A 57,671-nucleotide genomic window follows, 5' to 3' on the forward strand; every position below is an offset into this window, starting at 1 on the left:
AAGGGAGTAATCCACCATGAGGAGCTGTGGCAAAATTACCAAGCCAATCAGCCAGATAGCAATCATACCAATGATGCCAACCGCCAAACCGCTACCGAATCGCGACTTTAGCTGACTAAACATGGCCGCCTCCAGCAATTACAATGGCGTCTTTCTCATTATACGAAAGACTCACAGGGGCATTTTTTTGCAAGGCGTCAGAAAACTGATGAGTACCAAGCTGTATAGACAATGCTTGATTAGCTGGCGTATTAGCATTGAGTGTCAGATATGCACCTTCAAAATTCACTTCATCAATGGTGGCTTGCAAGGTATGCATACCGTCTTCTGCTTGTAGTCTAAAATGCTCGGGGCGAACAAAAAGGGTCGCATCGGAACCAACGGCTACATTTCCTTGGCAGCGTCCCGCTAATTTACCCAGTGGTCCGCAATCTAAGACAACAAACTCTGAATTCACCTCAACCACCTTACCAGCAACAGCGTTATTTTCACCAACAAATGACGCCACAAAAGCGGTGTGAGGATCACGATATAAGGTGATAGGATCAGCTACTTGCTGGATACGACCTGCAGACATTACCGCCACACGGTCTGACATGGTCAAGGCTTCCCCTTGATCGTGCGTGATGTAAATAAACGTAATGCCCGTTTTACGCTGAATTGCTTTTAACTCCGTGCGCATGTGCTGACGCAGCTTTAAGTCTAACGCAGACAAAGGCTCATCGAGCAATAATACTTGCGGTTCGACCGCCAAGGCTCGAGCAATAGCAATGCGCTGTTTTTGTCCGCCGGATAGTTCGGACACTTTTTTGGTTCCACTGCCTTCCAAAGCCACCAACTCAAGCAAACGATCTGATGCTTTTTTACGCTCACTTTTCGAAACACCGCGAACCTCTAAGCCAAATTCAATATTTTCAGCGACTGTCATCAAAGGGAAAAGCGCGAGGTTTTGAAAAATCATCGAAGTGGGACGTTTATTCGCCGGCACACCATGCATGCTCTTACCACCAATTTTAATGTCGCCCTGTGTTGGGTCTATAAAGCCACTAATCATGTTTAAAATCGTGGTTTTGCCACAGCCTGACGGCCCTAAAAAACTGAAAAATTCACCTGATTCAATTTTGAGATCGGTTTTCTGTATGGCGGTAAAGTCGCCAAATTGCATGACGGTATTATCTAGATGAACACTGCTATCCATATTTCTCTCGCTGATTGATTTTCTTGACACAATCGTCTCGATACAAAAAAGCCCCTTACGCAAAAAAAGTCGCAAGGGGCCTTCGAGGTTTTATGCAGACAAGTAACGGTCTTGGTACTCGTTACGCAACGCTACGTACCATGGTTCTTGAATTGGCCACCACCAAAGATTAGCAAGGTCCTGCTGGCTATAAGAGTCTTGGAAGAACTGCTTCGTTTCGGCAGGTAAGAGTGCATCCGCGCCTTTGGCTGTTGAATTGTAGCCCGTTGCTTTCACAAACATCGCACCCGCTTCTGGCGTGTAATACCAATTAATGAATTCATATACCGAATCCACATTATTCGCATTCTTTGGAATAACAAATCCTTCCATCCACGCCAATGCCCCTTCTTTTGGTGCACCGTAAGCAATTGGCTCACCTTCGGATTGCAATTTAAATGCGGTGCTGTCCCACGTTTGACCAATGATTGCACCATTAGTACGGAATGCACCTTGCGCCTCGTTTTCGGTTGACCAGAACTGAGCAATCGCCCCTTTATGCTCAACCGCTACTTTAAGAATGACATCAAAGTTAGCACGCATGGCTTGTTCATTTTTATAAGACTCAAGCAATGGATAAGGTAACTTGCCCGCTTTTTCTAACCACAAGCCAATCCCAACCAAAGCTGAGTGGCCACGTACCGTAACGCCACCCGCATTCTCAGGCAACCAAAGATCACCGTAACTTAGCTCTTTGCTTAGCTTGGCATCGTTTTTATTGTAAGCAATGGCCTCGGTTCCCCAATCAGACGGCGCAAAATAACGCTTACCCTTCACAACACCACCGACATCCGATCCAGATAAAGCACTTTCTAAGCAGCCATCCCAATTGATTCTTTTCACATCAAGTGGCTGAACCAAATCATAATCCACATACCCAGGCACTCGGTCGACCGTTGGCATAATAATATCGAAGCCCGTACCATCCGTAGCGCGTAAAGAGTTCATCAACTCATCGTTTGTGCCATAGGGTGTAAAAGTCGCATTAATGCCAGTTTTTGCTTTAAAATCCGCTAGCATTTCATCGGTGATGTAGCCAGCCCAAGCATAAATACGCAATTCTTTGTTCGCAGCAATAGCTCTATTGATAGAAAACGGGGCGGCGGCAACGGCACCTGCAATAGAGGCACCTTTAACAAACTGACGACGAGAAAGGGTCATTCTTGAACTCCTTTGAGTTTATGATTTTTAGTGATTCATGAAAAAACGTTTTGACGCTTAAAACACTCTTTTATTAAACACTCGTTTAATATCTTTTTTAATTTAATACAAAATAATGACGAAAAAGTGACCGTGGAAGTTTTTTTTGCTTATTAGGTGTACTTAATCCTATACACGACGCTAATAGTCAAAAATAAAGCGTCTTTGGGCAATTAGATAGCAAGACTCAATATCACCCCACTCACCCTTTCAGCGTCTAGGCTGTCACATTTTTGTCATCTACTCCTATTAAGGTAGTCCCATTTCCAAAAGAATGTAAACAAAGTAGGTTCTGGATTGAAAATTTCCCATGTGACTCGCACAACAACCATTAGCTATTTGATTATTGCAGGGATGCTCATCGCCCTACTACTTTGGAGTTTGATGAAATTCCGTGATGCGTTTGAGCAAAGCGATGCTTATACCCAAGTTTGGTCCTATTCATCCATTGATCTAAAACAACTAATCGAAGGGTATCTATCTTCTGGTGAAGCCTCCACATTGCAAACCACCGAGGAATTCATCCAAACTAAAATTCGTCCTGCATTAAGCACGCTACCAGATGACATAAAAAACCCTATTGAAAAACAGCTGACGGAAATAGAAAAAAGCCTTCAGTCTGATATTAGAGCGGCGGGGAAATTATCGGGGGATCCTTTTGCTCTTATCGAAAATAATAAGCGTCAAACCCTCTTATCCATAGATGAAGCGGCCGGAAAAATACAATCTTACCAAGCTCAAACTGACATACAGACCGCGGCACCTTATTTAGCCAGCCAAGCTGCATTATATGCAGACCTTATTCATGTCAGCAGTGCGAAGGACGAATTTTTAGCCAACAATACACCGGAAAACTATGAACGTTTAAAGCAAGCCGTACAGCTGTTTCAATCTCACATTAAAGACTTTAGCAATTTGCCCATACTGACATTGGCTGGGGAAGAAAGCGGTAGTGCTAATAATGATCTCTCTGCACTAATGGGCTGGTCAACGAGCGCAGAAGAGACAGAACAAGAAGCTGACCCGTTGGAAGAAGCCAAAGCCGAGCTGCATTCGTGGTCAGACAGATACCTCAAAGACGTAGACGTGAGTCTTCAGGTGATTAAACAAGCCGTTGCCGCACAAGGTAAAATACGCACCCAGATTAAACAACTTGAAGCGACCCTCAAGTCAGGTACACAAAATATTCAAGAAAGTGCTCAGGCCACGCAGCAACAAACGTTGCTGGCGTTCTCTGTGTTTGTTGTTTTAATGGTACTCACCACTATTTCAGTGCATATTTTCCAAAACAAAGTCGTTGTAAAAAGCGCGAGAGATTTATACACCGCCGTTAAAGAATTAGTGGAACACCAAAACATCAGCACACTAAAAGTAGGCAAAAACAAAAACGAACTGTCAGACGTTGCTCATTATCTAAATCGTTATTTGGAACAAATCGCTGTTCAACGACAACAAAAAGACACCGAACTTAGCAATATATCATTGTCGCTTAATGACATGCTAAATGCCTTTGGACAAGTACATGAACTCAGCATGGCCTCGCGCCAAGAACTTGACGACACACTAAATATGTCTAATCAAGTCGAAACACTTGCCAATAAAGCCGAGGTCCGAGAACTCAGGAAGTCGCCAGCTACGCAGCGGACACCAATACCGCCATGACGCACAGCGTTAATCAAGCCGCGTCATTGGCAATGGCAAATCAGACAACGCTAGAACGATTAGCCAACAGCAACAACGCCTTGACTAACTTAGCCACCTCAGTATCAAGCGCTTCTTCTATCGTCGGTGGAATCAAAGATATTTCAGAGCAAACCAACCTGCTGGCGTTAAATGCAGCAATCGAAGCAGCTCGCGCAGGAGAGCATGGTCGAGGCTTTGCCGTTGTGGCGTCAGAGGTGCGCACATTATCAAGTCGTACACAGCAATCATTGGAAGAAATAACGGAAATTTTTTCATTGCTCACCTCCGCCACGAATCAACTAAAGACCAACCTTGAGCTGATTCAAAGTGCGTCAACCGAACAAGTCAGTCTGACGCAAGCTCTTGGCCAATCTGCTCAAGAGATCTTAGAAAAGTCAAAACAATCAACCCACTTAGCGAAAAAAGCGACTGGGTATGCCGCAGAACAAAAACTTGGAATGAATAAGCTAAACGCTGCCGTAGTCAAAGTCCGAGAGCAAGCCAATGAATCCGAAGCGTTTATGGCAAATGTGACTGACAGCATTAAACAAAAGATTCAGGATATTACAACCACACTCGGTATTCATTAATAGCCCGACACAGCTCACTCCCTGTCTAGAAACAAAAAATCCAGCTTAATCGCTGGATTTTTGTGTCTTACATAGTCACGATAATTCTTTAAAACAAGACTCGCGCTTTTATCGTGCCATCAACTTCTTTTACTTTCTCAAGCGCAAGTTCACCGGCAGCAGCATCCACATCCATCACCATGTAGCCAAGCTTTTCCGTTGTACGAAGGTACTGACCCGTAATATTGATGTTGTTTTCAGAGAAAATCGCGTTGATCTTAGAAAGCACACCAGGACGGTTTTCATGAATGTGAAGAATACGGTGATTATCTGCTTGAGACGGCAACGCCACTTCTGGGAAGTTAACCGCTGCAGTTGTCGTACCCACATCAGAATATTTAATCAGCTTCTCAGCCACTTCAATACCAATGTTTTCTTGCGCTTCCATTGTGCTACCGCCAATATGAGGCGTTAGAATCACATTATCTAAACCACGTAGTGGTGATACGAATTCTTCGTCATTACCTTTAGGCTCGACAGGGAATACGTCGACAGCGGCGCCGCCTAAATCTCCAGACTTAATGGCTTCCGCCACAGCGTCTAGATCTGCAACCGTACCGCGAGAAGCATTAATGAAGATAGAACCTTTCTTCATTTGAGACACTTCTTTTGCGCCAATCATCATCTTAGTCGAACTCGTTTCTGGCACATGCAAGCTAATAATATCGCTGGTAGAGAGCAACTCTTTTAAGCTCTTAATCTGACGTGCATTACCTAATGGTAATTTCGTGACGATATCGTAAAAACATACTTCCATGCCTAAAGATTCAGCCAGAACACTCAACTGCGTTCCGATACTACCGTAACCAATAATACCTAAACGCTTACCACGAGTTTCGAAAGACCCTGCAGCAGATTTGATCCAACCGCCACGATGGCAAGCCGCGTTTTTCGCAGGAATACCACGAAGTAATAGAATCAATTGTCCAAGAACCAGCTCAGCCACGCTACGTGTATTAGAGTACGGAGCATTGAAGACGACAATACCCTTCTCACTAGCGGCATCGAGGTCTACCTGGTTCGTGCCAATGCAAAAACAACCAATGGCAACCAGCTTATTCGCATGCTCTAACACATTTGCCGTTAACTGGGTACGAGATCGAATACCAATAAAATGCGCTTCCGAGATTTTCTCGATCAACTCATCTCCAGCTAACGCTGTTTTATGATATTCAATGTTGGTATAGCCTGCGTCATGCAATGCATCCAATGCTGACTGATGAACGCCTTCTAATAACAAGATTTTAATTTTGTCTTTGTCTAGAGAGTTATTACTCATGGCTCGTTCGACTTCTCTTTGGTGGTGGGGGAAAAAGTTCGCCTATCTTAACACAGAATAATCTGTAGCCTAATGTCACTATGAGAATGTCTTTCATTTTAAGAAGAGCAAAACTCATAGCGAAATCAGACTAATTAATGTTGTTACAAGTTACTTAATCTTCTTAAAGTAACGACTTTCTTTGTAAATACACACCCGTTTCCACATGATGCGTATAAGGAAATTGATCAAACATGGCGTATCGAACCACGTCGTGGGTACTAGATAACGCTTCTAGATTGCGTTTCAGTGTCTCAGGGTTACAGGAAATATAAAGAATCGCATCTATTTTGCGAATTAACTCAATCGTCGCATCGTCCAAACCAGCTCGCGGTGGATCGACTAACACCACCGAAGGCGTTAATTCACTAATACCAGCCTGAACTAAGCTCTTAGGCAATTCGACGTCTCCATTCAAAGCCGCAGACACATCTTCACTGGCCATTTTGACTACTTGGACGTTGTTCATGCCATTAATAGCAATATTCAACTGCGCAGAACTCACTGACACTTTTGAAATTTCGGTTGCGACCACTCGATCAAAGCGGCGGGCAAGAGGAATAGAAAAATTGCCGTTACCACAATACATCTCTAACAAATCACCTGACGCCTCTTTTGTAACGTCCAATGCCCATTCGAGCATCTTTTCATTAATACCAGCATTAGGCTGAGTAAAACTATTCTCAACTTGTTGATAATGGAATTTTTGACCGTTAACAGTCAATGTTTCCATCACAAAATCGCGCGTTAAAATTTGCTTTTTCTTACGACTGCGGCCAATAAAATGGCACGCTGGAAAAGCCTCATTTAACTGACGCGCCGCCACATTCCATTCTGCATCGATGGGCTTGTGGTAAAGCAGACTAATCAAGGCCTCGCCCGTCGTGGTCGTTAAAAAGTCCACTTGAAAAAGCTTATGACGTAAAACAGGGATATTACGAACCGCATTAAGCAGTTTGGGCATCAATTCATTAATGAGGTTTGATGCCGCTAAAAACTGATCCGTTCGAATCGGTGTCCTAGGATCAGCAGAATCAAACATGGCGTAATATAGGTCATCACCTTCATGCCAAATACGAAACTCCGCTCGCATGCGATAGTGAGAACACTGACTCGCAAATACTTCCATCTCAGGCAATGACAAAGTCGCCATTAGTTTGGCTAATTCAGCTTGCTTTTCTTGCAGCTGCTTTTGATACATTTCTGGTTGGATTTGATCCGGTCTCATAGCTGATACTCTTGGAAGCGATCGATACTGATTAAGCGCGGCATTATACGAGTTCCCTGCATACAAATCTAATCGCTCACCACCATACACTGAAATTAGCTGACCAAATTAATGCAGGTATTTAGGCCCTAACAAAATCGCCAACGATAAAGTCAATGAAAGTTTACCCTCATAATCCTCATCTGCCTCGTGCGTAATCTGAGGAATCACTTGCCCTATTAGCCAATCTTTATAGAGAAGACGCTCATATTGTAGGTTATACAACACACTATCCGGCTCAAGCTCATGCTCACCAGACTGCAGAAAACTGACTTGATATCTTAAGCGATTGCTATCGTCTAATTGATGCTGAACAAAAAAGTTTTCACGGGCGTAAAACAACCCCTCTTTATCGAGCCAAGTGATGCCAAAGTCAGTACCTAAATCAAGAGTTGGAGTAACAACATACCCCAAACCAATACCATAACGTGCACCAATACCTTTAGAATAATAAGCAAAAGCCTCTTGTTTCTGCCACCATTCCCACTGATCGACCACCTCACCCTGCTTAAGTCGCAAACGTAAAAATGGATCAAGCGGAAAATCAACACGAATACCAGCATCAACATCCAAACCTATATCGTCTTCTATATAGCGAACGGCTGCTGATACACTTGATTTCAACGCCGAATCGATCAAAGTATTTTGCTGCGACGACTCGCCACGCAAACTTTCTGGTGCCAAAGAATCTGGCTCAGACTCAACGATCAAGCGTAAACGATCCTGTGTATTCGGTAACTTCAATCGTGTGCGAAAATCAAAAAAACCCGTGCTTTTATCTTCATTAAAAACGGATCCAAAACGAATCTGCACATTACTATCTGATTGCTGAGAGGCTCTGACTACCAGACAAAAAGGAGTCCATATTCGTAGACCAATTACCAATCGTTTTTGAGAAAGATTCATGAGAATCAAGCCACCATGATACTTGACCTTCATCACTAGACTCAGGTGGTTGAAGAGAGTCCTCTTCGGCCGAAACAGTCAATAAAGGCCAGCAGAAGGCGAAACAGATTGCCATCAAACAGCCTTTACGTAATAACATAGACTTAATTGTCCTTCAGCATTTTCTGGATCATAAGAGAAGAATTTTCGGCGGCTACTTGAAGGTATTCCTCAAAACTTTGAGGTGATTCCTTACCTGCAATATCTGATAAAGAGCGCACAACCACAAACGGCGTCGCAAATTTAAAACAAACCTGCGCCACAGCCGCCGCTTCCATTTCCACAGCCACCAGCGCCGGAAAAACAGCACGCACTTCGCTTACTCTCACAGGGTCATTCATAAAACTATCGCCGGTACCAATCAAGCCCACTTTCGCTTTCACTTGCGTCACCGACTGTAAGGCTTTTCTAGCTTGATCAACCAATTGCATATCGGCAGCGTAAGTCGCAGGCATATTTGGCACTTGCCCCATAACATAACCAAAAGCCGTTACATCTACATCGTGATGAACAACGTGATCAGAAATCACCACATCACCGACCTGCAATTCAGGGTCAAAACCACCAGCAGAACCAATATTGATCACATACTCTGGCTTAAACTGAGATAGAAGCAAAGTAGTAGAAACGGCAGCGTTGACTTTGCCAATGCCCGATTTCAATAACACAACGTCTTTGCCCTCAAAACGCCCAACAAAAAAATCACAGCCAGCGATAGACTGCTCATGAACCTCTGTCATCCACGCTTTGATTACTGCGACTTCTTCGTCCATGGCGCCAATTAATCCAATTACACTCATTCACTACTCCCAATATTTGTCTTTCGTTGCATAACGTTCTCAGTAAATTGCCTTATCTGCTCAATAGAGTAAGGCCATGCCATATCAAAAAATGACACATTATCCGGCATTTCGGGCCATTGTTGTAAAGAAAAAAATCGCACTTTTGGAAAAGCAAGCTGGATCGACTGCAAAAGAGTTGAAGATTGAGGTTCCAATAACACGACTGTCGCTTCAGAGTGATAAGACAACACAACATGATAGTTAGAAAGATCCGCCAACCATTGTGTCGTAACATGGTGTTTCTCTAACTCAGTATACCAAATGGCTTTTGTTACTCGACTACCACCAATCATCACCCAAGAACGCCCTTTTTCATTTGAACGAATAGGAAGTATGCCTTCTATTGCACATGCTTTAGCCAACACTTGGTGCAAACTATAATCGAAAGAACACCCTTGCAAAGTAAAAACATACGGATTCACTTCCACCGGTAAAATGCTGTTAAGCCAAACGATGGGAAGATGATCACGATTGTATTTTAGCTGCAACGCGCGAGTCATATCCGCTTGTGCATTAACATCCTTATCACAACCAATTAATATTGCATCAAACTTTCCCACCGTGCTGGACTGAGTGAAAAAGCTGTCCGTTGACACATACTCTTCAACCTGCATACCTAGCCTGATCAATGCTTCCTTAATGGCTTTTGTGTTCGGATAATCATTCATCACCCAAGCCACGATCTTATTGGCCACCAGAGAATGACACTCCATGCTCTTATCATTCTCTCCTACCAACAAATTCAACTGTACGGCATTGTTTTGTAGAATCTTTTGCTGCCCCCCTAGCGTTGTTAGCAACATCTTAATCATCCAATAAAAAAGTGGTCTAAACGCCATATCATTCATCGCGACCATTTCAAGTTCAGAATCATAAAAACGAATAGTGAGACGCCTTTCCGCCATGTCATTTGACATGACCATCATAAGTAGTACACGAATCAAACTTCTAAAGCTGGCATCTACTGCCACCACCTTCGCACCAGATTCAATAGAGCAATCCACTAAGGCCCTGTTTGCTTCGACTCCCATCGCGGCCATAACACGCGCACTTTCTTGACTAAAAACCTCACCTAGTGGCAAATAAGCCACATCACTGTCCGTACAATCAATGTCATCTAACACTGAAATCAATAAAGACAGCCACCCCTGAAGATGCCTCGCTTCTAACGGCCCAGGCAAAGCAGACAAATACGTTAGCTCATTTAAAATCGCATCTGTATCCACTTTTCTTTGGACGACAGAGGATAATGGTTGCAGCTGAGCCAGTTGCCAAGTCAGACTCGTCTCTTGGGTGATATTTCTACCCACCAACAACACACCACGATAGTCACTCTCGTTCTGAAAGGAATAAGCACGCCATTGATATATTTGACTTAAATTATTGATAGTTAAATCAAAAACTACACCAACCCCGCCCTTTAACGCTTCCTGAATGGGTTGGTGGCAAGAAATAGGCATAAAATCAAATAATGTCCTAGCCTTCTCGGTGTCGGGAAAAAGACGCTTGGCTTCTGCATTAATAAGCTCAATCTCGGCTACCTCATTACAAAAAATGATAGCACTGTGCACCGATTCAGCCAGTAACATGAACTTATGCTCTTTCGCCTTAATAAAGGCTTTATATTCATTACTTTGTAACTGTATAGGCTGCAGCTCAGCATAGGGCAACAGATTGTCCTCACGACGATACACAATCCTTTCTAACGGAGAAAAAATTAACTGCCTAATCAAACGCAATAGAAACAAATAACAGCAGAGCAACACCAAGCCAACACTGAGAATCAAGGGCATTGCACTGCTTAGAGTCGCAGAAGAAAGCGTATACTTCTGCATAATATCTAGTTGCAAATCGGCTTGCACGGGAGACACTAGAGGCAAACGCGAATGCAACACAGTGCCAGACAAATCCACACCCACTTTATGCTCTTCGAGCAAAATACGGTCACGCTCATTGTCATAAACACTGACGGCACTCACCTGAGCACTTTCTAACAACTCATTCGCCAACGTTAAGTTATCGTTTAGAGAAATGAAACCATATAAAAAACCAATGCTTTCCTGCTCTGCAGAAACCAAGCTCTTTTTGTACAAAAGCAGAGTTGAGTTATCTTTGGTGACAACAGATGCCCATTTATTCATCAGACCTGCATCTAAGACTGAACGAAAGTCCACCTTTGTAAATAAGCGTGCCCTAGGATCCATAGAGCCTTTACCATTTGCCCACTCAATGTAGAAAAAATCCAAGCCTCCAAAAAACAGCACTTCATGATGACTGAACAATAAATCCAACTCCCGTCCTGAAGCATAATCGCTCAGGGAAAGATCTTGACCTATGAATTTCATCTCATCTTCAGCTCGCGCCAAATACCCATTAAATGTCTGCTCGACCATACGATGCTTTAACGCTAAGTTTGTTTCTAAAGCAGACTGATGCAAACTATCAATGAAATACAAAATCGCCAAAGTGATGGCCAGAAAAACCGCACTGATCAGAATTAGGGACTTCTTTGCCGAAAACGACGACGTAAACTAAAGGTCACTATTGCCATAATTCCACCGAATAATGATGAGCCTGCAACAGCATCAAACGCAAACTCTCAGCGTCTAATTCGGCAGGCATCAAAATGGCGTTAGCCACATAAAGATTTGGCATATTTCTTCCTTCAAGATCTAATTTAATCGCTTCTGCAACCGCAATCGATAAATCATCCTTCATAAACAAGACACTCACTTTCACACGACGACTTTCTAGATCGGCCAGTCCATTCAAAGCCACCCCCAAGTATTTGTCTGCACTTGTGAACGCTCTTCTTGTGCCTGCAATGCCGCCACAACACCATCAGAAATACCTTGAGCACAACTAAAAATAAAATCTATACCGCTGTCTTTTAAAAGCGTTTTTGCCGCCATAAATGCTTCTTGCTTATCGTCGGGTACAACCAAAATACGCTCAACTCGACGTTTATACTTCATCATTTCATCTAAAAATAAATCACATCGCATATGACCAAGGTAACTGGGCGGTAAAACCAACGCCGAAATCCTTGCCTCTGCTGGCAATTGACGATCAAGATAGCTCGCGAGCATAGACGTCGCTTTCTTTTGGTCGAACCCTACGTACATGAGTGGCGGACGATTTATCCAATGAGTTAATGGCGATGCAAAATCGTATAAAATCACCTTAGGCTTACCGGATCGCAAAAATCGTTCTAAAAACCGTCTCGGAACAGGACCTAACCTAGTCACAACAATATAATCCGGTAACGAATCCGCTATTTTAAAATACGGCGTCAAGTCACCGTCCCATTCTGATTTGTCCGTATACGTATCTAAGCGATAGTCTATGTTTAGCTCGCGCATACGTTTTCTAAACGCTACTAACAATGATCTATTTTCTATTGAATCCACATCACCAAACAACAACAAAGCAATACGTACAGCGTTTTTTTGAGAAACACGAATAGGACTAGGAGGAGAACTGACAATCGTAGAAAATTGCTCAGCTAAGGGACCCTGCACTGGGAATCAATTGATAAAAATCACGGCTATCCATTAAGTCAAGCGCCATACTCGCCGCTTGCGTTGGCATCACCGAACAGCCAAAAGCCACCCAAACAATAAAAGCACACAATCTTCGCATTACTAAATCCGATCAAGCATCATGGAAAAACATTCTAACCAAATTAGCGAACTTTGATGATGACGGAAACAATAAACTGACAACAAGAACAAAAAATGTACCTGTAAAGACAGTAATAACCAATTAGAAGACGATTTGATAAATTTTAGACATAAAAAAAGCCGACATAAAGTCAGCTTTTTTAAATTTGGTGCGGAAGGAGAGACTCGAACTCTCACGCCGTGAAGCACTGGAACCTAAATCCAGCGTGTCTACCAATTCCACCACTCCCGCAAGGAATGGCGAGCATTATAGGTAATTGATTTTTCTGGTCAATAGTTTTTTATGTTTTTTATTAAAAAAAGATAAAAATATTTTCCCTACCTTCTTTGCTCACCACACATAACACTAACAATACTTAGAAAACGCGACCGCCGGAGTATTCTCCACGCTCATAACGAACCGCCATCTCTTCCAAATTAATGGTATGGATACGAGAAGCTTGGCCCGCTGAACCAAACGCTTCGTAACGATCGATACACACCGCTTTCATCGCCTTGATACTTTCCGTTAAATATTTACGTGGGTCAAAGTTCCCCTTGTGCTCAGCCAAACTACGACGAATCGCCCCAGTTGCCGCCAGACGCAAGTCAGTATCGATGTTAACCTTACGAACACCGTAACGAATCGCTTTAACGATTTCGTCAATCGGCACACCATACGTTTCAGGAATGTCACCACCAAATTCATTGATAATAGATAACCAATCCTGTGGAACCGAAGACGAGCCATGCAATACGATATGAGTGTTTGGAAGTAACTCAACGATTTTCGCAATACGCTCAATATCTAGAATGTCACCGGTAGGTGGACGAGTAAACTTATAAGCACCATGGCTAGTACCAATTGCCACAGCTAACGCATCAATACCAGTAGCATTAACAAAGTCTACCGCTTCTTGAGGGTCTGTTAGCATTTGGTCATGAGAAAGTGTGCCTTCAGCGCCCACACCATCTTCTTCCCCTGCTTGACCCGTTTCTAGAGAACCCAATACGCCCAACTCACCTTCTACAGACACACCACAAGCGTGTGCGAATTCAACCGTACGACGAGTAACATCAACATTGTACTCATAAGTCGCTGGTGTTTTACCATCAGCCATCAAAGAGCCGTCCATCATAACAGACGAAAAGCCCAACTGAATGGAGCGTTGGCAGATAGCTGGAGACGTACCATGATCCTGATGCATAACAACAGGAATATGTGGGTAATCTTCAATCGCGGCCGCAATTAAGTGACGCAAAAAGTGAGATCCTGCATATTTACGAGCACCAGCCGATGCCTGCATGATAACCGGTGAGTTCACTTCATGAGCCGCTTCCATGATTGCCTTTACTTGTTCCATGTTATTCACATTGAAAGCAGGCAAACCATAACTGTGTTCTGCTGCATGGTCGAGCAATTGGCGCATACTGATTAAAGGCATAAAAGGTTTCCTCTGACAATTTGTCTTGTTTTGTATTTATAACGTTTGGAGTTACGGTGTTAGTTAACTCTCTGTATTTGTAATCATGGCTTGTTCACACAGACCATGTGGCTTACGCCTTATCGTTATTGTCATACCCGACTGACATCGAGTAGGTCACTCTCTAGTTTTGTTTTCACCAACACTGCTTTCAGTGCAACTCACATCAAACTTCAAACAGTGTTAGTAAAGTAGGCTTTTCGCCTTTTATCATTTATGTAGTGCTTTAGAACGATCTTTGCCGTTCTTTAATACTAATTTTGCGCTCGTGACTCTAACATCGCAACCGCTGGTAACACTTTTCCTTCAACAAATTCTAAAAACGCGCCACCACCAGTTGAAATATAAGAAATTTTGTCAGCCAGACCGTATTTATCGATCGCCGCTAATGTATCTCCACCACCAGCCACTGAAAACGCATCACTGTCAGCAATCGCCTGAGCAATAACTTCTGTGCCCTTAGAAAAGTTATCAAATTCGAACACACCGCATGGACCATTCCAAAGAATGGTTTTGGCATTTTTTAGTATATCAGCGAGCACTTGGGCAGAATCCGGACCTAAGTCCATAATTTCTTCATTATCAGCCACTTGATCAACTGGCTTAATCGTTGCAACCGCCGTTTCTGAAAACTCTGTTCCCACACGAACATCCGTCAACTCAGGAATATCCAAATCAGCCATCAGTTTTTGAGCTTGAGGGATTAAGTCTTTTTCATGCAATGACTTACCAACATTGTAGCCACGAGCGGCAACAAACGTATTAGAGATACCGCCGCCCACGATGAGCTGATCACATACTTTAGACAGTGATTCTAATACGGTTAATTTAGTCGATACTTTCGAACCGCCTACCACAGCAACCAAAGGACGAGCTGGATTATCAAGCGCTTTGCCCAATGCTTCTAACTCTGCAGCTAATAGAGGGCCAGCACAAGCCACAGGCGCATATTTCGCAACACCATGAGTTGAGGCATGGGCACGATGCGCCGTGCCAAATGCATCCATCACAAATACATCACACAACGCCGCCATTTTTTTAGAAAGCGTTTCATCGTCTTTTTTCTCGCCAAGGTTAAAACGCACGTTTTCAACCAACACAAGTTGACCCGACTCAACTTCCACGCCATCTAACCAATCTTTAACTAGCGGCACGTCTTGTCCTAATAAATCAGAAAGATGTGTTGCAACAGGTTGAAGAGAGAATTCTTCTTCATATTGACCTTCCGTTGGGCGACCAAGGTGCGACATCACCATGACTTTCGCGCCAGCCGCTAACGCCAGCTTGATCGTTGGCAACGCAGCGCGAATACGCGCATCACTGGTCACTTTGCCGTCTTTTACGGGCACGTTTAAGTCTTCACGAATCAGCACGCGTTTATTCGTCAAATCCAAATCTTTCATATTTATTACGGTCATGTACGATGTCCTCATCATTTAACATTCTGACAGATCAAACGCTCTGTTATCGCTTGATCACACCAGACCAATATTTAGCCACATCCAACATACGGTTAGCGTAGCCCCATTCATTATCAAACCAACACAGTAATTTCACCATACGCCGATCAATGACTTGAGTCTGTGTACTGTCTATGATCACCGAGCGTGGATCATGGTTAAAATCTACCGATGCGTGTGCTTCTGTGGTGAATCCCATAAGTCCGGCATATTTCGAATTGGCGGCCTGCTCCAACTGAGAATGTATCTGCTCAACCGTTACGTCTTGCTCTGTGCGCAAAACGAAATCAATCACAGAGACATTTAAAGTCGGCACACGCACTGCATTACAACCCATCTTGCCTCCCAGCTCTGGCATCATGCGCGTAATACCTCGCGCCAACCCAGTATCAACAGGAATAATAGAGCCTCAAAGCCGCACGAGTGAGACGCAGATCTTTCGTATGATAGCCATCAATGACAGGTTGATCATTCATCGCCGAGTGAATCGTCTGAGTCATGCCATGCACAACACCACAAAATTGCTTAACAATATCCAATACGGGAATTAAACAATTGGTTGTACAAGATGCGGCCGAAACAATACGGTGATCCGCCCGAATATCATGGTGATTAAAACCATACACAATGGTGGCATCAACGTCGGCTGCTGCTGGCTGGGAAAGCAATAGTCGTGGCACACCAGCATTTAGATAAGCTTGAGCGCCTTCTCTACCAGAAAAACTGCCTGAACATTCCAGCACCATATCCAATTTAAGAGACGACCAATCTAGCTCGTCTGGGGTTGCGCAGGAAAAGCACGCAATCGCATCATCACCAACAGACAGTTGATTAGCTTGCGTCGATACAGGTAAAGGAAAACGACCATGAGTCGTGTCATAGCGTGTAAGGTAACTAATTGTCTCGATGTCAGACAATTCATTAATAGCAACCACCTGGATGTGATCGCGGTAGCCGTTCTCATAAAGCGCTCGCAATACCGAGCGTCCGATACGACCATAACCATTGATAGCGACTCGCAACATATTCCTACTACTTCATCGAAAAGAAAGTGATCTAAAAAAACATCACTCTCAGCCTTAATAAAAGGAAAAAGAGGCATACAAACGTACACCTCTTTTCTTATCAAGCAATGAGATTACGCGGCTAGAATTCTCTCAGCAGTCGCAACTACATTGTCTACTGTAAAACCAAAGTATTTCAGAAGATCGCCGCCAGGAGCAGACTCTCCAAAAGTCGTCATACCCACCATAGCCCCTTCGAAACCAACGTACTTGTACCAGTAATCCGTGTGAGCCGCTTCAATAGCAACACGCTTAGTCACACTGCTTGGCAATACCGACTCTTTATAAGCGGCATCTTGTGCATCAAACGCATTCGTTGACGGCATAGAAACCACACGGACTTTTCTACCTTTTGCGGTCAAAGCCTTGGCAGAATCTATTGCAAGACCAACCTCAGAACCCGTTGCTATCAGAATGAGGTCTGGCGTACCAGAACAATCATGTAATACATAACCACCTTTGGCTACATTCGCCAACTGCTCGGCATTACGCGCCTGCGCTGGCAGTCCTTGACGAGAGAAAACCAAAGACGTTGGACCATCACGTCGCTCAATCGCCGCTTTCCAAGCCACTGCTGTTTCTGCCGCATCACACGGACGCCATACTGACATATTTGGTGTCATGCGCAGGTTAGCAAGCTGCTCAACTGGCTGGTGAGTCGGGCCGTCTTCGCCTTGACCAATCGAATCATGAGTGTAAACAAAGATGTTTTGAATCCCCATCAAAGCAGACATACGAACGGCGTTACGAGCGTATTCCATGAACATCATGAAAGTCGCACCGTAGTTAATAAAACCACCATGTAAAGACGCACCGTTCATGATGCCACTCATACCAAATTCACGCACACCGTAGTAAACGTAATTACCGGCTGGATCGTCTTGGATACCCTTCGAACCAGACCATAACGTCAAGTTGGAACCTGCAAGGTCCGCAGAACCGCCTAACAATTCAGGCAACATAGCGCCAAAGAAGCCAATCGCATTTTGTGATGCTTTACGGCTGGCAATGCTTTCACCTTTGTCTTGGCACTCTTGAATGAACGCCTGAGTTTTCGCTTCAAAATCGGCAGGCAATTCGCCTTTAATAACGCGACGCTCAAACTCTGCTGCCAATTCTGGGTAAGCGGCTTTATAGGCTTCGAATTGAGCATTCCACTGAGTTTCGCGTGCTGCACCTGCTTCTTTTGCATCCCAGCCAGAGTAAACATCGGCAGGGATCTCAAAAGGCGCATAAGGCCAACCTAGGAATTCACGAGCCGCTGCGATCTCGGCATCACCAAGCGGTGCACCATGGCAGTCATGGCTACCAGACTTGTTCGGTGAACCAAAACCGATAATGGTTTTGCAGCAAATCAAAGTAGGTTTCGTAGTTTCCGCCTTTGCCGCTTCAATGGCCGCTTTAATTGCTTCTGGATCATGTCCATCTACGTCAGCGATAACGTGCCAGCCATAGGCTTCAAAGCGCTGTGGTGTATTGTCTGTAAACCAACCTTCAACATGACCATCAATAGAGATACCGTTGTCATCCCAGAAGGCAACTAGTTTACCTAAGCCCAATGTACCAGCTAACGAAGCCGCCTCATGAGAAATACCTTCCATCAAGCAGCCATCGCCAAGAAAGCAATAGGTGTTGTGATCGACAATTTTATGGCCTTCACGGTTAAATTGCGCTGCCAATGTCTTTTCAGCAATCGCCATGCCCACGGCATTACTGATACCAGCACCCAATGGACCCGTTGTGGTTTCTACGCCATCGGTGTAACCGTATTCAGGGTGACCTGGTGTCTTAGAATGCAATTGACGGAATTGTTTTAACTCTTCGATTGGTAACTTGTAACCAGACAAATGCAGTAAAGAATAAATCAACATAGAGCCATGACCGTTTGATAACACAAAACGGTCACGATCCACCCATTTTGAATTGTTTGGGTTATGCTTTAAAAAGTCATTCCATAGCACTTCAGCGATATCCGCCATCCCCATTGGCGCACCTGGGTGACCTGAGTTAGCTTTTTGAACAGCATCCATACTTAAAGCGCGTATGGCGTTAGCAAGTTGTTTGCGAGACGGCATGGTTATTCTACTCCTGATAGCTTAACGAACATATAGAAGAAACATTCTCTACGGGATAGAGCCGCCATGCAATGCTGACCCCATCGATACGCCCAAACATTGGGCAGAGAAAATGAAAATACACATAAATCTGCACCATCGTAACAAAAAAACTGCCTTTTGCCTCATTAAAATCAACAGATCGGGTTGATATTTAAACAGCTCTAGTTCATCATTTAACGCTACTAAAAGCGTCGATTTGTTTCGGCTTGCGGACGCTATATAAATTCAGCTAAACAGAAGCAATATCACCTGTTTAGCTTTTTTGAGATACAAACATTGCTAAGCGGGTTTTTTTATACCTATTTAGCGCTTATCCATCATTTTTGATAGAGGCACTAAACATGTCAGAATATTCTTTATTTACGTCAGAATCCGTTTCTGAAGGCCACCCAGATAAAATCGCCGATCAGGTTTCCGATGCCATCCTTGATGCCATTCTGGCTGAAGACCCAGAAGCACGTGTTGCTTGCGAGACCCTAGTCAAAACAGGCATGGTGCTGGTTGCAGGGGAAGTCCGTACCAACGCTTGGGTTGATATTGAAGAAATCGCCCGTGGCGTTATTCGCGAAATAGGCTACAACAGCTCTGACATGGGGTTCGACTGGGAATCTTGCGCTGTCATGAATGCCATCGGAAAACAATCTGCTGATATTGCCGTCGGTGTTGACGAAGCCGAAGAACACGAACAAGGTGCCGGCGACCAAGGCTTGATGTTTGGTTTTGCCACAAACGAAACTGACGTATTAATGCCTGCCCCGATCACTTATGCCCATCGTTTGGTTCAACGCCAAGCAGAAGTGCGTAAAAACGGTACCCTAGACTTCCTTCGTCCTGATGCAAAAAGCCAAGTTACCTTCCGTTACGACGAAAACGGCAAACCCTGTGCTATCGATGCGGTGGTTCTTTCAACGCAGCACAGCGCGTCAGTAAAACAAGCCGACCTACGCGAAGCGGTCATGGAAGAAATCATCAAGCCAGTTCTTCCTGCTGAATGGTTATCAAAAGATACTAAATACTTCATCAACCCAACAGGCCAGTTCATCATCGGTGGCCCAGTTGGTGATTGCGGTCTAACGGGCCGTAAAATCATCGTAGACACTTACGGCGGCATGGCGCGTCACGGTGGTGGCGCTTTTTCTGGTAAAGATCCATCCAAAGTTGACCGTTCTGCGGCCTACGCTGGTCGTTATGTAGCGAAAAACATCGTGGCTGCAGGTCTTGCAGATAAATGCGAAATTCAAATCTCTTACGCCATCGGTGTGGCTGAACCAACGTCGATCAGTATCAATACTTTTGGCACGGGCAAAGTCAGCGATGCGGTGATTACACAGTTGGTTCGTGAACACTTTGAATTACGCCCAGCCGGCTTAATTAAAATGCTCGATTTGAAACGCCCAATTTATCTTCCAACAGCGGCGTACGGTCACTTCGGCCGTGAAGGCGAAAACTTCACTTGGGAAAAAACCGATAAAGCCGACGCATTACGCAAAGCCGCTGGTTTATAATTCCCTGATTTTCCGCTATAAAGCCTTCTTCTGCATTATGATTAAATGGCAGAAGAAGGCTTTTTCATTTCTATATTATTAAACATTCGAAAACATAGGATAAGGTATGCGTATTCCACGAATTTTTATCGACACAGAACTCAACGAGAATACCTCTCTTACCTTACCTGATGCGGCATTTCAGCATTTATGCAAAGTCCTGCGTTTGAAAACAGACCATCCTATTATTGTGTTCAATGGCCGAGCGTTTAACGGTCAAGTCGGTCAATTTAACGCTACCCTGTGCGATGTCGAAAAACGCTCTGCTAATATCCAAATTACCGACTTTGAAGCGTTAGATAATGAATCCCCGATTCAAGTTACCATAGGACAGACATTATCTCGTGGCGAGCGCATGGATTACGCCATTCAAAAGTCCGTCGAAGCTGGGGTATTTGCTATTCAGCCACTGTTTAGTGAACGCTGTGAAGTCAAGCTTCAAGAAAGTCGAGCTGAAAAGCGCCAACATCATTGGCAGCACGTTGCTATCAGCGCTGCGGAACAATGTGGCCGAGGTGTAGTTCCCATCGTTTACCCTCCGATAGAATTGACCGAATGGGTAGAGAAATGTAACGCAATGTTAAAACTCACCTTACATCATCATAGTGCCAAACCGATTCGCCAATATGAAAAACCAACAAATAATCGCATTGCGTTGTTAATCGGGCCAGAAGGTGGAATTCACAGAAAAAGAGGTTCAACTGTCTGAAAAAGCAGGGTTTAACGCCATTACACTTGGGCCAAGAGTACTGCGTACTGAAACCGCTCCGGTGGTCGCGCTTAGTGTCATTAATGTTTTATGGGGCGATATTTAATCTATTCTCATATCAAGCAAGCACTAACAGAATCACTACATATTCAGAGCGTAAATGGCTTTACCATTTTAGTATGACTCAATAAAGGACAGATGATCACATGTTTTACCGAATCGTTTTGACTTGCACGGTTTATTTAGGGACGGTACTTCTACCTGCAACGGCTCAAGCTCTCACTCTAGAGGAAGCCACCTATATTGCGATAGAGAATAACCCTGTGGTTAGACAAGCCATTGCTGAATATCGAGAGTCCAAAGAAAATGCCGAAATAGCCCGACGCTCTGGCTACTATCCAAGCGCAGATCTTTCTGCAGGTATCGGCCGTGAGACAACCTACGCAGACAATGCAAACTCTAACGACGTTGACTTGACGCGTCGTGAACTAACACTTTCCTTAAATCAGCCTCTATTCAATGGTTTTTCTACCAAGAACGAGATCGCTCGGTTAAACAGTGAAGCCGAAGCCAATCGCTGGAATGCATTAATTTCTGTTGAAAATACCGCTTTGGAAGTTGCTCAAGTGTTTGCCAATGTCTTGCGTTATCGGGAGCTGGTCACACTCGCCGAGTCTCAACCTAAAAACCCATGAACGCATTTACGGACAAATTAAATTAAAGAGCGACTCTGGGGTTAGTCGTCAATCTGACTTGAGCCAAATCACAGCCCGACTTGCAAAAGCCAATGCAAACCACCTAGCGGCCGTCAATAATCTTCGAGATGCTGAAAGCAACTATCTCAACATTGTTGGAGAGCTGCCACCTGATGACCTTATTTATCCTGTCCCAGACAAAGATCTCCTACCTCAAAATTTAGACTTGGCTATCGGTGAGGCATTAAAAAAGAATCCCGCCATTGAAGGTGCTCGTTGGGACGTTGCCGCCACAGAAAGCCTTGAGAAAATTGCTGATGCAAGCAACTACCCAAACATAAGCTTTGTCTTAGAACGAACCTGGAATAACAATATCGATGGGGATGAAGGTCCGAGTGAAGATTTGTTGGCCATGGTTAGACTGAACTACAATCTATACAGTGGTGGCACTCAAAAACGCCAAAAACAAGTCGCCGTTCAACAAAACATTCAAGCCTCTGAAATTCGCCGTAAAACCATCAGAGACACCGAGCTTACTGTACGACTAGCTTGGGCTGCGTTTGAAGCAACAACAGGACAAAAAGAGCATATCCGACAATACGTTATTGCCACAAAAGAATCACAGATCGCTTATGAAAAACAATTTCGTCTAGGCCGCAGAACCTTGCTAGACGTACTGGATAGTGAAAACGAGTTGTTCCAAGCCCGCCAAGATTACGTTAATGCCGACTATGACGAACTGTTCTCAGAGTTCCGTTTATTTAACGCCAAGGGTGAACTAATGCGTGCCTTCCGCATTTATCGCCCACAATTACTTGGTTTCAATGATGAATTTGATAAAAAGAAAGTTATCCCTAAGGCAGGCCCAACCGCGCTTGATGAATTAAAAGAAGACGAAAAAGCACTGCGAAATACCTCATCAACACCCAAGTCTCCAACAGAAAGAAGCAACAAAACGCCAGAAGATGAGTTGTTCTTAGAAGCGGATGAAAATACAGGGAGTTGGTAATAACAAACAGAAATGATGAAAACAGAGCCATTGGACTTATGCGTCTAACGCTATAACCAGTGGCTTTGTGCTAAATAATATGACGAACCTTATACCTCAATCTTCATCACACAAAGTATTTTGGTTTATAAACGTAACTATCTACAAATCATGGCTGTTTTTTCTTCTCAGCGCCCCCATATTTCTATAGCATCAACATCTATTAACAGATTAGAAAAAGCACTAAAACGTTGCTTTCGCTTTAGGAAACGCCTTATGACTATCAAACTCGGCATTGTTATGGATCCAATTTCATCCATAAACTACAAAAAAGACACCTCACTCGCTATGTTATGGGCTGCCGCTGAAAAGGGCTGGCAACTTATTTACATGGAGCAAAAAGATTTATTTTTAGACAATGGTAAAGCCTATGCCATGACTCGCCCTTTACAGGTTTATAAAGACCCTGCGCATTTTTACGATCTTGGTGAAGAAACCAAAATGGCAATGGGTGATATGGACGTGATTTTAATGCGCAAAGACCCACCATTTGATAGCGAGTTTGTCTACAGCACCATGATTCTCGAGCAGGCCGAACGAGATGGTGCCCTTGTTGTTAACGATCCGAAAAGCTTACGTGATTGCAACGAGAAACTGTTCGCTACCCAGTTCCCACATTGTTGCCCACCGGTTTTAGTGACAAGACGTGCTGACTTACTCAAAAGGTTCCATAAAGAGCATGGCGATGTCATTTTCAAACCACTAGATGGCATGGGCGGCAGCTCAATATTTCGTATCAAGCCAGATGACTCCAACGTCAGTGTGATTATCGAAACACTGACGAATATGGGCGTTGAGCAAATCATGGCACAGAAATTCATCCCTGAAATCAAAGATGGCGACAAACGTATTTTAGTCGTTAATGGTGAGCCGGTACCGTTTGCGCTGGCACGTATCCCAGCTTCAGGTGAAACTCGAGGCAACTTGGCCGCTGGCGGACGTGGTGAAGGTCGTCCTTTGACTGAACGCGATCGTTGGATTTGCGACCAGGTCATCCCATCACTAAAAGAAAAAAATCTAATGTTTGTTGGCTTAGATGTCATTGGTGATTATCTCACCGAAATTAATGTTACCAGCCCAACATGTGTTCGTGAATTAGATGCGCAATTTGATCTGAATATCGCCATGATGTTAATAGAAGCCATAGAAAAACGCCTTCAGTAAGATCAACATGCGAGTAATCGATAAATTTTCCGTCGCGCTTTTCATCGCCATTAGCTTTCATGTGCTAATGGTGATGGCAGTTGGCTTCGATTTTCAGTTGCCCTCTCCCAAGCCAAAAACACTGGAGGTCACACTGGTTCAACACACAACAAGCGCCCCCACGGAAGCCGACTTTATTGCACAAGCAAACCAACAAGCCAGCGGCACAGAGATACGAAAACAAAAACTCACTACCACTGAAGAAGCACGCTTTTTAGCAGACACGATTCAGGAAATATCCCCTCCTATCCAACCTCAACTTGCTTCAGCAGAGCCGATTGACGAGCCAAATTTGCTAGCGACAACCAATCAAGAAGCTGTTTTTGAGATAGTGAATGATACGGAGCAAGAGCCAAAAACCTTAGAAGAGCAGTTTCGAGGAGAAACGCAACTTCCCAGTCACCTTTCCAATGATATTGCGACGTTAGAGGCTTTACTGGACCAACAACGACAATCCTATGCCAAACGACCAAGAATTCGCCGCCTCACCTCGGTCTCAGCTAAGGCCGCCATTGACGCTCAATACCTTGACGATTGGCGTCGTCGCATCGAACGCATTGGCAACATTCACTATCCAGAAGAAGCAAAACGCAACCATTTATATGGTGAACTACGCCTCGCCGTGATCTTACTGCCAAATGGCTACGTGGATGATATTGAAGTACTGCACTCCTCTGGCATCAGAGTATTAGATGATGCCGCCATGCGTATTGTTCGCCTTGCAGAACCCTTTCAGATATTCCCCAGTGAACTAAAGAAAGAAGTCGATAAGCTGGAAATCATTCGTACATGGCGCTTTGTACCGGGCAACCAACTCCAAAGCCAATAATGAATCTCTATTCCATTCTAATCTTATTGCATAAAAAAACCCTCACTTAGGAGGGTTTTATTGTCTCAACAACGCAACGCTAAAATCAGTCGAACTGACCATCGCCCATTGCCAGACGTATTTTTTTCATCGCGTTTTTCTCGAGTTGACGAATACGCTCAGCAGAAACGCCATACTCATCCGCTAAATCATGCAAGGTCGATTTCGCATCAGACAACCAACGTTGTACCAAAATGTTTCGGCTACGCTCATCAAGATCAGCCATCGCCACTTCAAGACGCTGATTAGAGTCTTCTTCCCAATTGCCGTTTTCAAGTAACATGGCTGGATCTGAGCGGTGATCCTCTAGATATTGAGATGGCGCTTGAAACGCACTGTCGTCATCGTCATCAGCGGATGCATCAAATGCCATATCAGAAGAGCTTAAACGCCCTTCCATTTGGCGAACCACTTCTGGGGTCACACCTAAATCACTGGCAACCGACTCTACTTCAGAATTGCTGAACCAAGATAGAGATTTCTTTGCACTGCGAAGGTTAAAAAACATTTTTCGCTGGGCTTTCGTCGTCGCGACTTTCACGATGCGCCAGTTCTTCAGAATAAATTCATGAATTTCGGCCTTGATCCAATGCACCGCAAACGAGACAAGGCGCACACCAACTTCTGGATTAAAGCGTTTAACGGCTTTCATCAAGCCAACGTTGCCTTCTTGTATAAGGTCACCTTGTGCTAGACCGTATCCAGAGTAACTTTTCGCGATATGCACAACAAATCTTAGATGCGACATAACCAGCGTACGTGCCGCCTCAAGATCTTCTTGATAATAAAGACGATCTGCCAGCACTTTTTCTTCGTCGGCCGTTAAAATCGGAATTCTGCTAATGGCTTGTATATAGGATTCTAGGTTTTGACCTGGAATCATCATATCTGTAGGCTGAAGAGCTTTACCCATCTCTATTTCCACCTTTCTCGTTGTTCATGCCTGTATGACAAAATACTACCAAGTAAATTCTGCTTGTGTGTGACATAAATGTGAATAAACCATGGCTATTATCTTTGTAGTGATTTTAGCCTTTCATCGTCACTGCAGCTCAATGTTTGAAATATGTCGGCTAACCGCAATCCACGCGCCAACAACACCAACCAATGCGCTTATAGTTAAACATAAAATAATTTCATCTGCATTAAAAGTCTGTAGTTGAAAGCCGCTCTGATAGAGCTCAATCAGCCGCTCAGCAGGCGCACTTACCCACCAGCTAAGCAAGAGAATACATAGGCTGGCAAACAAACCACCCAAAAGCCCAAACCACAGTCCCATATATAAAAAAGGTCGACGTATATAAGCATCTGTCGCACCCACTAACTTCATTACCAAGACTTCATCACGACGACTTTCTACCGCCATACGAATAGTGTTGCCTACAATTAAAAACACAGCAACAATCAATAACACAGACAACGCATAGACAAATCGTTGCCCAAAACTCAGTATATTGGCAAGACGCTGTAACCATTGTGCATCCAATTCTGCATACTCCACTTCCTTTTGTGCCGCCAGTTGGTCCCGAAGGGCTTGTAAACTGGCCAGAGTGTTCACATCGACAGTAAGCGTAGGAATCACTCGTAATACAATCGGCAAGGGGTTTTCAGGTAACGACGCCATAATTTGCTCATAGCCACTGGATCGCTCAAAATAACGTAAGCCCTCTTCTTTAGAAATGTACTCAACAGAAGCCACATTATCCAAAGAAGACAGACGATGAGACAAGGCAAGCGCTTGTGTGTCTTCTAAATTGGGAAAAAGGTACAAGGTAATAACCGACTGTTGCTCCCATTGGTCTGTCATCGATTGCACATTTTTCAACAACACATACAAACCGCCCGGCAAAGACAAGGCAATGGCAATCACCATCACCGTCATAATGCTGGCCAATGGATAACTGACCAGTCGCATAAAGCTTTCTGTTAGTGTTTCTTGGTGCTGACGAAAGTACTTAGTAGGGCTGAAAGAGCTCCGCGTTGGCCAGTTATGCTTGGTCGCCTTAATGGACTCTCTAGTCGCGCCTCGTTGATTGGGTTTTTGCACCATTTAGGCAAACCCTCCGTCATTTACCATTCGACCTTGACTTAAAGTCAAAACACGATGACGCATACGAGCAACCAGTGCCAAATCATGACTGGCGACAAGAACCGTGACACCCACGCGATTAAATTCCTGAAACAAATTCATGATTTCAGCTGACAACTTAGGATCCAAATTCCCTGTCGGCTCATCCGCTAACAACAGCTGTGGCTTATTCACCACGGCGCGGGCAATGCCAACTCGCTGCTGTTCGCCGCCAGATAAGGCCATTGGATTGTACTTTTCTTTATCTAATAAACCGACTTTATCCAAAGCAGCGCGCACTCGCTTAGCAATCTGCTGAGAGTCTGCTCCGCTTACTTGCAACGGCAAGGCCACATTATGGAAAACACTTCTGTCCAATAACAACTGATGATTTTGAAAGACCACGCCTACTCGGCGACGATGATGGGGAATGGCTCTACGACTCAGTGTTCGCAAATCCACACCATCAACCAAAATCTGGCCCGAAGTTTGACGCTCAATCATCATCATGAGTTTCATTAAGGTACTTTTACCGGCACCCGAATGACCAGTAAGAAAGGCCATTTCGCCCTGCTGCAAATGAAAACTCACCTGCGACAGTGCTTCTTGTCCACTCTCGTACTTTTTTCCCACTCGTTGAAATTCGATTTCCACGCTAATCCAGCATCCTTAAATTAGAAAAAAACAGTAAAAAAAGCCAATCACAACTTACTCACTATCAAACAAGGCATCGACAAACTCTTGTGCCACGAAAGGACGCAAATCCTCGGCCTGCTCGCCCACACCAATATAACGTATAGGTAAAGCAAACTGTTTCGCAATCGCGAAAATAATACCACCTTTAGCGGTACCATCCAGTTTCGTCAGCGTAATACCGCTCACGCCAACGGCTTCAGAAAACAACTTCGCCTGACTGATAGCATTTTGACCTGTGCCTGCATCCAGCACCAGCATCACTTCGTGTGGCGCTTTTGCATCCAGTTTTTTCATCACACGAACCACTTTCGACAACTCGTTCATCAAATTGGCTTTATTTTGTAAACGACCGGCCGTATCCGCTATGACGATATCAATGCCTTTCGCCTTAGCGGACTCAATAGCATCGTATATAACCGATGCAGAGTCGGCACCGGTATGCTGTGCCACAACAGGAACATTATTGCGCTCACCCCAGACTTGCAATTGTTCAACCGCCGCCGCACGAAAAGTATCGCCCGCTGCCAACATAACACTTTTGCCTTCTGCCTGATATTTTTTCGCCAGTTTGCCAATCGTTGTCGTTTTACCGACCCCGTTTACACCCACCATTAAAATAACAAAGGGCCCATCTTGACTAACTGGGTCCAAGACCTGCTGAGACTGACTCAGAATACTTTCCATATCGGCTTTCAAATGGGTCAGTAAGGTGGCCGAATCTTTCAGTTCTTTACGATTAAGCTTATCGGTTAATCCACTGATCAAGGCTTGAGTGGCATCAATGCCAACATCCGCCATCAACAATTGCGTTTCCAATGCTTCTAATAAATCGTCATCGACTTTTTTATGCCCCCCAATAACTGATGACAACCCGCTCCCTAAACCACTGCGTGTACGCGACAAACCCGACTTGATACGCTGAGACCAAGACAGCGATGGTTGCGGCGGAGTAGTCTCCTGCGTCACAAGCATCTGGCGCTTGAGTGTATTTGTCTCGTTATCATCCTGTACGTCAGCAGTAGTCGCTTCGTCTTCAGACTCATGCGACATGACAGCAGAATCCTGAGCGTCTTGTTGTTTAGCAGTCGCGATACTGGCATTCATTTTTTGGACAAAACGACGACGAATCACGAAAGCGATAATGGCTAAAAGCGTACCAATGATAATTGGAACATAACGCGCATACTCACCAAGATACGGAGTAAAAAAAGCAACAATTTGATTAACAACTTCCATTAAATCGATCTCTTTATTTTGACTGATGCAGGAAACAAGGGTGAAATGCTATGATTAGACACAGCACCACATATACAAACACTTAGAAACCATTATTTTAACATTATTCTGGCTCGCAAACAGGCTTAGTTTTAATCAACCGCCCTTCTCTTTCTAAGGTAAATTATGTCCGATAGTAACAAACCTCTTTTTAGTCGCCCCGTATTAGCGGCCATAATGTTGTTCTGCACATTAGCAATTTGGCTACTTAACCTCACGGCACCAGGCAAGAAACTGGCTACTCCCAGTATTGAAACCTGGACCACAACATCGGGCATTCCTGTTATCTGGCTAAAACAAGAGCAATGGCAAGAAAGTGACAAATTGGAAATTCGCTTTACTTTTCGCGCGGCGACTACCAACACACCACTGATTCAGACAACTCTTGCCCTTTTGATGAGCGACTCATTGCCACTTAGTACAGCGTCAATTAATCAAAGACTAACGCCTTTAGCGGCGAGCGCAAGCAGCTATTATGATCACGAAAGGCAAAGTATTGGTATTACGTTAAGCAGCGACCCTCAATACTTAGTACCCACGCTATCTTTGCTTAACAACTGGCTAACAGCACCGGAATTCAAACATCGCACTTTTGAGAATTGGCAGCGCCAACAACAGAACAACCCACAGATACAACATCAACTAGAAGAAATTTTATTTTTTGACAACACCCAACCACAAAGAGAATCGGACAATGTCACGATATCTCTACAAGACGTTTCAAACTATTATCAGCACCTAACAACGTCTGCGACAGCCATCTATATTATCGGCGATATGTCAGCAGAAGCCAAAATGGCTATTCAAAATGCAATCAACACTATTAGCCAAGATTATCGTCTATCCAATGAGACAGTAGACAACATCCAACATGCTCCGCTTAGTGCGACCATTCAACAACAGGAAGGTGAACTTTGGCAAACGCGCAGCGCCTTGGCGCTGACGCCCATCACCTCTGTTGAGGACTGGATCAGTTTACAAATATGGGGAGCCGATTTGGTTGCCACGCTAAATCAACAACCACACATTGATTTTGCTCAACTTACCTTAATACTGTCACCACAAAATCCTTGGGCATGGTGGAGTATTCAATATGGCAACAATATCAATACTGACTTACCTACCGATGACGCTATGCGTTTTATCAATGCCAAGAGCCTTATTTTTGTTGAAGAGGTACCGTCCATCAACCATCCCAAAACCTTCAAAATGCTATTAGACAACTTCAAGCAACAACTCGAGCAACAAAGCTTATCGCCCACTTGGTGGAGCAACATCGCCACCCAAGTCACGAATCAAAATGGTCCATTAACGTTGGAAAAATTCGCTACAGACTACCAAGAAGCCATTAACAACTTTTCAATAGAAGAGTACAAAACCACCCTTAAAACCCTATTAAAGCCATCGTCCTATCAAGAGATTCAGGTCTACCAATGAAAAAACAAACACCCAGTAGTGCGGTAAACAAAAGCAAAGCGAAGGCATCAAAACTGCGTATCATCGCGGGTGAATGGCGATCTCGCCAAGTACCAATCCCCAATGTTGAGGGTTTGAGACCCACACCAGACAGAGTAAGAGAAACGCTGTTTAACTGGATTAATCACCATATTCCAGGAGCAGTCTGTGGCGATCTGTTTTGTGGTTCAGGCGCGCTGGGCTTAGAGGCTTTATCACGTGGCGCCAAACATCTTACGTTTGTGGATAATTCACGCATAGTGTCACAACAAATGACCGCCAACTTAGCCACACTAGGCGCGACAGACAGAGCCAAGGTGATCGCTCAAAACGCCGCCGTTTTTCTAGATACCGTGACGCCACATGCGATGGATATCGTATTTTTAGATCCCCCTTTTCGCAAAGGCTGGCTTGCTCAAATTATTCCATTACTAGAAAAAGGCTGGCTCGCATCACATGCTTTGGTCTACATCGAAATGGAAAAAGAAGCCGAATTACCAACCCTACCTACTCACTGGTCTCTAATAAAAGAAAAACAGGCTGGGCAATTGGTTTATCGGCTATTTGACATCAATAAATAAACACGAAGCCCTAACCAAATTAGGGCTTTTTTTTGCACCCAAACCATACGCCGCACCATAACAGGACAAATAAAAGTCACTTTGCGTATTGTCCGCTCCAACATAACAGGTCATTTTGTATTTTTAGCACGATGCTTGCATATATCTAAACCACTAGGTGTTACTTATATTGCGCACTCACTCTAACACTTCTCTATAATCAGGAAAGTCATCATGCTAGCCAACCTATCCTTTAAGACAAAATTATTATTGCTGCTTGTTACAGCCGTTCTGGGTTTCATCATAGTAACCTTTGTTGCCATGAAAGGGCTTTCCTCCCAGCAAGATGCCAATAACGAACTAAGAACGTTATCCAAAATTCAGGCATCAAATGATCAGCTAAGCATTCATATGCTCGAAATTGCCGATAAACTAAGGTCCATTTCAGTCGACAACTACGCGGACTATGTTGCGAGCGCCAATCAGCAAATAGAACAAAACAACCAAACTATTAACGCGAATATCCAACAAGCTCATAGCCTAGAATTAAAACGTACATTGGAAGACAACCTCATTGAAATGAACAATTACAGCCAAGCTTTAATGGCATTAATTGGCAAGCTTTACATTATTGGTTTCGATTCCTCCTCAGGCTTACGTGGCAGTATCGACAAAATGGGTCTAGAGATCAGTGACGATATACAAAGTCTCAGTTTACTAAAGCGAGAGTTTACCAACGTGCGTAAAGCAGAGGCGAGCTACCTATCAGATCCAAAAGACAGCACGTTAGCCGAATTTAACGAAAGTTTTTCTCGTTTTGATAACCGGATAGAGAACTTTGGTTTTCAAGATACACATGGTATTAAAGCCAATGCCTACCGTGATGCCCTTATTCAATATGGGAAAGAATACCAATCTCTTGATACCGTAGAAGCCAAGTTTACTGAACAAAAAGAACGCTTTAATGACAGCCAACTCAAGGCCAGTCAATTGATTGAAGCGGCCATCATGCAAGCCGAAACCGACGCCGAAAAAAGCTCTAACCAAGCCAACATCACTCTTCTTAGTGTCAGCACTGCCGTCATCATTTTCGCCGCTTTGCTTATGGTTGCCATTGGTCGCAGTGTTAATACGACCTTACACAGCATCATTACTGACCTAAACAAGGTAAAAAAAGGGGACATGTCGTCCAAAGCGATAATTAACAAAAAACGTAACGATGAGTTTGACCAACTCAGTCAATCGCTAAATGAAATGACAAATGGTTTGGGGGACGTTCTCAAAGATGTGGTATCCACAACAGATAATGTCAGTACCATGTCAACCGATCTAAATAACACCATCAACAGCATTGCCAGTAGCAACCACCTAGTCAATCAGCGTACCCACTCATTAGCATCAGCCACCGACGATATATCAAGCCGCTTAAACGAACTATCCAGCACCACAAATACACTTAGTAGCCCCATTCTAACGACACCTACCAGTCGGCAAAATCCGGAGCAGACACCATTAAAATGGTATTAAGCAGCATCACCGATACTGTGAATATTGTAAATATGACCAGCCATCAACTTGATGAGCTTGGCCGTTTATCCAAAAACATCGACAACGTCATTGCCATGATCAATGATCTTGCTAGCCAAACCAACTTACTTGCTCTAAATGCCGCCATCGAAGCTGCCCGCGCTGGAGAAGCGGGGCGCGGCTTTTCCGTAGTAGCTGACGAAGTGCGGGCTTTGGCAGAAAAAACCGTCGACGCCACTTCGAAAATCACAGACATCGTCAATACCATTCAGCAGTCCACTCAGACAGCCATTAGTACCATGGAAGGTGGGCAAAACAACTTAAGAATCATCAGCGAAAATGGCAGCAAGGCCGAAGAAGCCATGCGTGACATCGAAAACAATGCCATGACAGGGTCACAATCCACCGACTCGATGGCTAACGCCATTCAAGACGTTGCCAGTACCGCTATACAAATGAGTACCGAGATGGAAGAAATTGCACAACAACTCAGCCAAGATACCAGCTCTATCGATATTTTGGCTGACAAAACAAAACAAATTCAGCGCCTGTCAGCTCAACTTGCCGAAAAAACACAAGTTTTCACACTCGCTTAAACAAGCCACCGGAAAGGAAGCGCTGGTATGGTCAAAAAATGACAACGCCAGCGCTTCTCAAAGACGACCATTCTATAGCAACCTCTTGATGACACTAGACGCAAACGATAGACTGTGTAGCATCACTCATCGATGAACCTTCCCACGCTTCTTCACGGGAATTCGAGCACTTTCTTTAGGACTTTACTTTAGGATAAAAACAAACCTATGCCGGACGTCATCCCAGCCGACTCTGTTGGTATTGTTACGCCACAGATTGCGCAATTCGACACACCGTTGGCACTGTCCTGCGGACAAACCTTGTCCTCGTATCAGCTAGTTTACGAGACTTATGGCACCCTAAATAAAAACGCGTCTAATGCGATTTTAATTTGTCACGCCCTAAGCGGCGACCATCACGCGGCAGGCTATCACACCAGCTCGGATACCAAGCCAGGTTGGTGGGATACCGCAATAGGGCCTGGTAAAGCTATCGATACCAATAATTTTTTTGTAATTGCCCTTAATAACTTGGGCGGTTGCTGCGGCTCAACCGGACCAACCAGCATCAACCCAGCTACAGGACAACGTTGGGAAGCCAGCTTTCCCATTGTCACTGTAGAAGACTGGGTTGAAAGTCAGGCGCGTTTAGCCGATTTGCTTGGTATTCAAACCTTTGCAGCCATCGTGGGTGGAAGCCTTGGCGGCATGCAAGTACTCGAATGGAGTATCCGCTTCCCTACCCGCTTAAAATCCGCGGTGATCGTCGCTTCCGCACCAAAACTATCGACACAGAACATCGCCTTTAACGAAGTCGCACGTCAATCCATTCGTCGTGATCCTGACTTTTTTGACGGCAATTACCTAGAAAATAATTCCGTTCCAACCAACGGCCTTGGTTTGGCCCGCATGTTAGGTCACATTACCTATCTGTCAGACGATGCCATGGGCGCAAAGTTTGGCCGCCAAATGCGCTACGACAGCTACCAGTACAATTATGGCATTGAATTCGAAGTCGAAAGTTACCTACGCTATCAGGGTGAAGCCTTCACCAAACGTTTTGACGCCAATACCTACATGCTGATGACTAAAGCATTAGATTATTTTGATCCAGCTGCGCAAACGGGCGGTGACTTATCTGCAGTGCTGAGTCGAGGCTCAGTGTGAATTTTTGCTGGTTTCTTTTACCACTGACTGGCGTTTTTCACCAGAACGCAGTGAAGAAATTGTTAACGCATTGGTTAAAGCTGGCAAACCGGTCTCTTACGCAAAAATTGAAGCAACAGAGGGCCATGACGCCTTTCTTTTCCCTATTCCTCGCTACATGGCTGTGCTAAACACCTTTTTAACGCGCATCGCCAACAGCTTAACGACGGAGACCCTATAAATGCGCTCTGACTTAGAAATGATCGATGAATGGATTCAACCCAATATACGAGTGCTGGATTTAGCTTGCGGTCCAGGTGAACTGCTTCACCACCTGATCCAAAACAAAAAAGTCAGTGGCTATGGATTAGAAATTGGCCCAGACGATTTAAATATCTGTATAGAAAAAGGCATCCCGGTTCTTGAGCAAAACATTGACGAAGGTCTACAAAACTTCGATGACCAAAGCTTTGACCTAGTACTGATGACGCACGCGCTGCAACAGTTCCGTCGTCCCGACTTATTGATTGATGAAATGCTGCGCATCGGCAAAGAATGCATTATTACCTTCCCGAACTTTGGTCATTGGCGCAGCCGCCTACATTTGGCGTTAAAGGGCAGAATGCCCGTGTCGGATTTCTTGCCATACAACTGGTATGACACACCCAACATTCACTTTTTTACCTTTCAAGATTTTGAGCGTTTATGCCATGAAAAAAACATCAAAATCCTACGTTGGGCCGCGGTCGATGGTCACCTAAAAGACCATTGGTGGATTCGCTCTATGCCCAATTTATTCAGTGAAACGGCCATCTTTCATATCAGTCGTTAAACGATACCTCACACACAAAGGCGGCCAATCAGCCGCCTTTGTTTTAAAGAATGACAAAGGAAAAACCGATGAACAGCACCATCGTACTCGCCAGCAATAATGCTGGAAAAATCAAAGAATTCAATGCCTTGCTTAGCGATATGGGAATCGACGTTAAGCCGCAAAGCGAATTTAACGTTGAAGAAGCCGAAGAAACTGGCTTAAGTTTTATTGAAAATGCGATCCTTAAAGCACGCCATGCTTGCGCACAAACGGGTTTGCCTGCATTAGCCGATGATTCCGGCATTGAAGTGGATTATCTTAACGGTGCACCGGGCATTTACTCCGCTCGTTTTGCTGGCGAACATGGCAACAACGACGCAAATAACGCGCTGCTGTTGGAAAAACTAGCGGGCGTGCCTGAACTGCAACGTACCGCTCGTTTTCATTGCGTACTAGCTTACATGCGCCATAAAGACGATCCGACCCCACAAGTCTTTCATGGTGTATGGGAAGGTCGTATTTTAACGTCGACAGAAGGCCAAGAAGGCTTTGGTTATGATCCAATATTTTATGTACCAGAATGCGCTTGCAGCGCCGCTAGCTTACCAAAAGAAGTAAAAAATCAAATTAGCCATCGTGGTAAAGCCTTAAAACAGCTGTTTGCCGCGTTTAAGCAATCCCCTTCTCTGCTACCGGGTAACGCATTTTGAGTCGTCAATTACCGCCACTGAGTTTGTACATTCACTTACCTTGGTGCGTGCGTAAATGTCCTTACTGTGACTTTAACTCCCATCAAGCGGATCGCTTCGAAAGTAATGGCAAACTGCCGGAAGACGCTTATCTAGCACAACTTCTGGCAGATTTAGACGCCGATTTACCTTATGTGGCTGGACGGAAAATTCAAACGGCTTTTATTGGCGGCGGCACGCCCAGCTTGATGAGCGAAGACTTCTATTATCGTTTAATGGACGCGCTACGTGAAAAGCTGAGTTGGGCTGACAATGCCGAAATCACCATGGAAGCCAATCCAGGGACGTTTGAGCAAGAAAAATTTCGTCATTTTCGCCAAGCGGGCATTAATCGTTTGTCCATCGGTATCCAAAGTTTTCAGCCAAACCTGTTGAAAACCCTAGGAAGAATCCACAATCGCGAAGAAGCGATACACGCTGTGGATAAGTCGAGAGCCGCAGGCTTTGACAACATTAACCTAGATTTGATGCACGGTTTACCAGACCAAAGTTTAGAAATGGCAATGGAAGATTTATCATTGGCCATCGAATTGAGTCCTGAGCACTTATCTTGGTATCAACTGACCATAGAACCCAATACTGAGTTCTATCGTCGTCCTCCCACGCTTCCTGAAGACAACACCTTGTGGGGCATTCAGGACGCAGGGCAAGCACTGCTCACCCAGCATGGTTATGCTCAGTATGAAGTGTCAGCGAACTCGAAAGATAATCGACGCGCCGCACACAATCTTAACTATTGGCGTTTTGGCGATTATATAGGGATCGGCGCGGGCGCCCACGGCAAGATCACATTAGTTAATGGTGAAATATTTCGTACACGAAAGACTCGCCACCCAAATCATTACTTAAACAATCTGCCTGAAGCGCTAATCATTAAAGAGGCTATCGAGCAAGAAGACTTACCTATTGAATTCATGATGAATCGTCTGCGTTTATTCGAAACCTTCGATTTAAAGGATTATGAGCGATTTACCTATCAAAGTGTGCCATTTTCTCTGATAAAAGCCTGTGAAACCGCACTAAAACAAGGACTTTTAGACCACGATGAATGGACACATCAACGTATTAAAACCACAGAAAAGGGTAAGCTATTTCTCAATGAATTACTCGAGCTGTTCCTTCCTTAAACCTGATCGTACGGGCCATTTTGTTTACTATAATTTGACATCTAATTAAATTGATGTAACTCTTACCCAGTTAAAAATGAAAAAAGGCCATCCTCGATGGCCTTTTTTCGCTTAATTAAAAACACACCGTAGTGTGAACATTTCTAATTCCTTTGTCTTTTTAAACGAAAAATAACGCTATTTTGACTCTTTGATTCGCGGCTTCACTCAATTTATACATGAAACCGAAATTATGAATGAATTGTGAAAATAGGACAAAATACGTCGCATTAAGAACAATCTGATAATGAGAATTCTTTTAGTGTGAACTAACGAGGCTGTATAAAAAACACTCATGTTGATTTTCGTTTAAAAAGATTAGAAAGATTTCCACTAATTCAGGAGAATGTTTATGAGTAATAAAGTACCTGAAAGTGGTCGGGCAGAATACAACACATCGTACAAAGTAGGACAAGATAACATTCAGTTTCTTGGCCTAGATGTACTTAATCCTGTGTTTAGTACCAGTGCTTTGATCATTTTTGCATTCATTATTGGCAGTATTCTTTTCCCAGCGGATGCTAGTGCGGTATTGTCTGGAGCCAAAAACTGGTCAATCAATAATTTTGATTGGTTCTTTATGGTCGCTGGCAACATCTTTGTCCTTTTTTGTTTACTCTTGATTGCATTACCCTTGGGTAAAATTCGCTTAGGCGGTACAGAAGCTAGAGCAGAACATTCCACTATTACTTGGTTCTCAATGCTGTTCGCTGCAGGTATGGGTATCGGTCTGATGTTTTGGAGTGTGGCTGAGCCTGTTGGTTACTATACAGCTTGGTACGGTACACCTTTTGATGTCGCGGCTAACACACCTGAAGCACGCGATCTCGCCATGGGTGCCACCATGTTTCATTGGGGTCTTCATCCATGGGCCATTTACGCGGTCGTTGGTTTATCTTTAGCCTTTTTCGCTTACAACAAAGGCCTACCTCTGACAATCCGTTCTGCTTTTTACCCATTATTTGGTGAAAAAGTCTGGGGAGTTATTGGTCATGTAATCGATGTAATTTCCGTGATTGCAACGATTTTTGGTTTAGCGACCTCACTTGGTTTTGGTGCACTACAAGCCGCTGGTGGTCTCAATTTCTTATTCGACATTCCTAATACGTTAACGACGCAAATCCTTGTGATCTGTGGTGTCACCGCCGTTGCTATCGTGTCTGTGGCACGTGGTCTAGAAGGCGGTGTAAAACTTCTTTCTAATATCAACATGATTATTGCCGCTGCCTTGGCAATATTTATTGTCATCGTGGGCCATACCGGCGCTATTTTTGCGGCCATGGGTTCTTATTTATTTAACTATGTTGAAAACATCATCCCTCTGAGTAATTGGATTGGTCGTGATGACACAACCTTCTACCATGGCTGGACTGTGTTTTATTGGGCTTGGTGGATTTCTTGGTCACCATTTGTCGGTATGTTTATCGCACGTGTTTCTCGTGGTCGTACTGTTCGTGAGTTCCTAGTGGCGGTTCTATTGGTCCCAACGGTTGTTTCTCTTGTGTGGATGTCTATTTTTGGTGGTTCCGCTTTAGAGCAATCTGCCAACGGTATTGGTGCATTAGCCGACGGCATTGGCGACTCATCACTAGCCATGTTCCAAATGTTTGCAAACCTACCGTTAACAGGTCTGATTTCTTTTGTTGGCATCATTCTAGTATTGGTCTTCTTTGTCACGTCTTCCGACTCTGGTTCTTTGGTTATTGATGGTATTACTGCTGGCGGTAAAACCGATGCGCCTATGATTCAACGTGTTTTCTGGGCTGTTCTGGAAGGCATTATCGCCATTGCTTTACTTGTTGGCGGTGGGTCTGAAGCACTTGGTGCGATCCAAGCGGCGGCCATTACTATTGGTCTACCATTCACTTTGCTCATGTTAATCATGTGTGCGAGTTTATGGAAAGGTCTGCATAGCGATATGCACCTTTATAAATAAACAACTCAACACAACGCAAATGATGTAGATCGTTTGCGTTGTGTTGTTTTTATAAATACTTTATTATCCGCGTTCTCTTAGGGAGTAATCTTCTTTGCACATCCTGATGTATGTTGCAAAGATTCTTTGTCAACATAATTGAGCCTCAAGCTCGTGGCAAAGAAGTCCTGATCGAATTGACGGGATTGATGAGACTTAAGACAATAACTTGGCTCAGGTGGGCACAGGTTCATTGTCTTTTGTTTTATTGCCCACCTAGGACCTATCAAAAATGGAAGCATTACTTACTTCTATCTCTACTGTTGCCCTTGCTGAAATGGGCGATAAAACCCAACTTTTGGCTTTATTCCTTGCAACGCGTTTCGCCTCTAAAATGTCAATTGTTCTCGGAATTCTTGCAGCCACATTGCTCAATCATGCTTTGTCGGCTTGGCTAGGTGTTGAAATTGCTCAGTGGATTCCAGTAAGTGCAATTAGCTGGATTGTTGGGCTAAGCTTCATTGCTGTTGGGCTATGGTTATTGATTCCAGATAAAGACGACAGCGAAGACAGCCAAGTCCTTAAATACGGTGCCTTTGGCGCAACCTTTGTGTTGTTTTTCCTAGCGGAAATCGGTGACAAGACTCAAATTGCTACGGTTCTATTGGGCGCACACTACGGCAGTGTTTGGATGGTCTTAATTGGCTCAACGGTTGGCATGATGCTGGCGAACGTGCCTGTTGTTTTCGCAGGACGTTGGATTATGGATAAAATCAATGCGGACCGCACTCGTCAATTGGCTTGCTTACTTTTTCTTATCATGGGAATAGTGACCATAGCATCGCCATTACTGTCATAAATAAGCTCCACTAAACGGGAAGGGTACGATGGACGTCGAATTAACAGAAATACTCGAGGCACTTTGCCAACACGCACCATTCAATGAGATTGCTGACGACCCACAGCTCAACGACATGGTTAAGGAAATCGAGATCCAGTATGTTCGTGCTGGTGAGTGGGTGATCGCTCCAAGTGCACTGAATAATACGCTTTTCTTTATCCGTAGTGGTGCCATAGAGGTGCTGAGTAAGGAAAATAAGTTAATTCGACGCATGAACGAAGGAGAGCTATTTGGCTACTTTTCTCTATTACGTGGTGGCAAATCATCGCAAGCCATGCGAACCATTGAAGACAGCTTGTTGTACCGCATCCCTGCCCGCTGGTTTATCAAACTATACGAAGAGAACGACAATTTTTCAGACTTCTTTGAATTGGCGCGCGAAGTGCGCCTACGTGTGGCAATGGATTCACAAAGCTCAGACGTGTCGTTAATGACGTGTCCCGTAGCCAGCCTGTTAAGACGCCCTCCTATTAGTACCGATATCCGTTCAAACATACGCATCGCAGCGCAAATTATGGCGGAGCATAGAGTGTCTAGTTTGCTCATCACGGAAAATGGTGAGCTTATCGGTATTGTGACCGATCGAGATTTACGGACTCGTGCCGTTGCCCAAGGCCTTGCCTACGACACGCCGATTGCAGACATAATGACTCGTGACCCAATTGTCATGGACAGCGGTGATTATGCCGCTGAGGCCGTACTAAAAATGATGGAGCGTAATGTTCATCACATTCCAGTGGTGAAAAACGGTCGTCCTATCGGTGTCGTGAGCACTGGGGACATCATTCAAAAAGAAAGCCACGGTAGCATTTACCTCATCAGTGACATTTATAAGCAAACTAACATTGAAGGTTTAAAAAGTATTAGTCGCAAGATGACCCATACCTTTACCCATCTGGTCGTAGCCGATGCCAATACGAAAATGATTGGTAACGCCATGTCGCACATAGGCACCGCCTTTGTGAAACGCTTGCTGCAACTTGGCGAAGAAAAATTCGGCCCGCCGCCTGTGCCCTATTGCTTTATCGCGCTTGGCTCACAAGCGAGAGAAGAGCAAACCATAAAGACCGATCAAGACAATGCGCTGATATTAAGCGATAAGTACGACAAACAGGTACACGGCGACTATTTCGAGGCACTAACAGATTGGGTCTGTCGGCACCTAGATGACTGTGGCTACGACTTGTGCTCTGGCGACATCATGGCATCAAACCCACGCTGGCGTCAGCCGCTCAGTGTTTGGAAGGAAAACTTCAGTGAATGGATTCAAAGGCCCAAGGCTGAAGCACTATTACGTCTGTCTATCTTTTTTGATTTGCGTGGCGTCTATGGTGATAAAACGCTCGCCTTCCAACTCAATCAACACATACGCCGTGAAGCGCAACAGCACTCCGGTTTTTTAACCTTTATGGCTCGCAACGCCAATCAACGCAAGCCACCGCTAGGCTTCTTTAGACAGTTTGTTCTGGATGGTGAAGGCAAGCAATCCCGTACTTTTAACCTAAAAGAGAGAGGCATTGCGCCTATCATAGATATTGTCCGAGTACATGCCCTAGCCTGTGGCAGTGATAAGTTAAACACGCTAGAACGTATCGAAGACATAGAGGCGGCAGGATTATTACCAGATGGTCGCGCCAAAGATCTTGCCTTGGCCTTAGAAATGATAGGTATGGTGCGCATTCGACATCAAAAAGAGCAAATAGAAGCGGGTGAAGAACCTAATAATCACGTCAATCCTGAAAACTTGTCCTCCTTTGAAAAACGTCATCTACGAGATGCATTTCATATTGTTTCGCGCCAACAGGAATTTATTAAATTTCGCTACGCAGGAAAACGCAGCTAATGGCCAGACCCTTATTCAAAAACAAACCCAAAAAGGACATTCAAGACTGGCAAGCCATGTTTGCCCAATGGGCAGAAGAAGCGCCAGAAGGAGCACTGAAACGTTACTATCAGGCGGGGATGATTACACCACAAACCTCATTGCAAAATACGCCATTACTGGCCTTAGATTTGGAAACAACAGGACTAGATCCGAGCCAAGATGAGATCATCAGTCTTGGCTTGATTCCGCTGAGCGACAAAATCATTCGTTGCCAAGGTGCCCAGTATTGGATGGCAAAACCTGAGCGAGCGTTAAATGCAGAATCCGTCACTATTCACGAAATCACTCATTCCGAATTGGCGGAAGCACCGCCACTTGAAGCGATTTTAGACCAGATTTTAGCCGCACTAACAGGCCAAGTAATCGTTGTTCATTGCGTGGCGATTGAGCGTCAGTTTCTACTAGAAGCCTCGATGAAAATCTACGGCTTCCCATTGTATTTTCCCGTACTGGATACCATGGATATTGAGCGCCACATTATTTACAAGCCATGGTGGAAGCGCTTTGGCAGACAACCTTCGTTGCGCTTAGACGCTTGTCGTCAGCGCTATAAATTACCTCGCTATAAAGCACATCATGCACTCACTGATGCCTTATCATCGGCGGAATTACTACAAGCACAAATTGCCCATCACATGGACCCAACAGCCGATATCGCCAATTATTGGCTGTGATAATGACCATTTGTAGATAACAATCACGCCAAAACAGAATGAGAGTGTTCCGTGTTAATGTACTTGGACTCAGAAATAGCAGGGCAACTTTCACGAACCACAAGTTCCGTTTCTAATACCACATCTTTCGCTTCCCTAAGACCTAGAAAAACCTCGGCGGCAACACGGCCTTTTTCAACCGTTTGCTGGTGAATGGTCGTGATCGAAGGATGAATATTTCCACCCTCTGCAATGCCATCAAACCCCACTACTTGCAGATCCTCCGGCACACGTAACCCCATATGCAACGCGGCTTGTACAGCAGCAATCGCAATACAATCACTCATACAAAGCAATAACTGAGGGCGCTTGGCCATGGTTAACGCTTCACGCGCCGCCTGGTAAGCCAGCTTATGATTGTTCTCAGGGATATTCCAAATATGTTCCGATGCAACCGATAACTGATGTTCTTCTAGCGCTTGAAAATAACCATACAACCGCTGAATGGAAATAGATGCCGCACGATCGAACAGCTCATCTTCACGTATCCGGCACACACGATCGGTCGCCAACAAACTCAAGCCCAAAATCGCCACCGCGTCTGGCTTGTGCTGCAAGGCGTGACAGGCTATTCGGTAAGCACCACTGTGATTTTCTATATTGACCGAGGTGGTACCTGGAATAAAACTGTCCACCGTGATGATGTTCTTATTCGGCATCAACCAAGGCGCATTAATGCATTGCTGAGGCTTATGACCATAGACGATAAAACCATCCACCATAGACGATTGCATACGACTCTGCGCGTCCTGCTCGACTTGATCAGATGACAATAACAACATGTTGTATTCGTTGGCTTCAAATACCTCTGCCATACCTTTTAAGAATTGATTGGCAACAGGATCCGTTAAACTGTAACTAAGATCATCAGATAACACGATACCAACAATCCCAGTGCGACCGGTTCGTAAACTTCGAGCAGCAGCATTCGGGCCAAAGTAGCCCATTTTTTCGCATTCACTCAGAATATTTTCACGTAGAGTCGCCGACAATTGATCGGGACGATTAAAGGCGTTTGAAATGGTTGCTGTGGATACTGCTAACCGCTCAGCCACATCTTTTAAAGTCAGTTTTTTTATGTTTTTTGTCATACTAACCACTCGTAACCACGCTTCACAAAAAAGAGCTTTGACAAACAAACCGATTTACGTAAAACGCAAACCGGTTTGTTAACAACAATGCTCAATACATTGCGCAATAACGCTTAAGACAGCTTAGCGTAAAACGCTTGATAAGCCGGTAAAGTCAATGTTTGTCCATCTAACGTAGACGTAAAACCATGCCCGTCCACTTCAACCAAGCCACTGTTTACAGTAGCCTGCTGAGTATCACTCGTCATGTTTAGTACTACGAGCAAGCGATTACCTTGATATTCACGTACCAAACCAATTAATTGCGCATTACCTACATCCAGCTGAGACAACTCACCGTTAACCAAAACTGGCTGCTGCTGACGCCAATGGATCAACTGACGCACCTTATGCAACAAAGCCTCCGGATTGGCTTCCTGCTGCGCCACACTCAATGGCAAATGATTTGCATCAACGGGCAACCAAGGTTCTACCGTTGAAAATCCACCTTGCTCCGAATCATCCCACACCATTGGCGTACGACAACCATCACGGCCTTTAAACACCGGCCATAGTGGAATGCCATAAGGATCTTGAATACGCTCAAACGGCACCTCGGCTTCAGGTAACCCCAGTTCTTCACCTTGATACAAACACACACTGCCACGTAAGGACAGAATCAGCGCCAAAGCAACTAGCGGGTAAGCTTCTGGATCTTCGTCAGCTCCCCAACGTGTGCGCGAGCGAACGACATCGTGATTCGACAATGCCCAGCACGGCCAACCATCACCGACAATTTCTTGCATATTTTTTAGTACGTCACGGATATATTCCGGTGTATGTGGTTTATTCAAAAAATCAAAGGTGTAGGCCATGTGCAGCTTATCGCCGCCAGAAGTGTATTCCGCCATGCGTTTCAGTGGGAAATCATCACCAATTTCACCTACCGTTGTACTGCCTGGAAACTCATCCATCATCGCACGCATGTCTTTCAAGAAATCTAAGTTTTCCGGACGGCTCAAATCATAGACATGACGCTGATATGTATAAGGGTTATCGTGTGGTGCGCCCATCGTTTTTGGCTCACCCGCTGGCACAGGTGGGTTGTCTTCCAAACCTTCGCTATGGAAATAGAAGTTCACCGTATCCAAGCGGAAACCATCCACACCAAGCTCTAACCAGAAACGCATATTATCTAGGTGCGCCTGACGAACATCTGGATTATGGAAATTAAAGTCCGGCTGAGACTCTAAAAAGTTATGTAAATAATACTGCAAACGACGGCTATCCCATTTCCACGCGCTGCCGCCGAAGATGGATAACCAGTTATTTGGTGGCGAGCCATCTGGTTTTGGATCCGCCCATACATACCAATCGGCTTTAGGGTTGGTTTTATCTTGACGACTCTCTTCAAACCAAGGGTGTACATCGGCTGAGTGACTGATCACCTGATCAATCATGACTTTTAAGCCCAATTCATGAAGCCCGATCGATCAGAGTTTTAAAATCTGCCAACGAGCCAAACATCGGATCGATATCACGATAGTCCGATACATCGTAACCAAAGTCTTTCATTGGCGAAGTAAAGATAGGCGAAAGCCAAATAGCATCCACACCAAGTGAAGCGACGTAATCTAACTTACTGGTAATACCAGCCAAGTCACCCACGCCATCACCATTTGCATCCATAAAACTACGTGGGTAAATTTGATAAATAATCCCACCTTTCCACCAGTTCAGATTGGTTGTCATCAGACTCTCCAAAAAAGATAAAACATGGGACAGTGCTTAACACCACCCCAATGAGAAATAACGGACAACTTAACGAGTATACGATTGCTCGTTTTCATCAAATAAATGCATTTTTTCAGGTAAAGCAGACAAATGAACCTTATCACCACGCTGAGTTTTTAAGGTGCCCGCTTGTTTGGCGATAATCATGTCATCACACCCAGGTACTTTGACATACAACAAGGTCGCCTCCCCTAGAGACTCCACAAATGACACATCACCCGACAAGAAAGCCTGTTCTTGCGTATCAACCACCACCATGTCTTCTGGACGAATCCCAAAGAAAGCCGGCTTAGACTGCTCTGCGGAGTCGGTTTTAATAGGTGTATCAACCATCACCGAAGAAGACAAAGCAACACGAGTCTGTTCGCCTGCTTTTTCAATTCGACAAGGCACAATATTCATCGCAGGCGAACCAATAAACTTCGCCACAAAGACATTTGCAGGATGCTCATACAATTCTAATGGCGAGCCCCACTTGCTCAATATTACCAGCGGATAACAAAACAATTCGATCCGCTAATGTCATGGCTTCCACCTGATCGTGGGTCACATAAATCATGGTTGAATTCGGCATACTGTCTTTTAAATTGGCAATCTCCATTCGAGTCGCCACACGCAACGCCGCATCCAGATTAGACAAAGGCTCATCAAACAAAAACACCTTCGGACGACGCACAATCGCACGGCCAATCGCCACACGCTGACGCTGACCACCAGAAAGGGCTTTAGGCAAACGATCCAAATACGGTGTTAGCTGTAACATATCCGCTGCCTTGCGTACTTGTTGATCAATATCGGCTTTGCTCACCTTTGCGATTTGCAAACTAAACGCCATATTGTCGTATACGGACATATGCGGATACAAAGCGTAACTCTGGAACACCATCGCAATACCACGTAAAGCGGGTGGGATGTCATTCACCACCTGACCATCGATCTCCAAAGTACCAGACGAAATTTCTTCCAGTCCCGAAATCATCCGTAGCAAAGTAGACTTGCCACAGCCAGATGGACCAACAAACACAATAAACTCGCCTTGCTTGATGTCCAAGTTAATATCTTTTAGAACTTCTACTTTGTTTGAGTAGATCTTTTTAACATGGGTTAACTTTACATCTGCCATGATTCAATTGCCTCAATTTAAATACTGACCTTAAGTAGGGAGCCAGCTCAACCCACTCGTATAGGTATAAGTAATGTTATTTCACAGAGCTCGCTAGCAGGCCGCGTACCAAGTAACGCTGCAAACTAAAGAAGACACACAAAGGAACAATAATGGTGATAAAGGCGGACGCTGTCAGAATTTCCCAGTTACCACCTCGAGAACCCAATAGTTCACGCAGCTGCCCCGTTAACACCAAATGTTCTTCATTGTTGCCAAGAAATACCATAGCGATCAACAAGTCATTCCATACCCAAAGGAATTGGAAAATGGCAAATGACGCCAAAGCAGGGAAAGACAAAGGCAAGATGATTTTACGGAAAATATCAAAGTCTGAGGCACCGTCAACACGAGCTGACTCAATAATTTCGCCCGGTAATCCCGCAATATAATTACGTAATAAATAAATCGCCAAAGGCAAACCGAAGCCCGTATGAGCCAGCCAGATGCCCACGTAAGTTTTTGACTCCACACCAAAAAACTCACCAATCAGGTTGTAGCTTTTTAACAATGGAATCAAGGACATTTGTAGCGGTACAACCAACAAACCAACCACTGCCGCAACCAATAAAGCCCGACCAGGAAATCTCATCCACGCCAAAGCATAAGCCGCAAACGCTGCCACCAAAATAGGAATAATGGTTGCCGGTATGGTCACGGTTAAAGAATTGATAAAAGACTTACCTAAACCTTCTGTACTCAACACTTCACGGTAATTATCCAAGGTAAAGCGGGGTGGAATTTCTGCCGTATAAAAAATCCGCTGACTGCGCCCTTGCCATGGCGTTGGAGAAGAAAACACATAGTCACCATTCTCCATCACCTGCAATGTTTGGCCTTTTCTAAGGTCTGCAACCGTACCAGCGTCAAATGCTTCAGGTTCCAAAGAACTAAAACCAAACTTAGTCACAGAGCCAGAAGCTCCCTCCAAAATATTACCGCGAATAACAAACTGATCCCCTTCTTGGACCTGTGTTTTAGGATCGTTTGCTCGAGCAATAATCAGCTGTTCTGACGTTGACAACGCTGTCCACCAGCCAGATACAGATAACTGATCCTTGTCTCGAATAGAGGAAATAAACAAACCAGCTGTTGGAATGGTCCAAATCACCACTAAAAACAACACAGTGGCATGAACCAAATAAGTCAATGGCGACCGTTTCGAGGATGCAATCATATTAGCGCCCCTCCATTTCTGCGTTTGCACGCTTAATATTCCACACCATAATTGGAATCACCAACACCATAATCACTATCGCGATAACCGCGCCACGACCAAAATCACCGCCACCACGGAACATCCAATCAAACATCTGATTGGCTAATACTTGCGTATCCCATTGGCCATTCGTCATCGCCAAAACAATATCAAAGACTTTCAACACCAGTATGGTGATCGTCGTCCATACTACCGCAATGGTTCCCCAAATTTGTGGCACCATAATTTTAAAGAAAATTTGTAAACCATTTGCCCCATCGAGTACCGCCGCCTCAATAGTTTCATCGGGAATGCCACGTAATGCAGCAGATAAAATCACCATAGCAAATCCCGTTTGGATCCAGACCAAAATGATCATCAAAAAGAAATTATTCCAGAAAGGAATAGTGATCCAGTTTTGCGGTTCACCCCCAAAGAACACCACAACGGCATTTAACAAACCAATTTGTGCATCGCCGCCGCTGCGGTAATCATAAATAAACTTCCAAATCACCGAGGCACCAATAAAGGAAATTGCCATCGGCATAAAGATAAGACTTTTAGCAATATTGCCCCACCAAATACGATCCGTCATGGTGGCAATAATCAAACCAAAAAAGGTCGCAGCGGTCGGCACAACGATCAGCCACAACATGTTATTTCGGAAGGATTCGAAAAACTCATCACTACCAAATAACCACGTGTAATTGGACAGGCCGACAAATTCTTCACCACTACGGTCGAAAAAAGACAAACGAATAGAGTCGATCACCGGTAAAAAAGATAAAACGTCAGCAATAACACGGCAGGGCCGAGAAACAACCAAGGACGAATACTGTTAGCAATGCGTAGGTTACTAGCGACTTGTTGTGCAGGGCGATTTTTCGTCGGGAAAATCTTGTCTAGAAGAATGTTGGAGCCATAAAAGTAGACAGCACATCCCAATACACCCAATATCATGGTCACTAACGCGGAAGCGAGCTGGGCCATAGAATCTCCAAAAATACATACAGCACATGAGATAACTCATTAGGTTACTCATATTTATTTGGCAACAAAGGACGAAAACCCCTAAGCACACACTGGCTTAGGGGTTCTATAGAAGTATTACTTCAAAGCATCCCATGTTTTTTGAATGTCACGAGCCACTTCTTTGGCATCTTTACCGCCGGTGTAGTCCACCATGCCAGTCCAGAACGAGCCCGCGCCGATTTTGCCTGGCATCAAATCAGACCCATCAAATCGGAAAGTGGTAGCATAGCGTAAAATTTCGCCTTGCTTCTTCGCGGCTTCACTTGAATACAGTTCAGGATTAGCACCTAAATGTGCCGATAAGAAACCCGTTTGTGCCATCCACAGCTCATGAGCAATCGGTGAGCGAATGAAATCAATAAAGGCACGCGCCCCTTTCGAATCATTGGTAATACTCATCAAAGTCCCCGCACCTAAGACTGGATTACCCAAATCTTTGGACGCATACGATGGGAAGTAGAAGAAATCTGCGTCTAAACCAAGCTTAGTACCTTCAGGGAAGAAAGCCGGAATAAATGACGCTTGACGATGCAAATAACACTTAGGAGGAGACTGGAATAAACCTTTTGGGCTATCACGGAAATCCGTCGACGATACGGCACCCGCACCACCATCAACAAACTTATCATTGCGCGCGAACCAGCCAAACTCTTCAATCGCACCCACAATACGTGGGTCATCAAACTTAATGTCGTTAGTTACCCAACCATCATAGACAGACGCTGGCTGAGTACGGAGCAATAGATCTTCTACCCAATCCGTCGCAGGCCAACCTGTTGCCGCACCAGAACCTAAACCAATACACCATGGCGTACCGCCATCAGCAACGATCTGTTCGGTTAGCGCTTTTAGGTCTTCCATGGTTTCAGGGACCTCATAACCTGCATCGGCAAAGTTATCTGGCGAATACCAAACCAAAGATTTCAAATCAGCGCGATAGAAAACACCATAGAAATCGTCTTGTCCTTTCTGGTTTTTAAATGTCGCAAGATCAACCCAAGACTGACCTGCCGCATAGTCTTTTACTACGGCATTTTTGACAGTATCGCTAAGCGGACTAATAAAGCCTTTTGCCGCCAAGTCTGCTGCCAAACCAGGTTGTGGAAAAACAGAAATATTAGGCGCACTACCAGCTTGGGCATCGATCACTATTTGCTGTTCAAAAGAATCTGAACCAGCATAGTTCACTTTTGCACCAGTGGCTTTTTCAAAGTAGGCAATTACACGTTCGAAATTGGTTTTCTCGTCTCCCATCCAAGGACCGAAGACAGAAACAGTTTCACCAGACAAGTTAACGGATTTTAAAGCATCATAGCTGCTCCAACTAAAACGAGCGTCTTCACCTGGTGCAAATAAAAGGTCAGCTGCGTGCACAGCGTTTGTGGATAGTGTCAGGGCGACCGCCACAGACAATAGAGATTTTTTCATCATTGCTCCTCACAGGCTGGCTTGGGAAACCCATAGCATGCCTTTGTTTTTATTATCATAGGTCGAAACAAGGTAAACATGTCTTCTATAAGGATTAAGAAGAAATTTGATTATTCACAAACAAATCACGCCCTTCAAGGGCTTAGACTCCTTAATATTGACTTAATTATTTTTAAAATTTAGTAGATTCTCACCAAAATGCGAATCTTATTTCATCGATGTGGGTTGTATGAAAAAACAACAGAAATAGGTTTTTTCACTAAATTCAGCAGGTTAATGGCAAAAAAGTACACAATAAACGTCGCTTTCATATCGTATATTTGCACATTATGTACTTATTTTTCGCATAAAAAAAGCGTGGTATCACCACGCTTTTTATCGCTATTAGAGTCACTAAATATTGTCTTAACCGTTTAACTTAAAAGCCACTTGCGGCCAAAGCACAAGCAAATATTTGCTTTGTGTCAGTTAGAAACGACTTAATTGTGCTTGCGCTTCACTCAGCGTCGGCAAAGAAGGGTAAGCACCTAACTTCGTCACAGAATCCGCACCACAAGCCGCCGCAAAACGCACAATATCCACCAATTCCTGCGCAGATAATGTATGCAGAGAAGCACGATCACCGCCCTGTTCTGCCAGCTTATAAAGTAAACCACCGACGAAGGCATCACCCGCTGCCGTGGTATCCTTTACTTCTACTTTTGGTGTAAGAACTGTCGCTTCACCATGGGCTGCTGTGTAAAAACGAATCGGATTCGCGCCGTCCGTTAACACAAATAAGGTGACACCAGCGGCTAAAGACTCATCAATTAAAGCAAACGGATCTGCCGCCAAAACAGCAAGCTCCTCAAGACTGGCTTTCACCACGTCACCGCTTTGCATCCAATCGATAACACGCTTGGTATCCACTTGTCCGTTTGGCCACAAATTAATGCGCAGGTTCACATCAATACTGACAATCCAATGAGCCGCACGTGCCATGCTGACTCCAGCGAGCGTTGCTTTAGTAATATCCGCATCCGTTAAGGTATTGGAACACGTATGAAAAACGCCTTTTTCGGCAAACCACGACGCCTCAAAATCGGCTTCTTTAAACAAAATATCCGCAGAAGGGCTGCGGTAAAACTCAAAACTACGCTCGCCTGTTTGATCTAGGCTGACGAATGCCAGTGCCGTTTTGGCTTCCTTAGTCATCAGCATATTTTCAGTATTAACACCGTAGCCATCCAAAGACGCTTTTAAGAAATGACCAAATGCATCATCACCTACTTGACCCACAAAATGACTGTTGCCACCTAAACGGGCGACCGCCACGGCCACGTTTGCTGGCGCACCGCCAGGAAACTTGGTAAAGGATTCGAGCTCTCCTGCTTGAGTGGCTCCATTTGAAAGAAAGTCAATTAAGGCTTCACCGAACGCCATTACTTTTGTTGTCATTACTTGGTTCTCTTTGTGAATCGAAGATAGGAAAAAGATTAGTCGAAAAATTATGCAGGGGGAAAAATATTAAATCAATTTAATTTATTTAAAGCGCTCTTCACCATAGGTTCAGATGACAATTGGTTCACTGTCACTTTCTTGCTAGACTAGCTTTCTAAACCAGTAACATTCTTTAGAGACCTTTACATTAACTTTCATTGAGCAAGAGAATGACCAAAGCTAAACGCCTCTATGTTGTAGACGATGACGATGAGATTCGTACCCTGCTCAAAACTTACCTAGAAAAACACCAATTTACGGTGTTAACCGCTGACTCAGGCGAAACCTTTTTAGCGGATTTTCGAGCAGAACAAGAAGTCGATTTGGTTATTTTAGATATCATGCTTCCAGGCCAAGATGGTTTTGCTGTTTGTCGATCACTCAGGACTTCAATCGCAAGTACCGGTTATCATGCTGACGGCAAATTCGGATGAAATGGATCGTATTATCGGTCTTGAAATCGGAGCCGACGATTATCTTGCTAAACCCTTTAATCCCCGGAACTACTGGCACGCATTAAAGCAATCTTAAGACGTATGGAACACAGTGAAGTGGTGGAAATCGCCCCCGTCGCCCATCGTTTTTACCGGTTCGCGCAATTTACATTGGATACCCTTTCACGAGAACTGCACTTTAAAAACGAAAAAGAGTCATTATCTGGTGCCGACTACAATTTATTGATGTTGTTCTTAACCCACCCAGGGGCTGTACTCACTCGTGAAATCATTGCCGAAAACACTCGAGGTCGAGACAGTGCGCCATTGGATAGGTTTATCGATGTCCATGTCAGTCGTTTACGCCAACGTCTGCGTGAAGACGCTCGTCAACCACAATTAATTAAAACCATTCGTGGTCAAGGCTACATTTTAACCGCTAGCGTGGAAGCCATCAGCGATGTCCGCGACTAACGCTTCCACCAGCAAAAGTTCACGCATTAAACGCTGGTCACAGTCGCTGACAGGACAAATTTTAATCATCATGGCGCTGGGTGTGGCCAGTGCCCAATTTATCAGCTCGACCATTTGGCTACGTCAATTAGAGTCTGACACGGAAGAAAACGTCCGTGAAGTGTCCAAGCACATGGCCTTTCGCATTGCGGCGACCGTCAGCTATTTCAAATCCTTACCGACAAACTATCGCCACATTGTCATCGATCAATTACAAGACATGGGGGGAACACGCTTCTTCGTTACGCTCAACAAAGAAGAAATTCGCATCAATAATATTCCCGACTCGCCGCTCAAAGACATTGTCAAAAACGAAGTACAGGGCACATTAATAAGACAATTAGGCATTCATAACGCCAAAATTGCCTTCTCCAGCCCAAGTGATTTACACGTTATTAACAACCATACACGCCTAGTAGACTTACCGGAGCGCTGGGGACATCACAGCTTATTGGTCAAACCGCTAACGCCGCCCATTATTGTGATTCAAATTCCCATTAACGATAAAGATTGGTTGTATCTCGCCAGCTTAATGCCCGACCCGTATTTTTTAGATGGTGCTTCTGCGCTGAGCGAAGACCGCCTATTTTCCATGGCCATGTCGGTCATTACGGTATTATTGCTTAGCATTGTTGTGCTTCGACGAGTAACGCGTCCCCTTGCTACCTTGGCAAGAGCCGCAGAACGTTTTGGTCAAGGTGACTGGAAACCTATCAAGGAAGTGGGCAGTATCGAAGTTCGCAATACAGCCAAAGCCTTCAACGACATGCAAAGGCGTATTCAGCGCTACCTCAATGACCGGGAACGACTCTTTGCCTCCATTTCCCATGATCTAAAAACCCCTATTACTCGCTTACGGTTACGTGCCGAAATGCTGGATGAAGATGACATCCGCGACGCAATGATTCGAGATCTTGAAGATTTGGATATGCTGGTAAAAGGTGCTCTACAGAGCGTAAAAGAGACGGATATTCATGAAAATCGCATCGAAGTGAACATTTCAAGAATGCTTAAAGATATGCAATCTACGGCCAATTTACACGACACCAAACTCACTGTCGTCGGTGAGTTAAAACACCCTTTTATCGGTAAACCGCTGGCAATTAAACGTTGTCTGGGCAACCTGGTCGACAATGCCTTGTATTATGGCAAAACCGCCACGGTTTTTATCGAAGACGATGAAGACGAGGTCTGTATTCGTATCTGTGATCAGGGGCCTGGCATTCCAATTGATAAAATGGATAAGGTTTTTCAGCCCTACACTCGCCTGACACCCGATCACTCCGGTCACCCCGGTGGCATGGGACTGGGTTTAAGTATTGCGCGTAATATTGCCCGCGCTCACGGTGGTGAAGTCACCCTAAGTAACCATATAGAACAAGGCTTAGAAGCCAAACTCTGGTTACCAAGACATTGAGTATCTAGAGCATGAAAAAGCCCTTTTTCGTAAAGGGTAAAATGCAATAAATCGTCATTTAACAAGCAAGAAATGATCACCCGAACAACCATCTTGCAAGACTTTGTTACAATAGGTTGCTCTATTTTACCCTCTCTTGTCATATCCTTTGCTAAATTCTATCACTCGAACGTGCGCTTACACTGACTGATCAGACGGCGACGTCGATATAGAAAATAACGCAACATCAAAACAGACTCTGTATTTGATTGGACGACATAACAATAACAAAGGTTACTATCATGAAAAAAATTGCTTTCGGTTTAACCACAGTTGCACTTTCTCTAGCTGCCGCAACCGCTCAGGCTGGTGAAGTAGAAGTTCTACATTGGTGGACATCAGGTGGCGAAGCCGCTGCGATCAATGTACTTAAAGAAGAAATGGTAGGCGCTGGCCACACTTGGAAAGACTTCGCAGTCGCCGGTGGTGGTGGTGAATCTGCTATGACCGTTCTAAAATCTCGTGCTATTTCTGGAAATCCTCCATCCGCGGCTCAAATCAAAGGCCCAACCATTCAAGAATGGGGCGACCTAGGTTTCCTAACCAATCTCGATGATGTTGCTAAAGCGGGCGAGTGGGATGTCATCCTTCCTCAAGTTGTTAGTAACACAATGAAATACGACGGCCACTACGTAGCGGCACCGGTCAACGTTCACCGTGTAAACTGGATGTGGGCGAACCCTGAAGTATTCCGTAAATCAGGTGCGTCTATCCCAACAACATGGGAACAATTCATTGTAGAAGCGAAAAAAATCAAAGCAGCAGGTTTCACTCCACTTGCTCATGGCGGCCAAAACTGGCAAGACGCTACGTTATTCGAAGCCATTGCTTTGTCTAAAGGCGCTCGCTTCTATAACAGTGCGTTCATCGGTTTGTCTGACGCAACGCTTCGCAGCCAAGACATGATTGACGTGTTTGATACGTTCAAAAAAATGCGTGAATTCGTTGATCCAGGTTTCTCTGGCCGTGATTGGAACGTCGCAACCTCCATGGTTATCAATGGTGATGCAGCGATGCAAATCATGGGCGACTGGGCGAAAGGCGAATTTACAGCGGCTGGCAAAAAAGCAGGCATCGATTACGTTTGTTACCCAGCACCAGGCACAAGCGGTGCGTTTACTTTCAACATCGACTCTCTAGCCATGTTTAAAGTAGACGGTAAAGACAAACAAGCAGCGCAAAAAGACCTTGCTCGTTTGATTCTTGAACCTAAGTTCCAAGAAACATTTAACTTGAACAAAGGCTCTATTCCAGTTCGCTTGAATATGCCTCGCGAGAAGTTTGACACTTGTGCACACGCTTCTATGGATGCGTTCCTAGCCAGTTCTACAACAGGCAACCTAGTACCAAGTATGGCTCACGGCATGGCTGTGAACTCAATGGTGCAAGGCGCTATCTTTGACGTAGTAACTAACTTCTTCAATGACGAAGCGATGACTTCTAAAGAAGCCGTAGACAAGCTAGCTCGCGCTGTTAAAGCCAGTATGTAAGATCTACCCCTGCAAGCACCTAGTTTGCAGTAAGCATACGAGGTTGGCCTTCTGGCCAACCTCTTCTTAATATCTCCAAATAGTGAAGCATCAACTATGAACACTAAAGCCGCCAATTCTGGGTCAGGGCAGACTCAGTCAGGACGTCCTGCACGCCTAAGTTTGGCCGATTGGATGCCGAAAATCGTCATGGCCCCAACGGTACTGGTTACCTTGGTGTGCATCTACGGCTATATGATTTGGACAGCCGTACTGTCTTTTACAGGCTCTCGTATGTTGCCGTCGTACAATTTTGTCGGCTTCGAACAATACGAGCGTCTTTTCAATAACGACCGCTGGATGGTAGCCCTATCCAACCTTGGCATTTTCGGTGGTTTGTTTATTTTTATTTGTTTGTTCCTTGGCGTGACACTCGCCATTTTCTTGGATCAAAAAATTCGTGCCGAAGGCGCAATCCGTACTATTTATCTTTATCCTATGGCGATTTCCTTCATTGTTACTGGTACCGCCTGGAAATGGTTGCTTAACCCAACCAACGGTCTAGAGAAAATGATGGTTGATTTTGGTTTCGTCAACTTTAAGTTCGATTGGCTGATTAACCCTGACATGGTGGTTTATTGTTTGGTCATTGCGGCAGTATGGCAAGCATCCGGTTTCGTCATGGCGTTGTTTTTAGCTGGCCTTCGTGGTGTTGATGGCGACCTTATTAAAGCTGCTCATCTTGACGGTGCCAGCACATTCACAACCTATCGCCGTATTATTTTGCCGTCATTGAAACCGGTATTCTTCAGTGCCTTGGTGGTTCTGTCTCACATCGCGATTAAGAGCTTTGACTTGGTGGCCGCGTTGACTAATGGTGGCCGGGTTACGCGTCTGATTTACCTGCTAACTTCATGTATACCTACACCTTTACACGAAGCCAAATCGGCTTGGGTTCAGCATCGGCTATGGTGATGCTAGGTTGTGTCTTGGCTATTTTGGTTCCTTATTTGTACTCTGAATTGCGAGGTAAACGCCATGAATAGCCTTAATTCTACAAGTAAAAAAGCGGTTGGCCGTAACACATCTGGCCTAGACAAAGTATTACGCGTTGCCTTGTACACAGTATTAATCGCAGCGGCCGCGTTTTACCTCATTCCTTTTATTGTGATGTTAATCACATCATTAAAAGACGTTGAGGAAATCCGTACTGGCAACCTACTTTCTCTACCAGCATCCTTGAACTTTGATTCTTGGACAAAGGCGTGGTCAAGCGCTTGTACGGGCAGTAGCTGTGGTGGTATTTCGCCATACTTTATGAACTCGTTTCAAATTGTGTTGCCTGCGGTAGCGATTTCTACTTTAGTCGGCGCCATTAACGGCTATGTTATTTCTTTATGGAAATTCCGTGGCAGTGACTTATTCTTTGCTGCTATGTTGGTGGGTTGCTTTATTCCCTTCCAAGTGATTTTGTTGCCAATGGCGCAAACTCTCGGCTGGTTAGGCATCGCCAATACAACATCTGGCTTAGTATTTGTGCACGTAGTATACGGGGTGGCGTTTACGACACTGTTCTTCCGTAACTTCTACCAGTCCATTCCAGGGGAATTGGTCAAAGCAGCACGTTTGGATGGCGCTGGTTTCTTTACCATTTTCTATCGCATCATTTTGCCAGTTTCGACGCCTATTATTGTCGTAACGGTCATTTGGCAGTTTACACAAATTTGGAATGATTTCTTATTTGGCGTTGCCTTCTCCGGTTTTGATACGCAACCCGTCACCGTTGCCTTGAACAACTTAGTAAACACCAGCTTTGGCGGTAAAGAGTATAACGTGGATATGGCTGCTGCCATTATCGCGGCGCTACCGACACTGGCGGTTTACGTGTTCGCCGGAAAATACTTCGTCCGTGGCTTAACCGCTGGAGCAGTAAAAGGCTAATCGCGGTTTAAACGGACCAGAAAATAAAAATGCACTCGTGCCTTCCACCGAACACCGCACCAGTGATTAGACAAAATTTGGAGTAATAACATGGCAAACCTCGTCATTGATAATGTTAAAAAGCGCTACGGCAACACAGAGATTTTGAAAGGCATCAATATTTCCATCAAAACGGGTGAATTCCTCATTCTAGTTGGGCCTTCTGGTTGTGGTAAATCCACACTGATGAACTCGATTGCTGGCCTTGAAGACGTCACTGAAGGTCGCATCCTGAT

Annotated in this window: 46 protein-coding genes, 1 tRNA gene, 7 pseudogenes and 1 riboswitch (2 of these 55 only partly in view); of the genes and pseudogenes, 26 read left to right on the forward strand and 28 right to left on the reverse strand. The window is 44.5% G+C overall.

What is annotated here, in order from left to right:
• The 3 genes from ONZ52_RS14765 to ONZ52_RS14775 all read right to left on the reverse strand — a co-directional run.
• On the reverse strand, window positions 1-123 hold the start of the coding sequence (locus tag ONZ52_RS14765) for an ABC transporter permease (protein WP_265219489.1). Its footprint begins 765 nt before the window's first position; the window shows 123 of its 888 coding nt (coding positions 1-123); the start codon lies at window positions 121-123; the stop codon falls past the left edge of the window.
• Window positions 116-1,198: an ABC transporter ATP-binding protein gene (locus ONZ52_RS14770; RefSeq protein WP_265219490.1), complete on the reverse strand. Its 1,083-nt coding sequence runs from the start codon at window positions 1,196-1,198 to the stop codon at window positions 116-118. The genes ONZ52_RS14765 and ONZ52_RS14770 overlap by 8 nt, the downstream gene beginning before the upstream one ends.
• Before the next feature lie 90 nt (window positions 1,199-1,288).
• Window positions 1,289-2,398, reverse strand: coding sequence for an extracellular solute-binding protein (locus ONZ52_RS14775; RefSeq protein WP_265219491.1), 1,110 nt, complete (start codon window positions 2,396-2,398; stop codon window positions 1,289-1,291).
• Between the two features lie 423 nt (window positions 2,399-2,821).
• Between ONZ52_RS14775 and ONZ52_RS25430 the strand changes: the two are divergent.
• Window positions 2,822-4,710: pseudogene (locus ONZ52_RS25430) on the forward strand (methyl-accepting chemotaxis protein).
• 88 nt (window positions 4,711-4,798) lie between these two features.
• On the opposite strand, the gene serA reads toward ONZ52_RS25430, so the two are convergent.
• The 13 genes and pseudogenes from serA to tkt form a co-directional block, all read right to left on the reverse strand.
• On the reverse strand, window positions 4,799-6,028 hold the full coding sequence (gene serA, locus ONZ52_RS14790) for a phosphoglycerate dehydrogenase (protein ID WP_265219494.1): 1,230 nt from the start codon (window positions 6,026-6,028) through the stop codon (window positions 4,799-4,801).
• A 163-nt stretch (window positions 6,029-6,191) separates the two neighbouring features.
• The gene (trmA, locus tag ONZ52_RS14795; RefSeq protein WP_265219495.1) at window positions 6,192-7,295 is read right to left on the reverse strand and encodes a tRNA (uridine(54)-C5)-methyltransferase TrmA; all 1,104 of its coding nucleotides are present in this window, start codon (window positions 7,293-7,295) and stop codon (window positions 6,192-6,194) included.
• Between the two features lie 108 nt (window positions 7,296-7,403).
• Window positions 7,404-8,240, reverse strand: coding sequence for a hypothetical protein (locus tag ONZ52_RS14800; RefSeq protein WP_265219496.1), 837 nt, complete (start codon window positions 8,238-8,240; stop codon window positions 7,404-7,406).
• A gap of 143 nt (window positions 8,241-8,383) precedes the next feature.
• Complete coding sequence (gene mtnN, locus ONZ52_RS14805) at window positions 8,384-9,079, reverse strand: 5'-methylthioadenosine/S-adenosylhomocysteine nucleosidase (RefSeq protein ID WP_265219498.1); 696 nt, start codon at window positions 9,077-9,079, stop codon at window positions 8,384-8,386.
• Window positions 9,076-11,586: a LuxQ periplasmic sensor domain-containing protein gene (locus ONZ52_RS14810; RefSeq protein WP_265219499.1), complete on the reverse strand. Its 2,511-nt coding sequence runs from the start codon at window positions 11,584-11,586 to the stop codon at window positions 9,076-9,078. The genes mtnN and ONZ52_RS14810 overlap by 4 nt, the downstream gene beginning before the upstream one ends.
• A gap of 76 nt (window positions 11,587-11,662) precedes the next feature.
• Entirely contained in the window at window positions 11,663-11,893 is a 231-nt protein-coding gene (locus tag ONZ52_RS14815) for a hypothetical protein (RefSeq protein ID WP_265219501.1), read from the reverse strand.
• Entirely contained in the window at window positions 11,890-12,642 is a 753-nt protein-coding gene (locus ONZ52_RS14820; protein WP_265219503.1) for a substrate-binding domain-containing protein, read from the reverse strand. Before ONZ52_RS14820 ends, ONZ52_RS14815 begins: the two co-directional genes overlap by 4 nt.
• Window positions 12,623-12,763 carry a hypothetical protein gene (locus ONZ52_RS14825; RefSeq protein WP_265219504.1) on the reverse strand — a complete coding sequence of 47 codons (141 nt, stop codon included), beginning with the start codon at window positions 12,761-12,763 and terminating at the stop codon, window positions 12,623-12,625. Before ONZ52_RS14825 ends, ONZ52_RS14820 begins: the two co-directional genes overlap by 20 nt.
• A gap of 188 nt (window positions 12,764-12,951) precedes the next feature.
• Window positions 12,952-13,036 (reverse strand) — tRNA-Leu (locus ONZ52_RS14830).
• Between the two features lie 124 nt (window positions 13,037-13,160).
• A complete protein-coding gene (gene fba / locus ONZ52_RS14835) occupies window positions 13,161-14,228 on the reverse strand; it encodes a class II fructose-bisphosphate aldolase (protein WP_265219506.1) in 1,068 nt (355 codons plus the stop codon).
• Window positions 14,229-14,521: 293 nt separating this feature from the next.
• Window positions 14,522-15,685 carry a phosphoglycerate kinase gene (locus ONZ52_RS14840; protein WP_265219508.1) on the reverse strand — a complete coding sequence of 388 codons (1,164 nt, stop codon included), beginning with the start codon at window positions 15,683-15,685 and terminating at the stop codon, window positions 14,522-14,524.
• A 46-nt stretch (window positions 15,686-15,731) separates the two neighbouring features.
• Window positions 15,732-16,752: pseudogene (locus ONZ52_RS14845) on the reverse strand (type I glyceraldehyde-3-phosphate dehydrogenase).
• Between the two features lie 113 nt (window positions 16,753-16,865).
• Window positions 16,866-18,866, reverse strand: a complete 2,001-nt coding sequence (gene tkt / locus ONZ52_RS14850) for a transketolase (protein ID WP_265219510.1) — start codon at window positions 18,864-18,866, stop codon at window positions 16,866-16,868.
• A gap of 383 nt (window positions 18,867-19,249) precedes the next feature.
• Between tkt and metK the strand changes: the two genes are divergently transcribed.
• The 7 genes from metK (at window position 19,250) to ONZ52_RS14880 (ending at window position 24,936) form a co-directional block, all read left to right on the forward strand.
• Window positions 19,250-20,413, forward strand: coding sequence for a methionine adenosyltransferase (gene metK, locus ONZ52_RS14855; protein WP_265219511.1), 1,164 nt, complete (start codon window positions 19,250-19,252; stop codon window positions 20,411-20,413).
• A 106-nt stretch (window positions 20,414-20,519) separates the two neighbouring features.
• Window positions 20,520-21,161: a 16S rRNA (uracil(1498)-N(3))-methyltransferase gene (locus ONZ52_RS14860; protein ID WP_321160343.1), complete on the forward strand. Its 642-nt coding sequence runs from the start codon at window positions 20,520-20,522 to the stop codon at window positions 21,159-21,161.
• A complete protein-coding gene (locus ONZ52_RS24810; protein WP_321160344.1) occupies window positions 21,127-21,267 on the forward strand; it encodes an RsmE family RNA methyltransferase in 141 nt (46 codons plus the stop codon). Before ONZ52_RS14860 ends, ONZ52_RS24810 begins: the two co-directional genes overlap by 35 nt.
• A 100-nt stretch (window positions 21,268-21,367) precedes the next feature.
• Window positions 21,368-21,856 (forward strand): TolC family protein, encoded by a 489-nt coding sequence (locus tag ONZ52_RS14865; protein WP_265219512.1) that lies wholly within the window; start codon window positions 21,368-21,370, stop codon window positions 21,854-21,856.
• Window positions 21,798-22,865, forward strand: a complete 1,068-nt coding sequence (locus ONZ52_RS14870; protein WP_265219513.1) for a TolC family protein — start codon at window positions 21,798-21,800, stop codon at window positions 22,863-22,865. The genes ONZ52_RS14865 and ONZ52_RS14870 overlap by 59 nt, the downstream gene beginning before the upstream one ends.
• Before the next feature lie 255 nt (window positions 22,866-23,120).
• Window positions 23,121-24,068 carry a glutathione synthase gene (gshB, locus tag ONZ52_RS14875; protein ID WP_265219514.1) on the forward strand — a complete coding sequence of 316 codons (948 nt, stop codon included), beginning with the start codon at window positions 23,121-23,123 and terminating at the stop codon, window positions 24,066-24,068.
• 7 nt (window positions 24,069-24,075) lie between these two features.
• Window positions 24,076-24,936: an energy transducer TonB gene (locus ONZ52_RS14880; protein ID WP_265219516.1), complete on the forward strand. Its 861-nt coding sequence runs from the start codon at window positions 24,076-24,078 to the stop codon at window positions 24,934-24,936.
• Window positions 24,937-25,021: 85 nt separating this feature from the next.
• Here ONZ52_RS14880 and rpoH read toward each other — a convergent pair whose 3' ends face one another.
• The 4 genes from rpoH to ftsY all read right to left on the reverse strand — a co-directional run bounded on the left by rpoH (window position 25,022) and on the right by ftsY (window position 28,975).
• The gene (rpoH, locus tag ONZ52_RS14885; RefSeq protein WP_265219517.1) at window positions 25,022-25,888 is read right to left on the reverse strand and encodes an RNA polymerase sigma factor RpoH; all 867 of its coding nucleotides are present in this window, start codon (window positions 25,886-25,888) and stop codon (window positions 25,022-25,024) included.
• A gap of 129 nt (window positions 25,889-26,017) precedes the next feature.
• Complete coding sequence (gene ftsX / locus ONZ52_RS14890) at window positions 26,018-27,025, reverse strand: permease-like cell division protein FtsX (RefSeq protein WP_265219518.1); 1,008 nt, start codon at window positions 27,023-27,025, stop codon at window positions 26,018-26,020.
• Entirely contained in the window at window positions 27,026-27,697 is a 672-nt protein-coding gene (gene ftsE / locus ONZ52_RS14895) for a cell division ATP-binding protein FtsE (protein WP_111605941.1), read from the reverse strand. It abuts the gene before it with no gap.
• 54 nt (window positions 27,698-27,751) lie between these two features.
• A complete protein-coding gene (gene ftsY, locus ONZ52_RS14900) occupies window positions 27,752-28,975 on the reverse strand; it encodes a signal recognition particle-docking protein FtsY (protein WP_265219520.1) in 1,224 nt (407 codons plus the stop codon).
• A 165-nt stretch (window positions 28,976-29,140) separates the two neighbouring features.
• Here ftsY and ONZ52_RS14905 point away from each other — a divergent pair, with 165 nt between their 5' ends.
• From ONZ52_RS14905 to ONZ52_RS14960, 12 genes and pseudogenes are all read left to right on the forward strand, one after another.
• On the forward strand, window positions 29,141-30,451 hold the full coding sequence (locus ONZ52_RS14905; RefSeq protein ID WP_265219521.1) for a peptidase M16 family protein: 1,311 nt from the start codon (window positions 29,141-29,143) through the stop codon (window positions 30,449-30,451).
• The gene (gene rsmD, locus ONZ52_RS14910; protein WP_265219522.1) at window positions 30,448-31,050 is read left to right on the forward strand and encodes a 16S rRNA (guanine(966)-N(2))-methyltransferase RsmD; all 603 of its coding nucleotides are present in this window, start codon (window positions 30,448-30,450) and stop codon (window positions 31,048-31,050) included. Before ONZ52_RS14905 ends, rsmD begins: the two co-directional genes overlap by 4 nt.
• Window positions 31,051-31,263: 213 nt before the next feature.
• Window positions 31,264-32,556: a HAMP domain-containing protein gene (locus ONZ52_RS14915; RefSeq protein ID WP_265219523.1), complete on the forward strand. Its 1,293-nt coding sequence runs from the start codon at window positions 31,264-31,266 to the stop codon at window positions 32,554-32,556.
• Complete coding sequence (locus ONZ52_RS14920; RefSeq protein WP_265219525.1) at window positions 32,547-33,152, forward strand: methyl-accepting chemotaxis protein; 606 nt, start codon at window positions 32,547-32,549, stop codon at window positions 33,150-33,152. Before ONZ52_RS14915 ends, ONZ52_RS14920 begins: the two co-directional genes overlap by 10 nt.
• Before the next feature lie 207 nt (window positions 33,153-33,359).
• Window positions 33,360-34,518 (forward strand): annotated as a pseudogene (gene metX / locus ONZ52_RS14925) (homoserine O-succinyltransferase MetX).
• Window positions 34,519-35,109 carry a methionine biosynthesis protein MetW gene (gene metW / locus ONZ52_RS14930; protein WP_265219526.1) on the forward strand — a complete coding sequence of 197 codons (591 nt, stop codon included), beginning with the start codon at window positions 34,519-34,521 and terminating at the stop codon, window positions 35,107-35,109.
• Between the two features lie 68 nt (window positions 35,110-35,177).
• Window positions 35,178-35,801 (forward strand): RdgB/HAM1 family non-canonical purine NTP pyrophosphatase, encoded by a 624-nt coding sequence (rdgB, locus tag ONZ52_RS14935; protein ID WP_265219528.1) that lies wholly within the window; start codon window positions 35,178-35,180, stop codon window positions 35,799-35,801.
• Window positions 35,798-36,967: a radical SAM family heme chaperone HemW gene (gene hemW, locus ONZ52_RS14940; RefSeq protein ID WP_265219530.1), complete on the forward strand. Its 1,170-nt coding sequence runs from the start codon at window positions 35,798-35,800 to the stop codon at window positions 36,965-36,967. The genes rdgB and hemW overlap by 4 nt, the downstream gene beginning before the upstream one ends.
• Window positions 36,968-37,358: 391 nt before the next feature.
• A complete protein-coding gene (locus tag ONZ52_RS14945) occupies window positions 37,359-38,942 on the forward strand; it encodes a BCCT family transporter (RefSeq protein WP_265219531.1) in 1,584 nt (527 codons plus the stop codon).
• A gap of 80 nt (window positions 38,943-39,022) precedes the next feature.
• Window positions 39,023-39,205: riboswitch (yybP-ykoY riboswitch) on the forward strand.
• 8 nt (window positions 39,206-39,213) lie between these two features.
• Window positions 39,214-39,780: a TMEM165/GDT1 family protein gene (locus ONZ52_RS14950; protein WP_265219532.1), complete on the forward strand. Its 567-nt coding sequence runs from the start codon at window positions 39,214-39,216 to the stop codon at window positions 39,778-39,780.
• A gap of 28 nt (window positions 39,781-39,808) precedes the next feature.
• Window positions 39,809-41,665 (forward strand): putative nucleotidyltransferase substrate binding domain-containing protein, encoded by a 1,857-nt coding sequence (locus ONZ52_RS14955; RefSeq protein ID WP_265219533.1) that lies wholly within the window; start codon window positions 39,809-39,811, stop codon window positions 41,663-41,665.
• Window positions 41,665-42,381, forward strand: a complete 717-nt coding sequence (locus ONZ52_RS14960) for a 3'-5' exonuclease (RefSeq protein ID WP_265219534.1) — start codon at window positions 41,665-41,667, stop codon at window positions 42,379-42,381. Before ONZ52_RS14955 ends, ONZ52_RS14960 begins: the two co-directional genes overlap by 1 nt.
• 23 nt (window positions 42,382-42,404) lie before the next feature.
• Here the strand turns inward: ONZ52_RS14960 and ONZ52_RS14965 are convergent, their stop codons facing one another.
• The 8 genes and pseudogenes from ONZ52_RS14965 to ONZ52_RS15000 form a co-directional block, all read right to left on the reverse strand.
• Window positions 42,405-43,511 carry a LacI family DNA-binding transcriptional regulator gene (locus tag ONZ52_RS14965; protein WP_265219536.1) on the reverse strand — a complete coding sequence of 369 codons (1,107 nt, stop codon included), beginning with the start codon at window positions 43,509-43,511 and terminating at the stop codon, window positions 42,405-42,407.
• Between the two features lie 113 nt (window positions 43,512-43,624).
• Window positions 43,625-45,242: pseudogene (locus ONZ52_RS14970) on the reverse strand (alpha-glucosidase).
• A 69-nt stretch (window positions 45,243-45,311) separates the two neighbouring features.
• A pseudogene (locus ONZ52_RS14975) lies at window positions 45,312-46,407 on the reverse strand (ABC transporter ATP-binding protein).
• A 76-nt stretch (window positions 46,408-46,483) separates the two neighbouring features.
• The gene (locus ONZ52_RS14980) at window positions 46,484-47,623 is read right to left on the reverse strand and encodes a carbohydrate ABC transporter permease (protein ID WP_265219537.1); all 1,140 of its coding nucleotides are present in this window, start codon (window positions 47,621-47,623) and stop codon (window positions 46,484-46,486) included.
• A gap of 1 nt (window position 47,624) precedes the next feature.
• Window positions 47,625-48,416 carry a carbohydrate ABC transporter permease gene (locus ONZ52_RS14985; protein ID WP_265219538.1) on the reverse strand — a complete coding sequence of 264 codons (792 nt, stop codon included), beginning with the start codon at window positions 48,414-48,416 and terminating at the stop codon, window positions 47,625-47,627.
• Complete coding sequence (locus ONZ52_RS14990; protein WP_265219539.1) at window positions 48,413-48,634, reverse strand: hypothetical protein; 222 nt, start codon at window positions 48,632-48,634, stop codon at window positions 48,413-48,415. Before ONZ52_RS14990 ends, ONZ52_RS14985 begins: the two co-directional genes overlap by 4 nt.
• Window positions 48,635-48,751: 117 nt before the next feature.
• Window positions 48,752-50,104, reverse strand: a complete 1,353-nt coding sequence (locus ONZ52_RS14995; protein ID WP_265219540.1) for an ABC transporter substrate-binding protein — start codon at window positions 50,102-50,104, stop codon at window positions 48,752-48,754.
• A gap of 468 nt (window positions 50,105-50,572) precedes the next feature.
• Window positions 50,573-51,541, reverse strand: coding sequence for a carbohydrate kinase family protein (locus tag ONZ52_RS15000; RefSeq protein ID WP_265219542.1), 969 nt, complete (start codon window positions 51,539-51,541; stop codon window positions 50,573-50,575).
• A 212-nt stretch (window positions 51,542-51,753) separates the two neighbouring features.
• On the opposite strand from ONZ52_RS15000, the pseudogene ONZ52_RS15005 reads away from it, so the two are divergent.
• From ONZ52_RS15005 to ONZ52_RS15030, 6 genes and pseudogenes are all read left to right on the forward strand, one after another.
• Window positions 51,754-52,491: pseudogene (locus tag ONZ52_RS15005) on the forward strand (response regulator).
• A complete protein-coding gene (locus ONZ52_RS15010) occupies window positions 52,478-53,947 on the forward strand; it encodes an ATP-binding protein (RefSeq protein WP_111605920.1) in 1,470 nt (489 codons plus the stop codon). Before ONZ52_RS15005 ends, ONZ52_RS15010 begins: the two are co-directional and overlap by 14 nt.
• Window positions 53,948-54,228: 281 nt before the next feature.
• Entirely contained in the window at window positions 54,229-55,476 is a 1,248-nt protein-coding gene (locus tag ONZ52_RS15015; protein WP_265219544.1) for an ABC transporter substrate-binding protein, read from the forward strand.
• A 96-nt stretch (window positions 55,477-55,572) separates the two neighbouring features.
• Window positions 55,573-56,501 (forward strand): annotated as a pseudogene (locus ONZ52_RS15020) (carbohydrate ABC transporter permease).
• Window positions 56,494-57,396, forward strand: coding sequence for a carbohydrate ABC transporter permease (locus ONZ52_RS15025; protein ID WP_265219545.1), 903 nt, complete (start codon window positions 56,494-56,496; stop codon window positions 57,394-57,396). Before ONZ52_RS15020 ends, ONZ52_RS15025 begins: the two are co-directional and overlap by 8 nt.
• A gap of 90 nt (window positions 57,397-57,486) precedes the next feature.
• Window positions 57,487-57,671 carry the 5' end (the start) of an ABC transporter ATP-binding protein gene (locus ONZ52_RS15030; RefSeq protein WP_265219546.1) on the forward strand. 925 nt of this gene lie beyond the right edge of the window, so only the first 185 of its 1,110 coding nucleotides appear in the window; its start codon is at window positions 57,487-57,489; the stop codon falls past the right edge of the window.

The sequence above is a fragment of the Marinomonas rhodophyticola genome (genome assembly GCF_026113935.1).
Taxonomy (GTDB): domain Bacteria; phylum Pseudomonadota; class Gammaproteobacteria; order Pseudomonadales; family Marinomonadaceae; genus Marinomonas; species Marinomonas rhodophyticola.

Excerpts from the sequence above, each read along its gene's own strand:
- ONZ52_RS14770 (WP_265219490.1), bottom strand. The coding sequence starts at position 1,198 with ATGGATAGCAGTGTTCATCTAGATAATACCGTCATGCAATTTGGCGAC.
- ONZ52_RS14775 (WP_265219491.1), bottom strand. The coding sequence starts at position 2,398 with ATGACCCTTTCTCGTCGTCAGTTTGTTAAAGGTGCCTCTATTGCAGGT.
- serA (WP_265219494.1), bottom strand. The coding sequence starts at position 6,028 with ATGAGTAATAACTCTCTAGACAAAGACAAAATTAAAATCTTGTTATTA.
- trmA (WP_265219495.1), bottom strand. The coding sequence starts at position 7,295 with ATGAGACCGGATCAAATCCAACCAGAAATGTATCAAAAGCAGCTGCAA.
- ONZ52_RS14800 (WP_265219496.1), bottom strand. The coding sequence starts at position 8,240 with ATGAATCTTTCTCAAAAACGATTGGTAATTGGTCTACGAATATGGACT.
- mtnN (WP_265219498.1), bottom strand. The coding sequence starts at position 9,079 with ATGAGTGTAATTGGATTAATTGGCGCCATGGACGAAGAAGTCGCAGTA.
- ONZ52_RS14825 (WP_265219504.1), bottom strand. The coding sequence starts at position 12,763 with ATGCGAAGATTGTGTGCTTTTATTGTTTGGGTGGCTTTTGGCTGTTCG.
- fba (WP_265219506.1), bottom strand. The coding sequence starts at position 14,228 with ATGCCTTTAATCAGTATGCGCCAATTGCTCGACCATGCAGCAGAACAC.
- ONZ52_RS14840 (WP_265219508.1), bottom strand. The coding sequence starts at position 15,685 with ATGACCGTAATAAATATGAAAGATTTGGATTTGACGAATAAACGCGTG.
- tkt (WP_265219510.1), bottom strand. The coding sequence starts at position 18,866 with ATGCCGTCTCGCAAACAACTTGCTAACGCCATACGCGCTTTAAGTATG.
- metK (WP_265219511.1), top strand. The coding sequence starts at position 19,250 with ATGTCAGAATATTCTTTATTTACGTCAGAATCCGTTTCTGAAGGCCAC.
- ONZ52_RS14860 (WP_321160343.1), top strand. The coding sequence starts at position 20,520 with ATGCGTATTCCACGAATTTTTATCGACACAGAACTCAACGAGAATACC.
- ONZ52_RS14865 (WP_265219512.1), top strand. The coding sequence starts at position 21,368 with ATGTTTTACCGAATCGTTTTGACTTGCACGGTTTATTTAGGGACGGTA.
- ONZ52_RS14870 (WP_265219513.1), top strand. The coding sequence starts at position 21,798 with ATGTCTTGCGTTATCGGGAGCTGGTCACACTCGCCGAGTCTCAACCTA.
- gshB (WP_265219514.1), top strand. The coding sequence starts at position 23,121 with ATGACTATCAAACTCGGCATTGTTATGGATCCAATTTCATCCATAAAC.
- ONZ52_RS14880 (WP_265219516.1), top strand. The coding sequence starts at position 24,076 with ATGCGAGTAATCGATAAATTTTCCGTCGCGCTTTTCATCGCCATTAGC.
- rpoH (WP_265219517.1), bottom strand. The coding sequence starts at position 25,888 with ATGGGTAAAGCTCTTCAGCCTACAGATATGATGATTCCAGGTCAAAAC.
- ftsX (WP_265219518.1), bottom strand. The coding sequence starts at position 27,025 with ATGGTGCAAAAACCCAATCAACGAGGCGCGACTAGAGAGTCCATTAAG.
- ftsY (WP_265219520.1), bottom strand. The coding sequence starts at position 28,975 with ATGGAAGTTGTTAATCAAATTGTTGCTTTTTTTACTCCGTATCTTGGT.
- ONZ52_RS14905 (WP_265219521.1), top strand. The coding sequence starts at position 29,141 with ATGTCCGATAGTAACAAACCTCTTTTTAGTCGCCCCGTATTAGCGGCC.
- rsmD (WP_265219522.1), top strand. The coding sequence starts at position 30,448 with ATGAAAAAACAAACACCCAGTAGTGCGGTAAACAAAAGCAAAGCGAAG.
- ONZ52_RS14915 (WP_265219523.1), top strand. The coding sequence starts at position 31,264 with ATGCTAGCCAACCTATCCTTTAAGACAAAATTATTATTGCTGCTTGTT.
- ONZ52_RS14920 (WP_265219525.1), top strand. The coding sequence starts at position 32,547 with ATGGTATTAAGCAGCATCACCGATACTGTGAATATTGTAAATATGACC.
- metW (WP_265219526.1), top strand. The coding sequence starts at position 34,519 with ATGCGCTCTGACTTAGAAATGATCGATGAATGGATTCAACCCAATATA.
- rdgB (WP_265219528.1), top strand. The coding sequence starts at position 35,178 with ATGAACAGCACCATCGTACTCGCCAGCAATAATGCTGGAAAAATCAAA.
- ONZ52_RS14945 (WP_265219531.1), top strand. The coding sequence starts at position 37,359 with ATGAGTAATAAAGTACCTGAAAGTGGTCGGGCAGAATACAACACATCG.
- ONZ52_RS14950 (WP_265219532.1), top strand. The coding sequence starts at position 39,214 with ATGGAAGCATTACTTACTTCTATCTCTACTGTTGCCCTTGCTGAAATG.
- ONZ52_RS14955 (WP_265219533.1), top strand. The coding sequence starts at position 39,809 with ATGGACGTCGAATTAACAGAAATACTCGAGGCACTTTGCCAACACGCA.
- ONZ52_RS14960 (WP_265219534.1), top strand. The coding sequence starts at position 41,665 with ATGGCCAGACCCTTATTCAAAAACAAACCCAAAAAGGACATTCAAGAC.
- ONZ52_RS14965 (WP_265219536.1), bottom strand. The coding sequence starts at position 43,511 with ATGACAAAAAACATAAAAAAACTGACTTTAAAAGATGTGGCTGAGCGG.
- ONZ52_RS14980 (WP_265219537.1), bottom strand. The coding sequence starts at position 47,623 with ATGATTGCATCCTCGAAACGGTCGCCATTGACTTATTTGGTTCATGCC.
- ONZ52_RS14990 (WP_265219539.1), bottom strand. The coding sequence starts at position 48,634 with ATGGCCCAGCTCGCTTCCGCGTTAGTGACCATGATATTGGGTGTATTG.
- ONZ52_RS14995 (WP_265219540.1), bottom strand. The coding sequence starts at position 50,104 with ATGAAAAAATCTCTATTGTCTGTGGCGGTCGCCCTGACACTATCCACA.
- ONZ52_RS15000 (WP_265219542.1), bottom strand. The coding sequence starts at position 51,541 with ATGACAACAAAAGTAATGGCGTTCGGTGAAGCCTTAATTGACTTTCTT.
- ONZ52_RS15010 (WP_111605920.1), top strand. The coding sequence starts at position 52,478 with ATGTCCGCGACTAACGCTTCCACCAGCAAAAGTTCACGCATTAAACGC.
- ONZ52_RS15015 (WP_265219544.1), top strand. The coding sequence starts at position 54,229 with ATGAAAAAAATTGCTTTCGGTTTAACCACAGTTGCACTTTCTCTAGCT.
- ONZ52_RS15025 (WP_265219545.1), top strand. The coding sequence starts at position 56,494 with ATGAATAGCCTTAATTCTACAAGTAAAAAAGCGGTTGGCCGTAACACA.